The 57,671-nt window shown below is 49.4% G+C and carries 52 protein-coding genes and 1 pseudogene (2 of these 53 cut by a window edge); 41 read left to right on the top strand and 12 right to left on the bottom strand.

Annotated elements, in window-relative coordinates:
* The 12 genes from CF651_RS08090 to CF651_RS08035 all read left to right on the top strand — a co-directional run.
* A protein-coding gene (locus CF651_RS08090; protein ID WP_094014347.1) for an ArsB/NhaD family transporter crosses the window boundary here: on the top strand, window positions 1-272 show its 3' end. Its footprint begins 1,009 nt before the window's first position; 272 of the gene's 1,281 nt are visible here — the last part of the coding sequence; its start codon lies off the left edge, out of view; it ends in the stop codon at window positions 270-272.
* Window positions 273-321: 49 nt separating this feature from the next.
* Window positions 322-603, top strand: coding sequence for a hypothetical protein (locus CF651_RS08085; RefSeq protein WP_094014346.1), 282 nt, complete (start codon window positions 322-324; stop codon window positions 601-603).
* A 376-nt stretch (window positions 604-979) separates the two neighbouring features.
* Window positions 980-3,610, top strand: a complete 2,631-nt coding sequence (alaS, locus tag CF651_RS08080) for an alanine--tRNA ligase (protein WP_094014345.1) — start codon at window positions 980-982, stop codon at window positions 3,608-3,610.
* 106 nt (window positions 3,611-3,716) lie between these two features.
* A complete protein-coding gene (locus tag CF651_RS08075; protein ID WP_094014344.1) occupies window positions 3,717-3,980 on the top strand; it encodes an IreB family regulatory phosphoprotein in 264 nt (87 codons plus the stop codon).
* 23 nt (window positions 3,981-4,003) lie between these two features.
* Entirely contained in the window at window positions 4,004-4,477 is a 474-nt protein-coding gene (gene ruvX, locus CF651_RS08070; protein WP_245855775.1) for a Holliday junction resolvase RuvX, read from the top strand.
* Window positions 4,478-4,482: 5 nt separating this feature from the next.
* The gene (locus CF651_RS08065) at window positions 4,483-4,788 is read left to right on the top strand and encodes a DUF1292 domain-containing protein (RefSeq protein WP_094014343.1); all 306 of its coding nucleotides are present in this window, start codon (window positions 4,483-4,485) and stop codon (window positions 4,786-4,788) included.
* A 22-nt stretch (window positions 4,789-4,810) separates the two neighbouring features.
* Entirely contained in the window at window positions 4,811-5,119 is a 309-nt protein-coding gene (locus tag CF651_RS08060; protein WP_245855774.1) for a DUF1292 domain-containing protein, read from the top strand.
* Window positions 5,120-5,218: 99 nt separating this feature from the next.
* A complete protein-coding gene (gene mltG / locus CF651_RS08055) occupies window positions 5,219-6,286 on the top strand; it encodes an endolytic transglycosylase MltG (RefSeq protein ID WP_094014341.1) in 1,068 nt (355 codons plus the stop codon).
* 31 nt (window positions 6,287-6,317) lie between these two features.
* Complete coding sequence (locus CF651_RS08050; RefSeq protein WP_094014340.1) at window positions 6,318-7,247, top strand: peptidase U32 family protein; 930 nt, start codon at window positions 6,318-6,320, stop codon at window positions 7,245-7,247.
* A 39-nt stretch (window positions 7,248-7,286) separates the two neighbouring features.
* Window positions 7,287-8,570, top strand: a complete 1,284-nt coding sequence (locus tag CF651_RS08045) for a peptidase U32 family protein (RefSeq protein ID WP_094014339.1) — start codon at window positions 7,287-7,289, stop codon at window positions 8,568-8,570.
* 506 nt (window positions 8,571-9,076) lie between these two features.
* Entirely contained in the window at window positions 9,077-11,143 is a 2,067-nt protein-coding gene (locus CF651_RS08040) for a methyl-accepting chemotaxis protein (RefSeq protein ID WP_094014338.1), read from the top strand.
* Window positions 11,144-11,291: 148 nt separating this feature from the next.
* Entirely contained in the window at window positions 11,292-13,094 is a 1,803-nt protein-coding gene (locus CF651_RS08035) for a peptidoglycan D,D-transpeptidase FtsI family protein (RefSeq protein ID WP_245855771.1), read from the top strand.
* On the opposite strand, the gene CF651_RS08030 is transcribed toward CF651_RS08035, so the two are convergent.
* Together CF651_RS08030 and CF651_RS08025 are read right to left on the bottom strand one after the other, a co-directional pair.
* Window positions 13,085-14,374: an ATP-binding protein gene (locus CF651_RS08030; protein ID WP_094014336.1), complete on the bottom strand. Its 1,290-nt coding sequence runs from the start codon at window positions 14,372-14,374 to the stop codon at window positions 13,085-13,087. The genes CF651_RS08035 and CF651_RS08030 overlap by 10 nt on opposite strands.
* A gap of 114 nt (window positions 14,375-14,488) precedes the next feature.
* Window positions 14,489-15,544, bottom strand: a complete 1,056-nt coding sequence (locus tag CF651_RS08025) for a metallophosphoesterase family protein (protein WP_094014335.1) — start codon at window positions 15,542-15,544, stop codon at window positions 14,489-14,491.
* 205 nt (window positions 15,545-15,749) lie between these two features.
* On the opposite strand from CF651_RS08025, the gene CF651_RS08020 reads away from it, so the two are divergent.
* The 3 genes from CF651_RS08020 (at window position 15,750) to CF651_RS08010 (ending at window position 18,080) form a co-directional block, all read left to right on the top strand.
* On the top strand, window positions 15,750-16,133 hold the full coding sequence (locus CF651_RS08020) for a DoxX family protein (protein WP_094014334.1): 384 nt from the start codon (window positions 15,750-15,752) through the stop codon (window positions 16,131-16,133).
* 190 nt (window positions 16,134-16,323) lie between these two features.
* Complete coding sequence (locus tag CF651_RS08015) at window positions 16,324-17,541, top strand: DUF2157 domain-containing protein (RefSeq protein WP_094014333.1); 1,218 nt, start codon at window positions 16,324-16,326, stop codon at window positions 17,539-17,541.
* Window positions 17,541-18,080, top strand: coding sequence for a GDYXXLXY domain-containing protein (locus CF651_RS08010; protein ID WP_094014332.1), 540 nt, complete (start codon window positions 17,541-17,543; stop codon window positions 18,078-18,080). The genes CF651_RS08015 and CF651_RS08010 overlap by 1 nt, the downstream gene beginning before the upstream one ends.
* 130 nt (window positions 18,081-18,210) lie before the next feature.
* On the opposite strand, the gene CF651_RS08005 is transcribed toward CF651_RS08010, so the two are convergent.
* Genes CF651_RS08005 through CF651_RS07985 form a run of 5 tightly spaced genes read right to left on the bottom strand, consistent with a single transcriptional unit; the run spans window position 18,211 to window position 24,015 of the window.
* Window positions 18,211-19,965 carry a hypothetical protein gene (locus tag CF651_RS08005; RefSeq protein ID WP_094014331.1) on the bottom strand — a complete coding sequence of 585 codons (1,755 nt, stop codon included), beginning with the start codon at window positions 19,963-19,965 and terminating at the stop codon, window positions 18,211-18,213.
* 27 nt (window positions 19,966-19,992) lie between these two features.
* Entirely contained in the window at window positions 19,993-21,231 is a 1,239-nt protein-coding gene (locus CF651_RS08000; protein WP_094014330.1) for an efflux RND transporter periplasmic adaptor subunit, read from the bottom strand.
* A 51-nt stretch (window positions 21,232-21,282) separates the two neighbouring features.
* Window positions 21,283-22,863, bottom strand: coding sequence for a DHA2 family efflux MFS transporter permease subunit (locus CF651_RS07995; RefSeq protein ID WP_094014329.1), 1,581 nt, complete (start codon window positions 22,861-22,863; stop codon window positions 21,283-21,285).
* 29 nt (window positions 22,864-22,892) lie between these two features.
* The gene (locus CF651_RS07990; protein ID WP_094014328.1) at window positions 22,893-23,546 is read right to left on the bottom strand and encodes an efflux RND transporter periplasmic adaptor subunit; all 654 of its coding nucleotides are present in this window, start codon (window positions 23,544-23,546) and stop codon (window positions 22,893-22,895) included.
* A 37-nt stretch (window positions 23,547-23,583) separates the two neighbouring features.
* Window positions 23,584-24,015 (bottom strand): MarR family transcriptional regulator, encoded by a 432-nt coding sequence (locus tag CF651_RS07985; RefSeq protein ID WP_179232731.1) that lies wholly within the window; start codon window positions 24,013-24,015, stop codon window positions 23,584-23,586.
* A 234-nt stretch (window positions 24,016-24,249) separates the two neighbouring features.
* On the opposite strand from CF651_RS07985, the gene CF651_RS07980 reads away from it, so the two are divergent.
* Entirely contained in the window at window positions 24,250-24,684 is a 435-nt protein-coding gene (locus CF651_RS07980) for a MarR family winged helix-turn-helix transcriptional regulator (protein ID WP_245855769.1), read from the top strand.
* Window positions 24,685-24,705: 21 nt separating this feature from the next.
* On the top strand, window positions 24,706-25,536 hold the full coding sequence (locus CF651_RS07975) for a lipoate--protein ligase family protein (protein WP_094014326.1): 831 nt from the start codon (window positions 24,706-24,708) through the stop codon (window positions 25,534-25,536).
* A gap of 203 nt (window positions 25,537-25,739) precedes the next feature.
* Here CF651_RS07975 and CF651_RS07970 read toward each other — a convergent pair whose 3' ends face one another.
* Entirely contained in the window at window positions 25,740-26,465 is a 726-nt protein-coding gene (locus tag CF651_RS07970; protein WP_094014325.1) for an alpha/beta hydrolase, read from the bottom strand.
* A gap of 210 nt (window positions 26,466-26,675) precedes the next feature.
* Here CF651_RS07970 and pdhA point away from each other — a divergent pair, with 210 nt between their 5' ends.
* From pdhA to CF651_RS07930, 8 genes are all read left to right on the top strand, one after another.
* Window positions 26,676-27,749 (top strand): pyruvate dehydrogenase (acetyl-transferring) E1 component subunit alpha, encoded by a 1,074-nt coding sequence (pdhA, locus tag CF651_RS07965; RefSeq protein WP_094014324.1) that lies wholly within the window; start codon window positions 26,676-26,678, stop codon window positions 27,747-27,749.
* An 18-nt stretch (window positions 27,750-27,767) separates the two neighbouring features.
* Window positions 27,768-28,748, top strand: coding sequence for an alpha-ketoacid dehydrogenase subunit beta (locus CF651_RS07960; protein ID WP_094014323.1), 981 nt, complete (start codon window positions 27,768-27,770; stop codon window positions 28,746-28,748).
* Window positions 28,749-29,334: 586 nt separating this feature from the next.
* Complete coding sequence (locus CF651_RS07955) at window positions 29,335-30,654, top strand: dihydrolipoamide acetyltransferase family protein (protein WP_094014322.1); 1,320 nt, start codon at window positions 29,335-29,337, stop codon at window positions 30,652-30,654.
* 3 nt (window positions 30,655-30,657) lie between these two features.
* Window positions 30,658-32,073 (top strand): dihydrolipoyl dehydrogenase, encoded by a 1,416-nt coding sequence (lpdA, locus tag CF651_RS07950; RefSeq protein ID WP_094014321.1) that lies wholly within the window; start codon window positions 30,658-30,660, stop codon window positions 32,071-32,073.
* Between the two features lie 300 nt (window positions 32,074-32,373).
* Window positions 32,374-32,976: a TetR/AcrR family transcriptional regulator gene (locus tag CF651_RS07945; RefSeq protein WP_245855768.1), complete on the top strand. Its 603-nt coding sequence runs from the start codon at window positions 32,374-32,376 to the stop codon at window positions 32,974-32,976.
* Between the two features lie 70 nt (window positions 32,977-33,046).
* Window positions 33,047-34,252: an HlyD family secretion protein gene (locus CF651_RS07940; RefSeq protein ID WP_094014320.1), complete on the top strand. Its 1,206-nt coding sequence runs from the start codon at window positions 33,047-33,049 to the stop codon at window positions 34,250-34,252.
* On the top strand, window positions 34,233-35,393 hold the full coding sequence (locus tag CF651_RS07935) for an ABC transporter permease (RefSeq protein WP_094014319.1): 1,161 nt from the start codon (window positions 34,233-34,235) through the stop codon (window positions 35,391-35,393). Before CF651_RS07940 ends, CF651_RS07935 begins: the two co-directional genes overlap by 20 nt.
* Before the next feature lie 185 nt (window positions 35,394-35,578).
* On the top strand, window positions 35,579-36,217 hold the full coding sequence (locus CF651_RS07930) for a DUF2238 domain-containing protein (RefSeq protein WP_094014318.1): 639 nt from the start codon (window positions 35,579-35,581) through the stop codon (window positions 36,215-36,217).
* Between the two features lie 175 nt (window positions 36,218-36,392).
* Here CF651_RS07930 and CF651_RS07925 read toward each other — a convergent pair whose 3' ends face one another.
* Entirely contained in the window at window positions 36,393-37,049 is a 657-nt protein-coding gene (locus CF651_RS07925) for a hypothetical protein (RefSeq protein ID WP_094014317.1), read from the bottom strand.
* Between the two features lie 232 nt (window positions 37,050-37,281).
* Here CF651_RS07925 and CF651_RS07920 point away from each other — a divergent pair, with 232 nt between their 5' ends.
* The 16 genes and pseudogenes from CF651_RS07920 to CF651_RS07845 form a co-directional block, all read left to right on the top strand.
* Window positions 37,282-37,980, top strand: coding sequence for an HD domain-containing protein (locus CF651_RS07920; protein WP_094014316.1), 699 nt, complete (start codon window positions 37,282-37,284; stop codon window positions 37,978-37,980).
* A gap of 190 nt (window positions 37,981-38,170) precedes the next feature.
* Entirely contained in the window at window positions 38,171-39,451 is a 1,281-nt protein-coding gene (locus tag CF651_RS07915) for an MFS transporter (protein ID WP_179232730.1), read from the top strand.
* 249 nt (window positions 39,452-39,700) lie between these two features.
* Window positions 39,701-40,810 (top strand): iron-containing alcohol dehydrogenase family protein, encoded by a 1,110-nt coding sequence (locus CF651_RS07910; RefSeq protein ID WP_094014314.1) that lies wholly within the window; start codon window positions 39,701-39,703, stop codon window positions 40,808-40,810.
* Between the two features lie 33 nt (window positions 40,811-40,843).
* Window positions 40,844-41,911 (top strand): ABC transporter substrate-binding protein, encoded by a 1,068-nt coding sequence (locus tag CF651_RS07905; protein WP_094014313.1) that lies wholly within the window; start codon window positions 40,844-40,846, stop codon window positions 41,909-41,911.
* Window positions 41,912-41,981: 70 nt separating this feature from the next.
* Window positions 41,982-42,764 carry an ABC transporter permease subunit gene (locus tag CF651_RS07900; protein ID WP_094014312.1) on the top strand — a complete coding sequence of 261 codons (783 nt, stop codon included), beginning with the start codon at window positions 41,982-41,984 and terminating at the stop codon, window positions 42,762-42,764.
* A 13-nt stretch (window positions 42,765-42,777) separates the two neighbouring features.
* A complete protein-coding gene (locus CF651_RS07895; RefSeq protein WP_094014311.1) occupies window positions 42,778-43,554 on the top strand; it encodes an ATP-binding cassette domain-containing protein in 777 nt (258 codons plus the stop codon).
* 24 nt (window positions 43,555-43,578) lie between these two features.
* Window positions 43,579-44,784, top strand: coding sequence for an aminotransferase-like domain-containing protein (locus CF651_RS07890; protein WP_094014310.1), 1,206 nt, complete (start codon window positions 43,579-43,581; stop codon window positions 44,782-44,784).
* Between the two features lie 247 nt (window positions 44,785-45,031).
* Window positions 45,032-45,733, top strand: coding sequence for an RNA polymerase sporulation sigma factor SigK (gene sigK / locus CF651_RS07885; RefSeq protein ID WP_094014309.1), 702 nt, complete (start codon window positions 45,032-45,034; stop codon window positions 45,731-45,733).
* 452 nt (window positions 45,734-46,185) lie between these two features.
* Window positions 46,186-47,496 carry an ABC transporter substrate-binding protein gene (locus tag CF651_RS07880; protein WP_094014308.1) on the top strand — a complete coding sequence of 437 codons (1,311 nt, stop codon included), beginning with the start codon at window positions 46,186-46,188 and terminating at the stop codon, window positions 47,494-47,496.
* A 102-nt stretch (window positions 47,497-47,598) separates the two neighbouring features.
* Window positions 47,599-48,480: a carbohydrate ABC transporter permease gene (locus CF651_RS07875; RefSeq protein WP_094014307.1), complete on the top strand. Its 882-nt coding sequence runs from the start codon at window positions 47,599-47,601 to the stop codon at window positions 48,478-48,480.
* Window positions 48,477-49,292: a carbohydrate ABC transporter permease gene (locus tag CF651_RS07870; protein WP_094014306.1), complete on the top strand. Its 816-nt coding sequence runs from the start codon at window positions 48,477-48,479 to the stop codon at window positions 49,290-49,292. The genes CF651_RS07875 and CF651_RS07870 overlap by 4 nt, the downstream gene beginning before the upstream one ends.
* 44 nt (window positions 49,293-49,336) lie before the next feature.
* Window positions 49,337-51,094 (top strand): sensor histidine kinase, encoded by a 1,758-nt coding sequence (locus CF651_RS07865; RefSeq protein ID WP_094014305.1) that lies wholly within the window; start codon window positions 49,337-49,339, stop codon window positions 51,092-51,094.
* Window positions 51,095-51,096: 2 nt separating this feature from the next.
* Window positions 51,097-52,731, top strand: a complete 1,635-nt coding sequence (locus CF651_RS07860) for a response regulator (RefSeq protein ID WP_094014304.1) — start codon at window positions 51,097-51,099, stop codon at window positions 52,729-52,731.
* Between the two features lie 13 nt (window positions 52,732-52,744).
* Window positions 52,745-54,244 (top strand): UxaA family hydrolase, encoded by a 1,500-nt coding sequence (locus tag CF651_RS07855; protein WP_094014303.1) that lies wholly within the window; start codon window positions 52,745-52,747, stop codon window positions 54,242-54,244.
* Between the two features lie 278 nt (window positions 54,245-54,522).
* Window positions 54,523-55,536: a zinc-binding alcohol dehydrogenase family protein gene (locus tag CF651_RS07850; RefSeq protein WP_094014302.1), complete on the top strand. Its 1,014-nt coding sequence runs from the start codon at window positions 54,523-54,525 to the stop codon at window positions 55,534-55,536.
* Window positions 55,537-55,619: 83 nt separating this feature from the next.
* Window positions 55,620-55,820 (top strand): annotated as a pseudogene (locus tag CF651_RS07845) (sigma factor-like helix-turn-helix DNA-binding protein); the annotation flags it as partial.
* 299 nt (window positions 55,821-56,119) lie between these two features.
* On the opposite strand, the gene CF651_RS07840 reads toward CF651_RS07845, so the two are convergent.
* The 3 genes in view from CF651_RS07840 to CF651_RS07830 are tightly spaced (at most 18 nt apart) and all read right to left on the bottom strand, a layout consistent with a single transcriptional unit that may run on beyond the window.
* Window positions 56,120-56,785, bottom strand: coding sequence for a methionine ABC transporter permease (locus tag CF651_RS07840; RefSeq protein ID WP_094014301.1), 666 nt, complete (start codon window positions 56,783-56,785; stop codon window positions 56,120-56,122).
* The gene (locus tag CF651_RS07835) at window positions 56,778-57,548 is read right to left on the bottom strand and encodes a methionine ABC transporter ATP-binding protein (RefSeq protein WP_094014300.1); all 771 of its coding nucleotides are present in this window, start codon (window positions 57,546-57,548) and stop codon (window positions 56,778-56,780) included. Before CF651_RS07835 ends, CF651_RS07840 begins: the two co-directional genes overlap by 8 nt.
* 18 nt (window positions 57,549-57,566) lie before the next feature.
* On the bottom strand, window positions 57,567-57,671 hold the end of the coding sequence (locus tag CF651_RS07830; protein WP_094014299.1) for an LLM class flavin-dependent oxidoreductase. It continues 1,239 nt past the right edge of the window; only the last 105 of its 1,344 coding nucleotides appear in the window; the start codon falls outside the window, past its right edge; its stop codon occupies window positions 57,567-57,569.

Here is a 57,671-nt window from a genome sequence, read left to right as displayed (position 1 = left end):
CGTTTGTGGCGACGATGATTCCAATGATTCAAGAGATGGGGACGATGGGGGTCACGAATCTGGAGCCGCTTTGGTGGAGCTTGGCGCTCGGTGCTTGTCTCGGCGGCAACGGCTCGTTGATCGGAGCAAGCGCTAATCTTATTGTTGCAGGCCTTTCGGGGAAAGAAGGACATCGGATTTCCTTTATGCAATATTTTAAAATCGGATTTCCCCTCATGCTGCTCTCGGTTCTCATAGCTAATGTGTATATTTACTTGCGATATTTAATGTGAGAAGATAATGATCTGATGGGTTTGGATAAGTAAGGAGGAAAGCAAGATCATGTTGACTTATGAATACGACCGTTCCCGCTTTACGATCACGGAATTGAAGCATGAGCATGACGTCGAAATCCGGGTTCACTGTCTTCAGCAGGAGGATTCGGTGCACCAAGCGTTCCATCGGATGAGGAAGCACTTTGACGGGAATGACGTCATAACCGATGTAATGCTCTATGTTCATCACAATGAAGAGTATCACTGGATCGTCCGTCATGATTTTTATACGGATTTTATTATAAATCTGTTTAAGCATCAGTTGGTCACCTCGGTGAGGTGGGACTAACCGTTGTTGACAGTGCATGTGTAAAACGTATATAATTTCCTATAACTAGCATCATACCTGTTAACACGTTGATGAAATCAAGTAAGCCATAGACCATGGATCCAGAGAAAAGATTCTAGTGCCGCACTTCAGGCGGCCCAGCTGAGAGAATCTTTGCATGAAGGATGGCTGAAGGCTCATTTCGGAGTGCGGAACAAATCCGCCGGATGGACTCGTTATAAGTCTGATAAGGAGATTGTGCAGCCTTTTGTTAGCTCTCAGGGCAGCGGCGGCACAGTAACCAGGGTGGTACCGCGATCCATTCGTCCCTGTTAGCAGGGGCGATTTTTTGCGTTTGACGAGCAAGTGTTGATTAATCGTAGGAGGAAGATAAACCATGAAAGCAAGTGAAATCCGTTCCAAATGGCTGGCTTTCTTCGCCAGCAAAGGACACAAAATCGAGCCAAGCGCGCCGCTCGTTCCCCACAACGATCCGTCGCTCTTATGGATTAATGCAGGGATGGCGCCGCTGAAGCCGTATTTCGACGGGCGCGTCGTTCCGGATAATCCGAGAATCGCGAATTCGCAGAAATGTATCCGCACCAACGATATCGAGAACGTAGGGAAGACGCGCCGTCACCATACCTTCTTCGAGATGCTGGGCAACTTCTCTATCGGTGATTACTTCAAAGAAGAAGTCATTACGTGGGCATGGGAATTTCTGACGAGCCCGGAATGGATCGGATTTGATCCGGAGAAATTGTCCGTTACCGTGTATCCTGAGGATACGGAAGCTTTTGAATACTGGAATAAAAAAATCGGCCTGCCTGAAGAGCGTATTTACAAGCTGCAGGACAACTTCTGGGATATCGGCGAAGGCCCTTGCGGACCATGTACTGAGATTTTCTACGATCGTGGCGAGGCCTACGGCGATCTGAATGATCCGGAATGCTGGCCAGGCGGAGAGAACGAACGCTTCCTGGAAGTATGGAACCTCGTGTTCTCGCAATTCAACCATAACAAGGATGGCAGCTACACGCCGCTTCCAAACAAAAATATTGATACAGGCGCCGGATTGGAGCGCTTTGCATCTATTTTGCAAAACGTAGATTCCAACTTCGATACCGACCTGTTCCAGCCTATTATCCAAAAAACATGCGAGCTTGCAGGTGTGAAGTATCACACCAACAACGAGCATGACGTTGCATTGAAGGTGATTGCGGACCATATTCGTACGGTAGCCTTCTCTGTCGGTGACGGTGTGCTTCCTTCAAATGAAGGACGCGGTTATGTTATCCGCCGTTTGCTGCGCCGTGCGGTGCGTTACGGTAAAGTGATCGGCATGGATAAGCCGTTCCTCTATTCCCTGACACCGATTGTCGGCGAGATTATGGGTGTGTACTATCCGGAAGTTGTAGAAAAACGCGAGTTTATCGAGAAAGTGATCCGTACGGAGGAGGAGCGCTTCCACGAAACGTTGTCTGACGGCTTGGCGATTTTGGCTGAGATGACCGAGCAAGCACGCAAGGCGGGACGCACGGAAATTAGCGGGCCTGACGCGTTCAAGCTTTACGATACGTATGGCTTCCCGTTTGACTTGACCGAGGACTTCGCAAGCGAGCAAGGCATGACAGTAGATCGGGAAGGGTTCGACCGCTCCATGCAGGAGCAGCGCGATCGTGCGAGGGCTGCGCGTCAAGACTCCGACAGTATGAAGGTGCAGGGCGGTCCGTTGGCGGATTTAACGGTTAAAAGCGAATTTGTTGGATATAATGATTTGGTAACAACTGCTAAAGTCGAGGCAATCGTTCACGAGAACCAGCTTGTGGATCTCGTAGGGGTTGGCGAAACGGTACAGGTTGTTCTCGATCGCACTCCTTTTTACGCGGAAAGCGGCGGTCAAGTGAGCGATCACGGCTATATTACGGCCGGAGACCTTCGTTTGAAGGTAGAGGATGTAAGCAAGGCTCCTCATGGTCAGCATGTGCATACCGCTGTTGTAGAATCGGGCGTCCTGCGGGTTGGCGAAACGGTTCAGGCTTCGGTTACCGAGGCGCTGCGTGAGGATACGATCAAGAACCACACCGCAACCCACCTGCTTCACAAAGCATTGAAAGAAGTGTTGGGTGAGCATGTTAACCAAGCAGGTTCGTTGGTTGCACCGGAGCGTCTTCGTTTCGACTTCTCCCACTTCGGAAGCATTAGCGCTGAGGAGCTTCAAGATATTGAGCAGCGTGTAAACCAGCAGATCTGGAAAAGCACGGAGCTGAACATTTCCCTGAAGCCGATTGCGGAAGCGAAGGCGATGGGTGCGATGGCGTTATTCGGCGAGAAATACGGCGATGTTGTCCGCGTCGTGCAGGTTGGCGGGTACAGCTTGGAGCTGTGCGGCGGCTGCCACGTACAAAATACGAGCCAAATCGGCCTGTTTAAAATCATCAGCGAATCGGGGATCGGCTCCGGTGTGCGCCGGATTGAGGCTGTGACCGGACGTAATGCTTATGAATACCTGGATCAACAGCTGCAGCTGCTCCGTGATGCTTCGGCTCTGCTGAAGGCGAACATTCAGGACGTGCCTAAGCGGATTGAGGGACTTTTCGGCCAATTGAAGGAGCTATCCCGAGAGAACGAATCGTTAAAAGCGAAGCTTGGCAAAATCGAAGCGGGTTCTTTGACGGATCAGCTGAAAGAGGTTGCCGGCGTGCCTGTATTGGCCGCACAGGTCAGCGCAGGCGATATGGAATCGCTCCGCGGCATCGTCGATCAAATGAAGGCAAAGCTCGGCTCTGCCGTGATCGTGCTGGGCGCTGTAACCGAGGACAAGGTGAATCTGGTCGCGGCGGTTACACCGGATCTTGTGGCTAAGGGCTATCATGCCGGCAAGCTGATCAAGGAAGCGGCAGCAGTTGTAGGCGGCAGCGGAGGCGGCCGTCCGGATATGGCTCAAGCAGGAGGCAAGGACGCTTCCAAATTGAAGGAAGCTTTGCAAACCGCAGAAAAATGGGTTACGGCACAAGTAACCGTTTAAAATATTTTAGTGTTGTCAACAGGAATTTTTAGACAGCTAGCGAATATAAGAAGGTATTGGTAATTGCTCCATGCTTTTCATTTATGTTTCTAAGGGGGTGCCCAAGATGAGTTCGATGGATAAAACGATGAAATTCAACGTAAAAGCGGAAGAAATCGAAACATCACCCAAGGAAGTCATGTTGGCGGTATACGACGCGCTTCAGGAGAAAGGGTACAATCCGATCAATCAGATCGTAGGCTACCTTTTATCAGGGGACCCGGCTTATATTCCCCGCCACAACAATGCAAGAAGTATGATCCGCAAAAGGGAACGCGATGAACTGATTGAAGAGCTTGTCCGTTCTTACTTGCAGCAGCATAAATCTTAGGTGAAGCAGGACAGGCGGGCGGAATGGCTGATTACAGACGGTTCAAGCCTGCCTGTACTTTAGAGGTTAAACGAACTATGGATCGTCTAATGGGTTTGGATTATGGGGATAAGACTATCGGCATCGCAGTGAGTGATGAATTGGGATGGACGGCTCAGAGTGTTGAGGTCATCCGTCGTTCAACACAGGAGCGTGACCTCAACAGGCTACGCGAGCTGATATCCCAGTACGATGTCAAAGAGCTGGTTGTCGGATTGCCCAAGAACATGAATAACACGATTGGGCCGCGTGGAGAAATTTGTATCGCATTTGCCCAATCCCTGCATGAAATACTACAAATGCCCGTACACTTATGGGATGAGCGGCTGACGACGGTTTCCGCCCAGCGGACTCTCATTGAGGCCGATGTAAGCCGCAAGAAACGCAAGCAGGTTATTGATAAAATGGCGGCTGCGCTTATTTTGCAAAATTATATGGATTCCAAAACGAAGAGGTGATTGTCATGTCCAAAGAGGAGCAGCTTCAAGAAGAACCGGAAATTATTTTTATCCCGGACGAGGAAGGCAACGAAGAAGAGTTTGAAGTCATCATGAAGTTTGAAGTGGATGGTTCCGACAAGAAATACATGATGGTTGTCCCTGTGGATGCCGAAGAGGAGTCCGATGAGGTATACGCTTTCCGTTATGAAGAAGACGGAGATGATCTTCAATTGTATACGATTGAAGACGAAGAAGAATGGAGCGTTGTGGAAGAAACCTTCAATACCTTGATGGATGAATTTACCGAGGATGAAGAAGAATCCCGATAATCCGGTTCAGGAGGCAGGTTCTTTGTACGAATTAAAAGACATGAAACCGACGAATCAGTTGCGCGAAGCATACGGAGATGATATTATTTTGTATGATGACCGTGAACAATCCGTTGTTTACAAGCTTCTCGCAGAGTTCCAGCTCGGTGACCAAGGCTATGCGGTACTGCAGCAGGAGCGGGCCAAGAAGGACGATGAGCCGGAGATTTATCGGGTCACGCCAGGCGAGGCTGGAGAGCTTGAACTGGAAACGATAGATGATGATGACGAATGGGAGAACGTTTCAGAGCTGTATGATGAAATGACTTTCCCGCAAGACGATGTGTTGTAGACTACAACTTGTTTTGTAACGGAAGCGAGCGGAGATCATCCGCTCTTTTTCGTTGTTTATAGAGCAATCTGGATTCAGCTGTAGTCGGAAGGAGAGCTTGTGGAGGGTAGGAAACGATTGACGGTAACCAAACGAATCGTGCTTGCGATTGTAATTCTTATCCTAATTTGCTTGGGCGGCGCCGGTTGGCTTATCGGCCGGGCTATGCAGCCCACGCCTTCTTCATCCGAGTCCGAACGGGTTACGATAGCCCCTGGTACCGGACCGGTGAAGATTGCAGGTGCGCTGGAGCAGTCGGGCATTATTCGTAATGCACAGGTGTTTACGTACTACCTGAAATACAAGGAGCAGGGAAGCAAGTTTCAAGCCGGGGAGTATGAAATGCATCCCGGTATGACATATGCTGAAATCATAGATATGCTTAATAAAGGACTGGTAGTCAAAGAACAAGGAACGAAGCTTACCGTGCCCGAAGGGTTTACCGTCCGGCAAACGGCTGACAAGATTCAGCAGCAGTTTGGCATTGATTCAGCATCGCTGCTTCAAGCAGCGCAGCAGTATACGGAGTTTACGGCCAAATCGTTTGCCCAAATTCCGAAGCAGCCTCAATTGAAAAACAGGCTCGAAGGCTATCTTTTTCCCGAGACTTATGAATGGGCCAAAGATACGAAGCCGGAGGAAATGCTGGACCGGATGATGCTGGAGTTGGACAAGAAGCTTGAATCGCTTCCTGAGCATTGGGAGCAGTCGCTGGCCTCCAAAGGTCTCACCTTCCATCAGATGATGACGGTGGCCTCCCTGATCGAGAGGGAAGTGGCTGTCGAGGAAGAACGTCCTCTGGTTGCGGGCGTCATTTATAACCGATTGAAAAAAGGGATGCCGCTGCAAATCGATGCAACCGTCCAATATTTGTTCGATAAACCGAAGGACAGGTTGTTCGAGAAGGATTTGCAGCTGGAAAGCCCATATAATACGTATTTACATTCCGGATTGCCTCCGGGTCCCATAGCCAGCCCGAGCTTGGCTTCGATTCAAGCGGCTATTTTTCCGGAAGAGACGAAGTATTTATTCTACGTCACCAAAAAGGACGGCAGCAAAGGACATTTGTTTGCCGAAACTTATGAACAGCATCAGCAAAATATAGCGGCTAGCAAAAAAAATCCATGATTGGGCTGCATGTAGAAGGGAAGAGCACAGGATGAACAAACCGGAGCTGTATATTACAGCAGGTTCAACGGAGGAAATCCGTAAATATATTGAGGCGGGTGCGGATGCCGTTGCAGTGGGGGAGCACCGTTTCGGGATGCGTCTGCCAGGTGAGGTCACACTAAAGGAGCTGGAGGAGTCGATACCTTGGGCTCATGAGCGCGGCGCCAAAGTGTATGTAGTCGTGAACAAAATTATGGACAATGAGCTGCTCCCTCAGCTTCCGGATTATTTACGGCGTGTACAGGAGCTGAAGGCGGATGCCGTCATTTTCGGTGATCCCGCAGTGCTTATTTCAATACGGCAAGCGGCTCCCGGGATGCAGCTGCACTGGAATGCGGAGATGACGTCCACGAACTATGAAACGGCTTCTTATTGGGGCTCCAAAGGGGCGACGCGCGTTATTTTGGCCCGTGAGCTGAACCTGGAAGAGACGCTCGAGATTAAGAGCAAGCTGACCTCGATGGAGGTTCAGGTACAGGTACATGGGATTACGAACATCTACCATTCCAAGCGCAGCCTGGTGACCAACTATCAGGCGCATCAAGGACGCGGAGAGCAGACGCTGAAGGGGATCGATGACGGTTTATTCCTGATCGAACAAGAACGTAAGGATGAACGCTATCCTCTGTATGAAGATGTGAATGGAACCCACATTATGAGCTCGGATGATATTTGTATGCTTGAAAATTTGCATGAGCTGATGGAGGGGCATATCGACAGCTTCCGGATCGAGAGCCTGCTGAAGCCGACAGATTATAACGAGACGGTCCTGAGAAGCTATCGTCAAGCTATCGATGCTTATTGTGCCGACCCGGAGCATTATGAGTTTCAAGAGGCTTGGCTCGATGCCATTCGTGAAAAACAAGATCCGCGGCGTGAGCTGACATTCGGATTTTTCTTTAAAGAGCAAGTGTATTAATGAAGAATAAAAAAAAGTAAGGGGTGGAAACTTGTGACTATGATGCAGCATGATTTACTGGGGAAACGCGTTCGGCTGGAAAAGCCGGAGCTGCTCGCTCCCGCGGGGAGTCTGGAGAAATTGAAATTTGCCGTCCACTACGGCGCCGATGCGGTATATATCGGGGGACAGCAATACGGACTTCGTTCGAATGCAGATAATTTCACATTCGAAGAAATGCGCGAAGGCGTCGAGTTCGCCGCACGCTATGGGGCGAAGGTGTTCGTTGCAACGAACATTTATGCGCATAATGAGGATATTGCCGGTCTGGAGGATTACTTGCGCGGCATTGAAGCCACGGGAGTCGCTGCGATTATCGTTGCGGATCCGGTAATTATCGAAACCTGTAAACGGGTGGCTCCGAAGCTTGAAATTCATTTGAGCACACAGCAATCCACTATGAACTGGCAGGCGGTCCAGTTTTGGAAGGAAGAGGGCGTAGACCGGGTCGTATTGGCTCGCGAAGCAAGCATGCAGGAAATCGTAGACATCAAGACGAATGTTGATATGGAAATTGAAGTATTCGTCCACGGAGCTATGTGCAGCTCATGGTCCGGACGCTGCGTGCTGTCGAACCATTTTACCGACCGCGATTCGAATCGTGGAGGCTGCTCACAGTCATGCCGCTGGAAATACGATTTGTTTACTACCGAGGAAGAGCATGCAGGCGGCCAAATCGGCATCAAGGAGCTTCCGTTATTCAGCGAAAATGACGATGCCTTCTCTATGAGCTCCAAGGATCTTTGTATGATCGAGCATCTTCCGGAATTGATCCGTTCGGGTGTGGACAGCTTTAAAATTGAAGGACGCATGAAAAGCGTTCACTATGTTGCGACAGTGGTTAACGCCTACCGCCAGGCCATTGATGCTTATTTTGCTGATCCTGTCAACTATGAGCTAAAGCCAGAGTGGCTGTATGAAGTGCAAAAAGCGGCCAACCGGCCTCTGAATACGGGCTTCTTCTATGAAGCGCCGGACCATGAGGATCATATTTTCGAGCCGGAGGATAAAGCGGCTCCTTATGATTTCGTTGGTGTCGTGCTGGAGTATGATGAGGCGACAGGCATCGCGACAATTCAGCAGCGGAATCATTTTAAACCGGGTCAGGAGATTGAATTTTTTGGTCCGCAGGGGACGTTCTTTAAGCAGAAGGTTTCGGAAATTCACGATGAAGCGGGAGTTCAGCTCGATGCTGCACGCCACCCTTTGCAACGCATCCGCATGAAGGTCGAACAGCCTGTGAAGCCGTACGACATGATGCGCAAAAAGATGGGCAAAGTTTAATAAATTCGCAATAGCCTCCTCCGGGAGGCTTTTTTTTATCACCAGAATGAGGTCATCGGATGTGTGAAAATTGTATTGATGACAAAACCAAACGCTGAATGCGGTCGCTCATCTTCGAGGCTTCGGTAGAGGCATTCTCATTGGACAAAAGGGGGAGGTGCCGGGGCAAAGCGGCTGCCTGGGACATTTGGCCCATGGACAAAATTGGAAAAAAAGTCTAATATCCTACGTGTCGAAAAAGAAAATGTTGCCTGTTTTTTTGTGGGAGAAACATAAGGCGATGGCACTATATTTTCACAATGAAAGCGATTTATCAAAAGGAATTGGGAGAATCGTGTCGAATAGTACTAGAGCTAGAAGAATCATCTTTGATGCAAAGATACTAATATCAGATTAGGGTGGTGATTCCTTTGAAAGGAATACTGTCTATACTTCAAGAATGGACAGCAAAAGCAGGTCAATGGTTTTCTAGCAAGAAACAAGCATCTGGCAAAGGGGCGGGACTCATGGGCGCATTGGGCAGTCCTGGAGAAGGTTTCAAGCTGGAAAATCCGATCAAGTCCGTAGGGATGAAGTTATTCCTTATTTTCCTTGTCAGTATTTTGTTCTTCGTCCTGACGGTTGGTTTCACATCTTATGGCATTTCCAAAGGTGTCATTCAGAAAAAAGTAGGCGACGCCTCCGAGCAAACGATTACTCAGGCAGGTCAGAAGCTGGATTTGCTGTATGCGGTGTATGAGGATTTGTCCATGCAGATTTTGCTGGATGAAGATATGAAGCGAATGCTGGCGGATATTGAGACGATGAACAAAGGAAGCTATGATTATCTGCAGCTTCGTCAAAAAATCGGGGATAAGCTGAATGTTTACTCTTATTCGAATAAAACGATCAAAGCCCTACATATGATTAATGCAAAAGGCGAACCGATCAGTTCGTCAGGCAATGCACTTGGCAAGGAAAGTGTAACGCAAGAAGACTGGTACAAGTCGATTGTAGAGAACAACGGCCGTGCCACATGGCTCGAGACCAGAGCTAAAGGATTCTCGGATGGACAAGGCAGCGGTGTTGCTACCTTTGGCTTGGGGCGGCTGCTGAAGAATACATCCACGAACACGCAGCAAGCAATATTATTAGTCGAGATCAGTGTGGATGCGGTTTCCAAGGAATTGTCCGATATTAATATGGGTGAAGGCGGACAAACCATGATTCTTTCTCAGGACTTGAAGGTGGTTTATGCCAAGGATGCCCAAACTATCGGACAGAAAACGGCAGTTCCTATTACAAAGGACGGCCTTGTCGAGGATAGCAAAAGTACGTTGAGTTCAGATAATGCATTACAGCTGGTTTATTTCAAATCAGCCAAAACAGGCTGGTTCTTATTGGGCGCGATGCCGATAGCCGAACTTGTAAAAGACGCTAAAATTATTTCTAACATCACTTGGGTTATGGCAGGGATTGCCGCTTTAATCGCGGTTGTCATCGGGATTATTGTAGCTCGCATGATCGGCACACCGGTTATTAAGCTCCGCAACCTGATGAAAGAAGGCGAGCAAGGTAACCTGACTGTACGGATGAACGTGACGTCTCAGGACGAAATTGGACAGCTGGGTCAAAGCTTTAACCAAATGATGGAGAAAATAACGGCACTTGTTCAGCAAACGAATCGGTCCGCCCAAGAAGTACTTGAGACGGCCGGAGAGTTGACGGATGCATCGAAGAAAACTGCGATCTCGGCTAAAGAAATTGCAGTGGCAACCGAGGAAATTGCCGGTGGCGCATCGAGTCTGGCAGTTGAATCGGAACGCGGGAATGAATTGACACATAACATCGGCATGCAGATGAAATCGGTTATTGACTCCAATGTCGTCATGGGGACCGCTGCTTCGGACGTACAAAAGTCCAGTGAGCAAGGGATCGAGTACATGGCGGAATTGATAGATAAGACGAATGCCACCGAAGCGATGACTCGCGATATGGTGGAGAAGGTCGATAAGCTGAAAGAAAGCACGCGATCCATTCGTAAAATTTTGGATGTTCTCAACAACATTTCGAAGCAAACGAACATCCTGTCGTTGAATGCGACGATTGAAGCCGCTCGTGCTGGAGCAGCCGGTAAAGGCTTTATGGTTGTGGCCGATGAAATCCGCAAGCTGGCAGATCAATCCCGTCAATCGATTGAAATTGTAGCCAAATTTACAGAAACAATTCAAAAGGAAATTGATGAGACGGTGTCCGTTCTGTCCAACGCCTATCCGATTTTCCAGGAACAAATCGTATCGGTAAAAGAAGCGGATATGATCTTTAAGGAAGTTCAGTCCCACATGGGCGGCTTTATCGGCAGATTGTCGGAAGTGACTGAATCGATCAGCAATCTGAATGAATCGCAAATGGTGCTTTCAGATGCGATGTCTAATGTGAGTGCAGTAGCCGAGGAATCGTCTGCTACCTCACAGGAAGTAGCTTCCTTAAGTGCAGAGCAATTGAACATCAGCTCGGGGCTGGTTCGATTGTCCGATAAGCTGGAACAGTTGTCCAACTCACTGCAAGAGTCTCTTTCCAAGTTCGAAGTGTAATCACAAAGCTTATTATATGTTTCGAAGCGAAGAATCTATTTCGTGGTGTAGATACACTATGAAATGGATTCTTTTTTGTTGTTTGAGGAATAGGACGGACGAGCATAATGGTACTAATCGGCAGCTTGGCAAAAGGAGAGACTCTGATTTGAGAAAGCATCGTCTTTTTTACATATTGCTTGCTATGATTGCTTGTCTAGTCGTTCTGAACGGAAGGCTGTTCTGGATTCAAGTGGCAGCGAGCCGCAATTGGTCCGAGCACGGCGTGGATCTTGTCGAAAACTCCGTCATTCAGCGGGAGAAGGGAATTGTTCTGGACAGCGGCAGAGGGGATTTCTATGATAGCCATGGAGTGGCACTTACCGGAAAGGAGCTTCAGGTATTGACCGTATTTCCTTTTCCGAACAGTGAAAATTCAAAAAATCATTTCCCGGAAAATAATGCACACGCTTCGGAACGAATTGCGGCAATCTTACATCGTTCGGAGCAGGAGTGGGTTCGATTCGCAGCTTCGCTGAAATCGCCAGAAGTATGGAAAGAGTCGGGAAAGCCGGTAGAGCTCAATGAGCAGCAAATTGCTCAAATCCGTGAGCTGAACCTGCCGCAGCTTGCCGTAACGAAGCTGAAGCAGCGCTATGGAGAGAGTCAGCTTGCAAGTCACGTAATCGGCTACATCGGACAAAATCCGGAGAGAATAACTCGGCAATTCACGGATCAATTTCATCGAGGGGAGCTGCAGCTGACTAGTAAAATCGGCGGAGCCGGATTGGAAAAGGCATTTGAGCCTTGGCTTCAAGGGATTGGTGCTACTACGCTTTCGTTGTTTACCGATGCAGCCAAGAAACCGTTATCCGGCTTAGATGCCAGAACGGTTGCGCCTAACAATGCCTACTATCCGTTAAAGTTCATCACGACCCTTGATGCTTCAATTCAAAAGCGTGTGGAGCAGGCTATGCGGAAGCTGCAAATCGAGGAAGGGGCAGCCGTTGTATTGGATGCAACCAATGCAGATGTGCTTGCAATGGCAAGCCAGCCGGGCTTTAATCCCGAGCATATTGATCTGGCGAACGGGACATGGACCAATAAAGCGTTAAAGGCAATGGCTCCGGGCTCCATTTTCAAAACGGTAACCGCGGCAGCAGCGCTGGATGAACATGCAGCTCGCGCTGGGGAGAAATTTCATTGTGACGGCGAGTATGGAAAATATGGTTTAACATGCTGGAACAAAGAAGGGCATGGCACCCTCACCCTTGAAGAAGGCTATGCCCAATCGTGCAATATCGTATTTGCTACGATTGCTGAAAGGCTCGGCGGGGTACAGCTGGAGGACTATGCCGCCCGTCTTGGTCTGGGAGTAAATGTCGGTTGGACGGGAGATTTCATGCAGCTTCGTGATTTTCAGGAGTGGGACAGTGAGGAGAAAGGACAAGTGTTTGCAGCAGGCACTCGCAAAGAGGATGGCGGCGTGAAGGCTCAATCCTCCATCGGCCAGAGGGATGTGCAGGTGACTCCGCTGCAGGCTGCTAATCTGGTGGTTACACTATTGAATCAGGGAGATGTTAAAGCACCGCGTATTGTGAAAGAAGTGAGGTATCAGAACGGGAGGCTTCTCGAGGCATTGAAACCAAAGGAAGTGGGCGGATTACCCGGTCGCATCTCAGCGGGAACCGCTAAGCGGCTGCTATCCTGGATGGAGGACGTTGTCGATCACGGTACAGGCAAAGCTCTCCAGCAAACGAAGTGGGCGGTTGCCGGTAAGTCAGGGACTGCCCAAGTCACTGACGCACACGGCAATAAGTTGGTTAACCAGTGGTTTATCGGCTATGGCCCGGTACCGAAACCGCGTTACGCTGTTGCGGTTCTGGTGCAGAATGTCCCGGAATCGGACAAAAATAAATCCATCCCTCTTTTCCGCGAGGTGATGGATAGTATTGCCGCTCATCAATGGTAAGATTTTATATGGAGAGAAGGGATCAACAAGGAGAAGCAGGTCCCTTTGCCGACTTCACTGGTGACGTCGATCTTCCCCTGTATCATCTGGATGACCCGATAGGTAACCATCATACCCAAGCCTGTCCCTTTGTCCCGCGTGGAGTAAAAAGGTGTTCCCAGCCTGCGGATCTCTTCCGGTGTCATACCGACGCCATGATCGATGATATCGATGCAGACGCTGTGGTTTTGGACCGTGCCGATCACTTGGAGCTTCCCTCCGTTGGGCATGGCCTCAATGCCATTTTTACAAAGATGCATCATGCATTGGGCAAATTTGTCGCGGTTTGCACTAATATACAGCTTATCGTCGAGCTTGGCTTCCACGTCCACATGACAAAGCTTGGCATAGGGCTCAATGGAGTGCAAGGCTTCCAGTATTAAAGGTTTGGCATCGAGGAGTTCAATGGCTTCCAGTTGGGGCTTCGCAAAGGTCAAATAATCATTAACAATGGTTTGAGCTTTATCGATTTCCTCTACGACCATACTCGTATAAATTTGGCGCTTTTCCTCCGAAATTCCCGGCTGCTTAAGTATTTGCATAAATCCTCTGGCTACCGTCATCGGATTTCGGATCTCGTGCGCGAATGAGGCGGCTAATCCGCTCAGCACATTGATTTTCTCTGTATCTTGCGATTGCTGGCGGAGCAGCATGTTTTCTTTGATTTGCTCAATAATGCGGATGATAATGCCAAGGGTGACTCCTTGAAGCAAGCTGAAGACAGTATAATATACGAGATAAAGCGGCAGCAGAGTGGCATTAACCCACACTTGTAAGCAGTAAGTCAGGATCGAAGTCACGATACCCAGTAGAAAGCCTAATAAAGCGGCGTTCATGACATTTTTTCTGCGGTTGTCCAGCATAACCAATAGTCTACAGCACAGGACCAGGACGACAGAGAGAAGGCATGACAGCAGGTTGCCGTAGAGGACGACATCGTTACTGCCGTAATAAATCAGGTAGGCAATAATCGAGCCGACAACGATGAGTGATGGCCTCCAGCTTATGTTCAGTAAACATATCGCCAATGGAATCATGCGAAAATCAAACTGCAGCCCTTCCGTTAATCTCATGGGATGGGACATGCAAAACAATGCTGACAGCGCACAGATCGAGGCGAAAATAGTTTGTGTCAGCAATGATTCAATCTTTTGCTGCCGGTCCATCCAAAAAATTTGGAAAAGGGTAATGGCGGAAATAATAATAAGCATGTTGAGCAGCAGTTGATTAATAAAATTCATGGAATCACCTTAGAGACAAATTTAAGTTTGTTATGGGATCATGTTTATACATTCGACAAATTCTTCTATTTTCCTCTACTTCACTTCCTCTAAGGTGAAGTCTTTTTTTACAGTCTAGGTTACAGGAATAGCCCACTGAGCGGAATCAATCCATGTCCGGTTGCTGAATTCTCGGCCGCGGAGCACGACTTCATGCGGAAACACCTGAATAAACAGCCCTTGTGCCGCACTGTTCGTTTGGCCGGGTAAGATGCTGCGTGTTCTGCCGACAGAGGCGTTGTTGAACCAATGAAATGTATTTTGCTGATTATAATGATTTTCGCCTACAAAGTTCCGGTGCGTGTGGCCTGACAGGACGAACACGTTCCGGTATGGAGCCAATATCTCTCGAAATGCATTCGCACGAATCAATTGATGTGTACGCCCATCACTACCCGGCTCAGGCAGCGGCTGGTGGATAAAAACAAACGCAGGCTTGCCGTCCTCATGAGCCTTCATCGTCTCCCGCAGCCACGCAAGCTGCTCATCCGAATACCAGGCGCCTTCGCCAACCTCTGGTTTTTCCTCCGCATAAGATTCCTGAGACACCATAATCAGATGAACTCCGTTCAGCCACACATCTGTATAGGGCTGGTCCGAATAGCCAATAAACTTCATGAACCGTTCACGGGACATGGCGTCGGTCTTCCCATTGGGCATTGTTTCTGTGGAAAAGGCGCCTTTGCCGTTTAACCAAATATCGTAATAGTCATGATTTCCCATATTGGCATAAAGAGGCGGAAGCTGATATTGGTCTAATATGCTTTGCAGCAGCTTGTAGTCGCTCTCCCTGCCGAAATCGGTTAAATCGCCCCCAAGAATGATCGTATCGAGCTGGGTTTCCCATTCGCTTAGGTCCTTCAGCGCCAAATGAAGCTTATCCGTCATGGAGGACTCACCCACAGAAATGTGCAGATCACTTAATAAGAATAGGGTTAACAAAGGCGGTTTGGGCAAGGAAGCTTCGTCTTGAATTCCCGGTTCGGCAATTTCGACATTATTCGATTCGGGCTTTTCGGGCTCGGCTTCCACATTCCAGCGGCGCACCAGGGGGATCGAAGCAGCGGTGCCTAGGGTTAGCAATCCAAGGGAATAAAGCATTTTTTTAATAAAATGTCTGCGTGACATCATGGTCAAATCACCTAATTTCAGGAATACTTTCTTACGTCTAAGTATACCTAGGAACAGGCGCGGCATAAAGAGAGATGTTAGAGGGACAAGAGCTATTTTCGTTTTGTGAACATTTTGCGAAATAAGTATTGACACAGAGCATGTACTACATGTAATATACTTATATAAAGTAAGTAAATAAATAATATCAAGGGAGTTGTTTGGGATGAGTTTAGGACTACTTATCATTCGATTGATTGTGGGGCTGTTATTTGTAGGACATGGGGCGCAGAAGCTGTTCGGTTGGTTCGGGGGCCACGGTCTGAAAGGAACCGGTGGCTGGTTTGATTCGATCGGGTTGAAGCCTGGTGTATTTGTGGCCTTATTGGCAGGTTTGGCGGAGCTGGTCGGGGGCTTGCTGTTTGCCGCTGGCGTCTGGACACCGGTCGGAGGCATCCTTATTGCCCTTACAATGCTCGGAGCGATTGTGACCGTACATGGGAAGAATGGACTTTGGGTAACCTCGAACGGGATTGAATATAATCTGGTCCTGATTGCTGTTGCGGTGGGGGTAGCTTTAATCGGTCCTGGTGCCTATGTTCTGTTCTAATAAATAACTGAATCAAGAGCTTTCAGCGAACAGGCTGGAAGCTTTTTTGTTTCCTATACAATGTCGGTGAGCCGACTATTGTGGATAGACAAAGGCTTACTTACAGGTACTAGAGAAAGATAGTACTTCTTTTTCTATGCAGGAAGGATATACTGGAGACAAAGGCAGTGCAAGAAAAGGGGGCATCCGCATGAGTCGGAAATGGGTCGAAAAAGAAGGGCCTCGTTGGGTGGAAAAAGAGATTATTACCCGTGAACAATATGAACAAATTGTTGGATTGTATGATGACGGAAAACATGCGATCGGCATCCTTCCGCTGTTGGGCAGTGTGCTGCTGGGCCTTGGTATTCTCAGCTTTGTTGCAGCTAACTGGCAGGATATCCCACAGCTGCTGCGGTTGTCGATGATTATTGTGATAATGACAGCCTTTTACACCGGGGGAGAGTGGTTTCTCCGTAAAGGCCAAGACAAGCTGGGTATCGCTCTTACCGCACTAGGACTGGTCTCCTTCGGCGGCGGGATTGTGCTGGTAGGCCAAATGTTTCATTTGGTTGCCTATGATATTACCTCATTTACGGTATGGGGGTTGGCAGGGACCTTACTGACCTATATGTACCGAAGCCGTTTTCTATACCTCATCAGCCTGCTCATTTTTACTGTTGCCCAATGGTATAGTACAGAGCAATTTCATCAGTATAGCTATGCAGCTTTGGCCATTATGGCCATAGGGCTTGGATACTTCACCTGGCAGCGTCAAAATACGTTGTTGACCTGGTGCTTCAGTCTAAGCTTCGTGCTGCAGTGTATGATGCTGATCGTGGACAAAGATTGGGCCTTCCTTTGGTTCTTCATTCCGGTTATGGCTCTGTATACAGCCGGAGATTGGATAAAGGACCGCAGTACCGGTTATGCTTTGCAGACGGTTCCGTTAATAGCCGCATATATATTCGCTATCGTGATGGTGTTGATGTGGGACGAAAGAACCTCTTCCCTTGACAAGCTGCTGGCCATGCCTGCCGCCTATATTGGAGGTCTCGTGCTTTTATTGGCTGTATCGGTTGCAGGAAAGCTGAAGCAGCAGCGCGGCTCTAGTGCATTTGAGTGGATTTTACTCGCGCCGTTCGTTTATTTGTCAGCCGGAATTGAAGTGCTGTACCTGTTGGCCTTGTTTTTCTTTTCCTTCTATGTGCTGTGGAGAGGATATATCGAGCAATGGCGCTTTAAGATCAACTTCGGCACGCTGCTCTTCATATGCAGTACGATGGTTGCGTATGGGAAGCTGACGTGGGATTTCATGGATAAATCATTATTTTTCATTCTGGGCGGTCTGCTCTTGCTGACGCTTAGCTGGTTCCTGAATCGACGTAAGAAACAGATTCTTGCTGATGCAAAGGGAGGAGAACATTGATGAGCGGAAAAGACAATAGCAGTCCTCGTCGTAAAGCTCGGCTCGTCTTTCTTGTCCTGCTGCAAGTATTATTTCTGTGCGGTGTCGCGGGTTCCTATTATGCAGTAGGATGGTTCGGTCAAGAGATCAGAATCAAGACGGCCCCTGTCGATCCGAGAGATTTGCTATATGGCGATTATGTGACGCTGAGCTATGAGATCAGCCAGCTGAGACCGGAGCTGTGGAAAGAAGCTGGGCCTGTTCCGGACCGGGGCCGTCAAGTGTTTGTGCTTTTGAAACCGGACAGCGGCAGCAAGCCGGTATATGAAGCGGTCGGAGTATTTGCCTCCAAGCCTTCCGTACAGCAGGGTGAGGTTGTTCTTAAAGGACAGGTGGTCAGCAGCTGGAAGCAAGAAATCCGGGTCAAATATGGCCTTGAAAAATATTACGTTCCGGAAGGAACAGGGAAAGAACTGGAAAAGGAGGCCGGCCATATGGTGGTCCGGGCCAAAGTGGCTTCGTGGGGACAAACAAAAATCGAAGCGCTGGAACCATTTTAAACCCAGATAGGAGATAGTGAAAAAGACGGGCTGTGCCCCCTGAAGCAGGTTCTGTTCGACTTAAGGAACGTGTCGTACTTCTGCTGGCCAAGGGACGCTGCCAGTCTTTTTCTTTTATTGAAATAATAGATTACTTACCCTGCTGAAGCGTGCTGACCAGTCTTCTTGCCGGTCCGTTTGGCGTGTCGATCACTTCGTACAAATTCAAAGTTAACGGATATTCCAGCTGGTCGGACTGCGTGTCTTTGAAATATATCAGCTGTTGTCCTGTCGTTAATCGGTTATCCCCGTTCAAATCCAATGTAGTCGTAGCGATGGTTCTGCCGTTTGCATTGTTCAGCTCCATCAAGAGCTTGTTGAATTTGGAATCCACCATCACCGGGATATTGCTAACCAAATCCATATTAATGCTTAGCTTGTAGCTGTACGCATACGATTGTGTCGCTTGGCTTAATCCCGCAAGGGTGCTCAGAGCCCAGTCATGAATGCTCAGCTCGTACGGGTACAATGCAGCTTTCAGAGGATCCTGAGCGGGATGGCTCACATTTACAATCGCCTGCGAAAAGGTGACCTTATAAGGGGCAGCCGTTTTTTGATCGATCAGCCTTAATACATACTGTTCCTTGGCATCCTTCAAGGGGAGCACAAAGGAGTAGGTAACAACGTAGTCCGTACCGGGTACGATAAGGGTGGAAGTGGCGTTATTCCGAGTTCCGGCATAAGAGAAGCCACTCCCGACCAGCTCTGCCGCGAATTGAGGAACCGGGAGCGGCTTGTCGCTCTGATTTGAAAATTTCAGCTTGGCTATACCGGTTTGATAGCCCATACCTTTGTTCTCATACAGCTGCAGATCGACGACAGAGACCGAAATATTCGGATTGACCACATTGTTAATCGGATCGATAGGAAGCGTTGTGTTCATCGTATAGGCAATCGGCTTCGTGCTGTCGTTGGACGCTTGCTCGGCTGTAGGAAGTCCGATGCTTAGCCGGCCTATCGCATAGCTGACAGCAGCCGATACGTCCGCCCGATTCGGGGTGACGTACGTTTCTACCGTCGACAAGGTAAAGCTGCTGAGCTGTGTGTCCAGATCGGTAGGGATCGAATAGTAAATATATTTCTTCTCACCGGGATCAAGATTGGTGACGCTTTGATCGGAGCGGCTGCCTTTATAAATTTGCGAAGCCGATTTTCCATTCAGCACGATGGGGGGAATGGGTTCGGATTTCGCACCTGGATTTTGCACAAGCAATTTGATAAGCTGCACCGGCGTCTGATCTTTGAAGTCGGTCGTCAGGCTCACAGGGGTATACGTTAAAGCCGAGTCCACCGATGGAATCGTGAAGGTTTCTCCCCATGCTTTTACCGCAGAGGCATCGGTAATGGCCGAGTTATCGCCGTACCATACAAGATTGGATACAGGCAAATCCAGCAGGGTCGTTTCTTGTTTCGGATATACATCCTTGTTAACGTCAATCCATACGAGGTCCGTAGGCTTCAAATTGACCGGCAGATCGATCTGTGCCAGGTAACTAAGATTAATGTTAGACAGGGGAGGGACGGAAACAGCGTTGTCGGCGCTGCCTTTTAACACGTACTTGGCTCCATTCTCCGTCAGGATCCGTACCTCGTAATCGGGTACCCTTACGGTATCGTTCGAAATGTTATACATTTTGACCTGGATGCCGATACGCGTTCCGCTCAACGTGTGCTCGCTTAAGAATCCGTTCACTTTGACCTGAAGCGGACCGTTTAATGTAGCAGGGTACCGGTTATCGATTGTAACTTCTTGCATATCATCCGCAAGTACAGCGCTGCAATTGAAGCTCATGAGCATGGATGTGATAAGGGCAGCCGCAGCGGCTTTTTTCAGCTTGGTTCTCATGGTTATCCTCCACTTTTACATATGATATTAATTTCGTACTTCGACCTTATCTTTATCTTTAAGCTCCTGAGTCCCTGTAACGACGATCTGCTCGCCTTCCTTAATCCCGCTCTGCACTTCACGGTTCGATTCAAGCGTCCGGCCCAGCGTTACTTTTCTCTTCTCCACAACCTCGCCGGTAAGTACATAAATGTAGCTGTCGTTCCCTTCCTTCACGATGCTGGCTGAGGGGACGGTGACCACTTCTTGACTTGCATCGCTTCCAAGCAGCACCTTCACCCTCATGCCGCTTTTGAGCAGCAGATTCGGATTCGCAGCACTAAGCTCCAATACGAACGATTTGCTCTGGGGGCTCATCACATCGGCGAGGTAGGAAACCGTACCTGTCCAGGTATCGCTGTTACCCTGCAAGGTGAACGGAAGCTCTTTTTTGCCGCGGACCAGCTTTACTGCGCTTTCGGTCAAATCGGCATGAATTTTGATCGGATTTTGCTGCTGGATCACACCAACGACGGAATTGGCTTGCAGGGTAACGCCCTGCTCCGGGCTCAGATCCGTTAAGATGCCGCTGATCGGTGCCTTGACCTCGAAATCGGAAATTGTTTTGTTAATATCCTGCAGCGAGACGTCGGCCGCTTCAAGCTGAATCCGCAAGGACGCCAAAGGATCGGTAGCATCGAGATTGGCAAGCTGCTTTTGCGCGGTGTCGAGATCGAGCCGCGAGGTTTTGAGCTGAGTCTCGATTTTGTCCAGCTGGTTTTTGGTTGCAAGACCGGCATCGTAATCATTGCGCGTATTATTGTAGGTTTTCTCCAGATCGGCGATATTCAGCTGCAGCTTCTCTACGGTATTCTTAAGAACGCCGCGGTTGGTTGCAAGGTCCTCTCGCGTTTTATCGATTTGCGCTTGCAGGTTTTGCTTGGAGAGCTCGGTTTTCGTCTTGGCTCTTTCGGTATCGGAGGTGTCCAGGGTAAAAATAACTTCCCCTTGCTGGACCGCATCGCCGCGTTTTTTCAGCATCGTTTTGACGTCTCCGCCGACCTTGCTTATGACGTTAACCTGAGAGGAGGATACGACATCCGCGTCGACCTCCTGCTTGCCGTCTATTTTCTGTTTACCGGCGGCTGCCACTTTTACCGGTTTGGCGCCGTTGCTGCTGGCACTCGTCATGGAACATCCGGCCGCGGCTGCGCCGCTCAGCGCGATCACCAGTCCGGTGAGAAGCATGCGGTTCCATCTATTGCGCTTACTGATCATTCTGGTCATTTGGATTTGTACCCCTTTGCGATAAAATCATTTCAAAAATACAAATAGTCATTATTCACCCATCACATGGGCTTTGGGGCCGGCTGCGGACTTCGTATTTTTTAAAAATAACGAGAGAATGGCAGCAAGGAACGACAGCCCTGCGGTAATGATAAATACGTCCTGAAGCCCGAGAATGGTCGATTGCAGCTGTACCTGCCCGCCCAAATAGCTAAGCGCGCTCATTTTGGCCTGAACGGCGGATTGCCCCATCCCCATATACTGATTTTGCAGCTGGGCAAAATGGGTAGACACATTCGTTGAAAACATGTTGAGCTGACTGGCCAGATCCGCGCTGTGAAACGTCGTTCGCTGAGAGAACATGAGCCCCAGCCAGGCGATCCCGAAGGAGGCGCTGATCTGCCGGATCGTATTGGACAACGCCGTCCCCTGACCCATCTTGTGCATAGGCACCTGATTCATCCCTGCCGTTTGAATAGGCATCATCATCAGACCCATGCCTACGGCACGCAGAACCAGCCAAAAGATCAGCGTAGAAAAGGCCGTTGTAATATCGAGAGCGGAGGAAAGATATAAGGAAATCCCCGTTATCGTTAACCCGACTACGGCAATGAGCCGTGCGCCGATTTTATCAAATAAAGCACCGGCAATCGGCATCATAATGCCTGACATCAAAGCCTGTGGCAGCAGGATGAGGCCGGTCTGGATCGCCGAAAGTCCCGATAAATTTTGCAAAAAAACCGGAAGCAGGAACAAGACGCCCATCATAATTAAAGTAGCGATACTGGAAATAATAAGAGACAACGTATAAGTCATATTTTTAAGCAGGGATAAATCCAGCAGCGGATGATCGATCATGAGTTCAATCACCACGAAGATGAGCAGACTGACGAGACCGATGGTGATATAAGTAACGACCTCAGAGTCAGACCAGCCTTTCTCCGTGACTTTGCCGACACCGTACAGCAGGGACGCAAGCCCGCCGCTCGAAGTGATAAACCCCCACAGGTCAAACTTCTGTGTGACCGGTGCTTTAAATTCCTTAAGCACAGCCATCGCCAGGAAAAAATCGATAATTCCGATAGGGACATTAATCGTATAAATGAGCCGCCAGTCCAAATATTCGACGATGTAGCCGCTCAGAGTCGGTCCCGTTGCGGGAGCGAACATGATCGCAATCCCGAAAAGACCCATCGCCATCCCGCGTTTCTCGGGTGGAAACATACGGAAAATCATCGCCATGCTGATGGGCATGAGAGCGCCCCCGCCCAGTGCCTGAACAATACGGAATACAATCATGCTGTTATTGCTCCAAGCAATGCCGCAAAGCCCGGAGCCGATGGTAAAGATGACCATGGATATTAAAAACATGCGCTTATAGCCGAACCGGTCACCCATATATCCCGTTGCGGGAACCAAAGCGCCGCTGACCAAAGCATAGGCCGTGACAACCCATTCGATCTGGGATTGATTGACGCCGAAGACCGACATCATCTTGGGAATGGCTACATTGACAATACTTGTATCGAGTATCGCCATGAATACCGCAAGAATGACGGCAAGCATAGGCAGTGCGACTCGGGGTTTCTCCGTCACGGCGACTTGTTCCCGGGGTGCTGTTGAAGAGTCCAAACCGGGTACCTCCTTTTTAGTTGCATTGCTTATTTCTCGATCTTGACGGTTACGTTCAAGCCTGGGACAAGACGCTGTCCTTGAAGGCTGTCTAATGCGATACGGACGGGAATACGCTGTATAACCTTGGTGAAGTTGCCGCTGGAGTTAGAGGAAGGAAGCAGAGAGAAGGAAGCGTTCGTGCCAAGACCGAGCCTTTCGACATGTCCAGTGATGACTGCAGTGGGGTAAGCATCGACTTTAATCGTAACCGGGCTTCCGACCTTAGCATCGGCGATTTCGGTTTCCTGTAAATTGGCTGTTACATAAAGCTGATCCAGATTCGCGCTCATTGCAATTGCGCTGCTGGGAGACACCATTTGATCCTTAATGCCGCTAAATTGGAGAATCGTTCCGTCTTCGGGGGCAATGATGTCCTGGGTCTGTGCGGGGCTGCTTCCCTTCGCTGACGCCGTTTCAACGATGCCTAGCACGTCGCCTTTTTTGAAGGAGTCGCCTTCCTTGAAGTTCCATTCGATTAATTTACCGGCTCCAGGAGGATAGATGGCCCGCAGATCGCCTTGAATTTTGGCATCCTCCGTGCTGATGTACTTACTGGCAAGAGCGTAGTAATAGGTTCCGCCTGCTCCGCCTCCGAGTAAAATCAATGCAAGTACGGTGAATACGATCATTTTTTTCTTCATTGCCTGACTTGCTCCTTTCCGGTTTGGAAAAATAGAATTAGTCTGGATCCTTGAGATGGCTCAACATTTTACTTGTGATGACAAGGAATTGATCGATCTCTTCATCGGACAAATTGCTGAACATGCCCAGCAAGATGGAACGGCGGCGGGCTCTCAACTGGTTTACCAGCTCTTCCGCCTTCTCCGTCAATTGTACCCAGACAACCCGGCGGTCCGCTTCATCCCGTGTGCGCTGGATATGGCCGTCACGAACCAAGCGGTTAACGGCAATCGTGGTTGCGCTAGGGGATAAATACAATTCCTCGGCAAGCTCGCTGAGCGTCATACGCCGGTTATTGCGCAAAATAAGCATCAGCAAAAATTGCTGTTTGGAAATCGTCTGTGCCGGTGCTGTCCATTTGTTCGTTTGGCACATTGCCGTTTGTACAAGCTGCTCAAATTCATTCAGTTTGTCCTCCAAGTGCCCCACAGGCTTCCTCCTTCTGATGTGTCCCCTGGTTTTGTTTGCCGCCAAAAAAATAAACCATAAAAACATTCATCGATATAAATTTTTATGATAAAACTATTTATGGAAAAAATATCATGTAGACGAGCGGGGCGTCAATACTTTTTTTTGTGAAAAAATTATTGAAACATAATCGGAACAATTTCGTATTACGTGGTAAAATAGTTCTAGAATGTTTGAGGGGAAGGAGGAAGCTTTTTGGCAGATAACCATAAGCTTTTTGAATTTGAAGAAGTATTTCGACAATTTTTTAGGACGATGACCAGCAATTTCAACAAATTCAATGACCATGGAATGACAGCCGCCCAAGGTTTTTTTCTGGAAAAGCTGGAGCTGGAAGGACCGCAAAAGGTATCGCAAATTGCTGAAGCGTTGTGCTATACTTCAGGAGCTATAACGGCTTTAACCGATAAGCTGCTCGCTTCCGGTTATGTGGAGAGGGAAAGAACGGAAGAAGACCGCAGGGTCGTTTATTTGACGATTACGGAGGAAGGCCGCAAAATGCTCGGGGATATCCGGGCCAAACGCAAGGCTAACATCGAAAAATATTTCGGCGCTTTGCCCGATGAAGATATGGAACACTTGATTCGAATTTTTAAACAGGTGCTGCTTACAACCGAGAATAAAGAGTAGCATGCATGAGGAGCAGGGGATATGAAGGAAGAAGCATGGTCGATGCCGGAAGGAACTTTAATTTGGGATCGCACGCAGCAGCTGGACCAGGAGGATGTTTTGTATCCGTTTGCACTGGAGGAGCTTTTATGCAGGCAGGTAGGTGAAGGTACGGCACCGTTCATCCATCTGTGGCGGCATCCCCGCGCATTGGTTATGGGACTTCGGGACAGCCGGCTACCCCGCGCTGCGGAGGCTAAGCAATGGCTGGAGAGTGATGGCTATTCGGTAGCCGTGCGCAATTCGGGCGGGGCCGCGGTACCGCTCGATCTTGGCGTCGTCAATGTGTCGCTGATTTTACCGAAAAAACAGGGACAGATTGATTTCCGCCAAGATTTTGAGACCATGTATCGATTGATCAAAGAGTCGTTGGAAGCCGCGAGTCAAGACGTAAATAAGGGAGAAATTGTAGGCTCCTATTGTCCAGGGGATTACGATTTAAGCATTCAGGGGAAAAAGTTTTGCGGCATCGCCCAGCGGAGGCAGGCGAAGGCGTTCGTCGTGCAGGCCTTTATCGTCGTGACAGGACAAGGAAGCGTGAAGGCCGAACTGGCGCAGCAATTTTACCGGCTTGCAGGCGAAGGGGCGGAGAACGGCAGCTTTCCCCAGGTGGCGCATGACAGCATGGCTAGTCTGGAGGAGCTTGCCGGTATGACCGGAGTCGATTCCTTCATCGATTCCATTAAGCAAACCGTCCGTTTGCGGAAGCAGCAGACCATGGCAGGGCGGGAAACCGGCAGCGCGCCCGAGCTGCCGACGCATGAGCATATTATGGATATGGTTCACTCCATGAAACAAAGATACGGAATTTGACCTTGTAAAAAGAAACGCTCCTTTGCGGCTTGAAGCCGCAGGGAGCGTTTTTTGTTGAGCAGAAAGGATAAGCGTCTCAGACCTCATCTCCCTTGACAAACGCATGTCATCTTGAAGGAATAGCGAAGCAGTCTATCCTTATCGGGCAGAACAGTTGATGTTTTGAACGCTCAAGCGAGGTGAAGCCAGGCTGGTATCACAGCTTACAGAAACAGCTTCATTGCAGCTGGAAGCTCGTTTTGCCAGAAGCCCCACAAATGCTTGCCTGGCTTTTCCTCATAGGTGAGACGGCAATTTCTTGCCGCGAGAAGCTCCTTTGTTCGCCGGTTCGCCTCGACAAAATCGAACGTTCCCCGTTCGGTTCGGACCTCCTGCTCGTCCAAGCCAATCAACATATACAGGTGAAGCCAGGACAAATCCTCTTCACGCGCCAACCGGTCCCGAGTGGACTGCAAAAATGCACCGGACAAGGATAGGACGTTCGAAAATAGGCTACGATAATCTAAGGCGAGATGCAGCGAAACGGTTCCGCCCAAGGAATCGCCCGCCAAGATTCGCTCTGTGGGCTCCGTTCTTACCGAATATTTGCTCTCAATGTAAGGGAGCAGCTCTTCCGCAAAAAAACGGCAGTAGGCATCAAAGCGGGAGCCTTCCGGTGCATATTCGGAAGTTCTTGTTGCTGTATCGACATCGACGCCGACAATAATGGCAGGGTGGACGTCTTCGTCGAAAATGAGACGATTCATATGGGTAACGATACGGCCGAAATTAAAAAATTGTTCTCCATCCTGACAATAGATAACAGGATATGACATGAGTTCCTGGTAGCCGGGCGGCAAAAACACCCGAACAGGTCTTTCCGTTCCTAGAGCTTGAGAGGGGACAAGCTCCTTTACTACGGTTCTTTTATAATAAATGCTGTCGTCCATAAGGGATGGCCTCCAAGTGTATTATAATAGTTTGGTCGTTTTTTATTATCTGTACCATATGTTTTTTTAAACTGTTATATACGTAATGAGTGAGAAAAATCATATTTTTCAAGTAAGTAGTTGTGTTATTAGAGAAAACAGGTTTATAATACTACTATAACAGAAACAATGCTTTCAAGGCATCAAAATCTATCGTTGAGGTGAATGTACATGAGTAAGCCATATGAAGTGGCAGTGTCCAAGGTGCAGCCTTTGTCCGTTTTAGCACCGGACGGTACCGTGGTAAACGAGCAAGAAATGCCGAATTTGTCGGATGATCAGTTAAAAGAACTTATGAGACGCATGGTGTTCACACGTACATGGGACCAACGCGCAGTAAACTTGACACGTCAAGGACGTCTTGGTTTCTACGCTCCGGTATCCGGACAAGAAGCATCCATGGTCGGCAGTGAGTTCGCTCTTAATAAAGATGATTTCATTTGCCCGGGGTACCGCGACATGCCGCAAATCGTATGGCACGGTCTTCCTATGTACCAAGCTTTCTTATATTCCCGCGGTCATCAGCACGGCGGTCAAATTCCTGAGGATGTGCACGTGTTGATGCCTCAAATCATCATCGGTGCGCAAATTTTGCACGCTATGGGCGTAGCTATGGCATTCAAAAAACGCGGTCAAAAACGCGTTGCTATCACATATACAGGTGACGGCGGCTCCTCCGAGGGCGATTTCTACGAAGGCTTGAACTTCGCAGGCGCATTCAAGCTGCCAGCTATTTTCGTCGTACAAAACAACGGTTATGCTATCACAACTCCATTCGCGAAGCAGACGGCTGCTGAATCCGTAGCACACAAAGCGGTTGCTGCAGGGATCAAAGGCGTTCAAGTCGACGGGATGGACGTGCTTGCCGTAGTTAAAGCAGTTCAAGACGCAGCGGAGCGCGGCCGTAACGGCGAAGGCGCAACACTGATCGAAGCTATTACTTATCGTTTCCTGCCTCACTCGATGTCCGGTGACGATCCTTCCAAATACCGTACGAAAGAAGAAACAGCAGAGTGGGAAGCGACAAGAGATCCTTTGAACCGTTTCCGCACGTTCTTGACGGCAAAAGGACTTTGGTCCGAGGAAGAAGAGAACAAAGTGGTTGAGGAAGCTAAAGCCACGGTAGCGGAGCAAATTAAAAAAGCGGAAGAAACCGAGAAAATGACGGTTCCAGGCTTGATCGATAGCATGTTCGAAACGACACCGGCGCATTTGGAAGAGCAGAAAGCCGATTATATCGGGTAAAGGAGAGGAACGATACCAATGGCTCAAATGACAATGATTCAAGCGATTAAGGATGCAATGCGCGTAGAGCTGGAGCGCGATCCTAACGTTGTTGTATTCGGGGAAGATGTAGGTAAGGTAGGCGGTGTGTTCCGTGCAACGGAAGGCCTGCAAGCAGAATTCGGTGAAGAGCGCGTATTTGATACGCCTTTGGCAGAGTCCGCTATCGGCGGTATGGCTGTAGGGATGGGGATTCAAGGCTTCCGTCCGGTGGCCGAGATTCAATTCGTCGGTTTTATTTATGAAGCTTTGGACCAAATCTGTGTTCAAGCAGCTCGTATGCGTTACCGTTCCGGCGGACGCTACAATGCTCCGATTACTTTCCGTACGCCTTTTGGCGGCGGCGTTAAAGCGGCTGAGCTTCACACAGACCCACTGGAAGGCTTGCTGGTGCAAACGCCTGGTATTAAAGTGGTTGTTCCTTCGAACCCTTACGATGCCAAAGGCCTGCTGATCTCCGCAATCCGCGACAACGATCCCGTGTTCTTCATGGAGCATTTGAACTTATACCGTTCCTTCCGTGCAGAAGTGCCAGAAGGCGAGTACACCGTGCCTATCGGTAAAGCAAACGTCGTGCGTGAAGGCTCCGATGTAACCATCATTACTTACGGTGCGATGGTTCACACTTCCCTGAAAGCTGCAGAGGAGATTGAAAAAGCCCGCGGCGTCAAAGTAGAAGTGATCGACCTGCGTACATTGATTCCTTTGGATATCGAGACGATCGTGGAATCCGTTAAGAAAACAAACCGCGTCATTATCGTACAAGAAGCGCAAAAAACATCCGGCGTTGCCGCTGAAGTTATCGCACAAATTAACGAAAAAGCGATCCTGCACCTGGAAGCTCCTGTGCTGCGTGTAACACCTCCGGATACAGTATATCCATTCGCACAAGTGGAAGATCAATGGCTGCCTAACCCGGCGCGTATCGTAGCCGGTTTAAATAAAGTACTGGATTTCTAGGAAGGCGCTCCTGAGAGGGAGCGGCCGATTGACAAAGGCTTGAGGTCGCGAGTGGGCTGCGGGATTGGAAAATATTTGCCTCCGGCCGCTGTTGAAACGATAGATCTTTCATTGGATTTAGTATAGGTGGATCCATCGTTTCAAAGGCGGGCGCTACGCTCCTACAGCAAATACTTTCCAACCCTCCGAGCTTCGCGGCCGGCTTTGTCAAAAAACACTCCCCTGCCAGGGAGCGTTGGATTATAAGGATACGTTTGCCGGTACGAGCAAACGGGTATTTTAAAATAAAAGCGTAGCGGGAGCTGACGCGTGGCTTTGGAAGTGCACTTGCTTTGCTTGGATTAAAACCTAGCGATGAGCGAAGGTGAAGGCATGTGTAACCGCCGGTGAGTTTACGCGCCGCCTTTGAAAGCGGGTTTCATTCGATAAGGATGTACATATTCAGGAAACCTGTTTTCAATAGCGGCCGAAGGCGGTTGGCACATGCTGGAGCCGAAGCTTTCATCGTCACAAAAGTTTTCACTTGGCAAAGCGTTACTTCCAACCCACTACACTCCCGGTACGCCATCCCTTAGGAGGTTGTATCGTGGCGATATTTGAATATAAATTCCCTGAGCTGGGCGAAGGGATTCACGAGGGCGAAATCGTCAAATGGCTTGTCAAGCCAGGCGATGTTGTAGATGATGAAACCATCATCATGGAAGTTCAAAACGATAAATCCACTGTAGAAGTACCTGCTCCGGTTGCAGGGAAAATCGTAGAAATCAAAGTGCCGGAAGGCACGATGTGCACCATCGGCGATCTGATCGCTACGATGGAAGTGGAAGGCGCCGTGCCGCAGCAAGCGCATGGCCATGGCGAGAGCGCAGCTCCGGCAGCGCCAGCAGCGGCTGCTCCAGCGGCACCGGCCGCTCCTGCAGCGGCACCTGCGGCTCCCGCAGCCGCAGCGCCGGCACCGACCGCGGCGAGCGGCGCGGTCCTGGCAACCCCTAGCGTGCGCAAGCTGGCACGCGAGAAGGGCTTGAACATCGCCCAAGTCACGCCGACCGGCCGTAACGGCCGCGTGACGAAGGAAGATGTTCTCGCCTTTGCCGCAGGCGGCGCGCCTGCGGCAGCAGCACCGGCAGCAGCTGGCGAAGCTCCAGCAGCGGCGGCTACTGCAGCAGCAGCGCCATCGACGGCTGCAGCTGCAGTAAGCGGCGAACGCGTCGAGGAGCGCGTTCCGCTCAAAGGCATTCGCAAAGCGATTGCGAATGCCATGGTGAAATCAGCTTACACGGCTCCGCATGTGACGCTGATGGACGAAGTCGACGTGACGCAGCTCGTGGCCCTGCGCGGCAGAGCGAAAGCGGCGGCAGAGAAGAAAGGCGTCAAGCTGACGTACTTGCCTTTCATCGTGAAAGCATTGGTAGCGGCAGCACGTCAATTCCCGGCGATGAACGCGATGATCGACGAAGAAAAGAACGAGATCGTCTACAAAAAGTATTACAACATCGGTATCGCAACGGATACAGACAACGGCTTGATCGTTCCTGTTATCCAGGATGCGGATCGTAAAAATATTTGGACAATCGCTGAAGCTATTAAAGACTTGGCAGCTCGCGGCCGCGAAGGCAAGCTGAGCGGCAACGAAATGAAAGGCAGCACGATTTCCATCACGAACATCGGTTCCGCAGGCGGCATGTTCTTTACTCCGATCATCAACTTCCCTGAAGTGGCGATCCTGGGTACCGGACGTATTGCAGAGAAACCGGTTGTGAAAAATGGCGAGATCGTCGTCGCTCCGGTTATGGCATTGTCCTTGAGCTTCGATCACCGGATTATCGACGGCGCGACAGCTCAAAACTTCTTAAACTACATTAAACAGCTACTGGCCGATCCAGAGCTGCTCATTTTGGAGGTGTAAGCAATGGTAGTAGGAGACGCTTCCGTTGAGATAGACGTTCTAGTCATTGGTGCAGGTCCTGGCGGATATGTGGCGGCCATTCGTGCCGCTCAGCTGGGCAAAAGCGTGCTGATTGTCGATAAATCCGAGTTGGGCGGCGTATGCTTGAACCGCGGATGTATCCCGTCCAAAACGTTGATTACCGCAGCGCACCATTTCGAGCAGGCGAAGCACGGGGAATCCATCGGGATTTCAGCAGAAAATGTGAAAGTGGATTTCACCAAGGTTCAAGAATGGAAAAGCAGCATTATCAAGAAACAAACCGGCGGTGTGTCCGGTCTGTTGAAAGGCAACAAAGTGCAAGTATTCAACGGTGAGGCTCTGTTCATCAATGAACAGGAAGCGCGTCTGTTCAACGATAACGAAACGGCACGTTACCGTTTCAACAACTGCATCATTGCAACAGGCTCCCGTCCGATTGAGCTGAAAGCATTCCCGTTCGGCGGACGTATTCTGTCCTCCACGGAAGCGTTGGATCTGCCTGAAATTCCGGAAAGCCTGATCGTTATCGGCGGCGGCTATATCGGTATCGAGCTGGGTCAAACGTATGCGAAGTTCGGTACGAAGGTGACTGTGCTCGAAGGCTCAGACACGGTACTTCCTGGCTTCGAGAAGGAAATGTCGCAGCTGGTAGCGCGTAACCTCAAAAAAATCGAGGTGGATGTGCATACCGAAGCTTTGGCACAAGGCTGCGAGCAAACGGACAAAGACGTGACGGTAACCTTCACGGTAAAAGGCGAAGAGAAGAAAGTAACGGCACAATATGTGCTTGTTACGGTTGGACGTCGTCCCAATACCGATGGCGACTTGTCGCTTGAATTGGCAGGGATCCAGGTCGGCGAGCGCGGCATGATCCAGGTCAATGAGCAAGGTCAAACGAACGTTCCGCATATTTATGCGATCGGCGATATTGTTCCGGGCCTGGCACTGGCGCACAAGGCTTCTTACGAGGGTAAAGTCGCTGCTGAAGCGATTGCCGGACTGCCTAGCGTGGTGGACTACAAATGTATTCCTGCGGTCGTGTTCTCCGATCCGGAAATCGCAAGCGTAGGCTTGAACGAAACCGAAGCCAAAGCGAAAGGCATCAACGTCGTAACCGGTAAGTTCTCTTACGGTGCGAACGGACGTGCGCAATCGATGAACCTGAAGGAAGGCTTCGTGAAGCTGGTTGGCGATAAAGATTCCGGCCTGCTGCTGGGCGCACAGATCGTAGGGGCGGAGGCTTCCAACCTGATCGCCGAGATGGCTCTAGGTATCGAAATGGGCGCTACCCTGGAGGATATCGCATTGACAATCCATGCGCATCCGACATTGGGTGAAATTACGATGGAAGCGGCCGAAGTGGCTTTGGGCCACCCGATTCATATCCTTGGTAAATAATTTAACTGTACTCTAAAAGACAAAAACCTGAAGTTGCAGATTGCTGCGGCTTCAGGTTTTTTTTATTGTTCATACGTTATAAGCCTCCAAGACATCGGATGAGAAAAATGAATTTGGCAAGGATACCTCTTGACAAGTAATTTTAATCAGGTGTATCATCCATATAGTAGTAATTTGAACATATGTTCAAAACAAATGTTCAAAACGATCGTTCAATTTATTGACGCGGTTGGAGCAGGTTGAAATTCACACAGAATGAAATCAGAAATGATATGTATATTGAACCGTAAACGGGAGGGCATGATGAAGCAGGAAGCCAAGGAAGACGTGAAGCAGAAGATTTTGGATGGAGCGAAGCATTTGTTTGCGCGCAAAGGGTTTGAGGGGACGACCGTTCGGCAAATTTGCGATGAAGCGGGAGTTGCTCTGGCGCTTGTCTCGTATCACTTTGGAGGGAAGGAAAATGTATTTTATGCGTTGTTCGATTCTTTGGAGCCGGGGCTGTTGAAGGAAACGTATGATTTGACCGATCCAGAGTCGGACTTTCGTAAATTTATTCTGGAATTCGTGCGCTTCCGCATGTCGGAGCCGGAGCTGATCAATATTTTGCAGCAGGAGGTTATGATGCAAAGTCCCAGACTGGAAAAGCTTCAGGAGGTTATGTTTCCTGTGTGGTTGCTGCTGCGAAACATTTTGCAGGCGGGGAAGGAGCAGGGACAGTTTCAATTTGAATCGCTGAAGCACACGATGTACGTCGTCGTCGGGACATTGGTTTATTCCCGCACATCCTCTTTCCTGGAGCCGCTGCTGGAATCGATCCCGGGAGCATCAACCAAGGAGAGCTTCGAGGAAGTGGTGGCGTATACCACGCAGTATATTTTGAACGGGCTGCAGCGAAAGTAGATTCCCCGGCTTGTGTCCGGGATGCAATAAACAGAGAGATCCCCATGGGATGGGAAAAGGAGAATGGAGTATGAAGAAGAACGTGATTCTACTGTTGGTATTGGCCGTGGCGCTCGGAGGCGGCGGGTTGATGCTGGCCGCGGAAGGCAGGGATGCCGTAACCCTTGCAGCCAGCCAAAAGGCAAGTATCGTCACAGCGGAGCAGGTGAACGTATCGTTCCAGGGCGTCGGCGGCAAAATCATCGACCTGCCGGTCAAGGAGGAGCAGCAGGTGAAGAAAGGGGACGTGCTGATGACTCTCGATCCCACGGACGTTAATCTGCAGCTGCAAAAGGCACAGGCCGATGTCGAGGTAACGACACTCAAAATCAAGCAGACTCAGGAAGCGCTGCAGGTATCGCAGGAGAAGCTGAACAATGCGCTGAAGCAGGCGCAGATTGCCGTAGCCCAAGCGAGGACGTCGCAGGAGCAAGTGCAGGTAGGCGCCCGGACGGAGGATATCGAACGGCAAAAGCTTGCGGTAGCCGCTGCTAACGAATCGTATGAGCATGGGCTCAAAATGTATAACCAGCTGCGGAACATTCAGGACACAGCCGACACCAACCCTTACGCGACCAAGGATCGCCGCGATGCGGTCGAGAATGCGCGAAGCCAGCTGGCTACGCTGGAGAATGCCCGTAATCAGCAGCAGGCGGCGCTGGATAAGCTGATGAACGGCGCGACGAAGGAAGAGAAGGAGCAGGCGGCTCTAACCGCAGAGAAGGCACAGGCGATTCTGGAGCAAAACCAGCTCGGTCAAGGCGATATTGACAACCAGAAGCTTGGTCTGGACGCGCTGTCCAAGCAGCTGGAGCAGCAAAATATCGCACTCCAATCGCTGCAGGTCCAAAAGGAACGGATGTCCTTGAAGGCGCCTGCGGATGGGAAGGTAGCCAAAATCGTACCTAAAGCAGGCGAGAATGTCGGGTCGGGAACGCCGGTCATTGTGCTGGAGACGGGCAAGCTGTATTTTGATCTGTACGTGGATGAGCAGCAGGTGAAAAAGCTGAAGCCGGATATGACAGTGCCTGTTCATTTCGCAGCCTTGAAGGATCAGGTAGAGGGCAGGGTGCAGTTCGTCACCGCCGCACCGCAATTTGCCAGCTTAAGAATGAGCCGGGAGAAAGGAACCGCTGACCTGAATACGTTCCAGGTGCGCGTCTATGTGGATCGGACGGATACGCTGCTGCCGGGAATGACTGCGGAGGTGCATGTCGATGAGATCCCAGCTCGATGAATGGCGTTATGCGCTGACAAGCAAATTTATTCCGGCGATTCTCATCGCACCGCTGCTGGTCGCTGCTTTATTCGGCTATATGTTTCAGAACAGCCAGATCAATGAAGCGCCCATTGCCGTTGTCGATGAGGACAACAGCCTGTACAGCCGGCAGTTTACGGACAAGATGAATGCTTCCCAATATATGCATGTAACGGATGTATTCTATCAGGCCGTTCAGCCGGACACCCTGCTGGCGAATGAAAAATATATGGCGGTTATTTACCTGCCTCGGGGGATGGAGCAGCTGCGCTTTCAGGGGAAGCAGGTCAATATCGGTGTCCTCATTGATAATTCGATGCCATCAGCTGTCGGGAATTTGCGCAATGGCATCCAGGAGCTGATCACAATCGAAAACACGACGTTGTCCGTCGGAAAGCTGAAGGCGCTCGGCATGAGTGATGAAGCGGCGGCAGGCACTGCTTCTCCGCTGTCGATGCAGCAGCGGCTGCTGTACAATCCGACGTCGGACTTTATTGCATTTATGGTCATTGGCTTCGTCAATGTCGTTGCTCTGGGCATTACCGCGATCGGGGCGGCCTCTATTGTTCCACGGCTGCGGGTGGAGGGCAGGCTCTCTGAGGAGCTGAAGCATCCGCTCGGATTATGGCTGCGCGTTGTACCTTATGCGGTCATATCGGCCATCAGCCTGATGCTGGCCTTTGGCTTGCTGAAGCAGCTGGGCGGCCTTCGGTTTGCCGGGAGCCCTGCGGCATTTATGGTTCCCCTGCTGTTGTACACAATTACCGTGTGCTTGATGGGCATGCTGGTCGGTTGGACGGCCGCAGAGCCTTCCAAGGTGACGCTGCGGACCTACGCCATCGTATATCCTTCCTTTATGCTCTCCGGCGTTCAGGTGGCAACGGTTATTTTTCCGGCTCCGATTCAGGCGGTCAGCAACTTGCTTCCTTTAACGTGGCTGTTCAAGTTTATCCGGGGTATTGGGTACCGCGGCGGCAGCCTCCGGTATTTTACCGGTGAATTGGGCGTGTTCGTCGGGATGATCGGCGTGCTTTCCGTAGGGATCGGCCTGATGATGCTGCGGGAGTACCGCAAGCTGAACGAGAAAAGCGAAATGAAGGAACTCGTCGCAGGGGCTTGATGGTGTTATACTTTGGATTCAAAAAAAGGTCTGCCATGGGAGAGGATGGCAGGCTATTTTTTTTGTTCTCAAGAGATCTCTGAAGGCTAGAAAAATATGGTATTATATTCCCGAAGGAGCCCTGCTGCGAGGAACGCAGCTTCATTTGGATTGCATGCTTGTTAAGGAGCAAGGGGGATACAGAGATGAGATGGGGTTTATTCCTAAAGGAAATCCCGCTGCGTCAAAATGGAGTATTACTGACATCACTAGGCTTGTATATCTTGATATGGGGTGCTTTAGCATGGGAGCCATATAACCGATTTGATTGGTTATTGGAAAATTTATTAATCTTTGCTGCGGCCATTGTGCTGGGCTTCAGCTACAAAAAATTTGCATTCAGCAATTTATCTTACCTCCTGCTTTTTTTATTTCTGATTTTACACACGATAGGAGCTCACTATTCTTACAATACGAATCCGTTGGATGCCTGGCTGAAGGCCACCTTCCACTTTCCCCGGGATGAATTCGACCGGATCGTTCATTTCTGCTTCGGCTTGCTGCTCGCTTACCCGATGAGAGAATGGGCAATGAGGGTTCTCCATTGGTCCCGGAGAGCCTCCAGCTTCCTGATTCCGCTGTTCATTCTGGGTTGTGGCGCGTTCTACGAGCTTATCGAAATGTGGGTGGCCTCCCTCGTGGCACCGGAAATCGGCGTGATGTTCCTCGGGACGCAAGGCGATCCGTGGGATACGCAGCATGATATGGCTGTCGCTTTGTATGGGGCCATTGTGGCGATGGGAATGACCGCACTGATCGCAGCGTTAGCGAGGGCAAGAAAGTGATATGCAGGTGCGGAGGAAGTCATCCGGCTCCTGATGTGATAGAGAGCTGCTGATAAATAAAAGAGTTGACCTGCTGTTTGACAGAGGCCAACTCTTTTATTTTGTCCTATCATCCAGTTCAGGATGGTTTCAATAGAACGCTTCCGTCCACTCCGCTAGTTTTTTAGCGACCTCTCTATTTCCGGCGGGTTTGTGAGCCGGTTTTCACCTTCTTGGCCGAGGCAACGGCAGCATGACCGACAATCCGTAAGGTTTTGGTCGTTTGCGAATACTCCAGCTTATGTTTTTTGCGGGGAAGGAGACCGAACGCGCGTAAATTGGAAGGGGACAGCCGAAAGTACTCTTCCAGTTCATTTTCAGGAATAGACAGCTTCAGCTTTTTTGTAAGGGATCCTTTGGTTAAGCTAATATACGTCTCAGTAGCGTTGATCCCGAGCCAGCTTAGCAGCGCGTAGCCGATCGAGATGACACCGTCATAATTTTTTCTGGGATCGGAATAAAGCATGCCGATGGCTCGGCAGGAAGCCAAATGACGCATCTGGATCGTTTTGTCATTAGCATCATAGGTTAAAATAAAACGCATGCCATCCCGGATACCCAGCTTTCTTGCGTTGTCGGGACTGATCTCCATATAGTTGTAAGAGCTTTCTTTGTCGCTATCCTGTATCAAGCGGACATCTCTCTTCACCTCGTCCCGCTGAAGAACCACCACGGTTCCACTGCGGATCGTATTCAAATTATGCGGAATCCCCATGGCACAATCCACATACAGAATTGCCGTATTATCATCCAGCTCTTTCGAGATATAAACGTCCACGACGCCTTTTGCCACGACGTTCACTCCTTACCCATTATTTTATGTTTATAATGCTATCGAGACGAGCGTCTCGAAGTTGGATTCGCCCAAGCAGCGGGCTTATATTTACCGGACTACTATATCTACCGGATACAAACCATGTATATGAAAATATCACGAGTCTTGCTTGTATGGTTGTACCGAAATTAGAGAAAGAGGTATACTCAGGGAGAAAAATGGATGCAATAGACCGGAAAGGTGGGCACGTATGGAGCCAAACGATAAACAACCACTGCAGCAGTTGGAGCAGCTGGAGCAGGCCAAAAGCTTTGTGCAGGAACAACTGGGAAAGGACGCAAGCGGCCATGATTGGTGGCATATTGCACGCGTCACCAGGCTGGCCAAGCAGTTGGCGAAGGAGGAGCAGGCCAATGAATTTGTATGCGAGCTTGCCGCACTGCTTCATGACGTTGCCGATGAGAAGCTGAATCCTAGCGCCGAGGCGGGATTAAGCAAGGTCAGAGCTTGGTTGATGGCTCATCATGTAGAGAACGATGCGGCAAATCAGGTTATGGAGATCATTGCCACGATTTCGTTCAAAGGAGGGAACCAGCCGCCGGTGACGACCAAGGAAGCTCAGGTTGTGCAGGATGCCGACCGGTTGGATGCCTTGGGGGCGATCGGAATTGCGCGAACATTTGCCTATGCGGGCTGGAAGGGTCATGCCATGTATGATCCTGAGCTGCCTTACCGGGAGCAGCTGACGCAGGAAGCGTACCGGAACGGAGCAACATCAGCGGTCAATCATTTCTATGAAAAGCTGCTTCTTTTAAAAGATCGAATGAACACCGCTAGCGGGAGACAGCTGGCCGAGCGTCGTCATCAAGTCATGGAACAGTTTCTTCGGCAGTTTTATGCCGAGTGGGATGGAACCGATGCGGACGCAGGGGAAGCAAGAGATCAATAGCCTGGCAGCTGCATGACTGAGCTTTATAGCACGATCCGTACGGAGACTAAAAAGTAAGATAGTACATGTTTATGAGTAGGTAAATCCATGGTTTCTTGAATCCATTCCGGGTATTCTAACAATAGTTGTTGAGAAGATAGTGCATTCTATGCATTCATCGTACAGATTACTAGTAAAGAAGGTCACTCGGATGGAAGCATGGAAACGGAATTTGTTTATTTTATGGTTCGGCACTTTTTTCAGCTCGGTGGGCATCGGGATGATCATTCCTTTTTTGCCGCTGTATGTCCAGGAGCTGGGAATTCATGATGTGCAGCAGGCGGCGCTGTGGGCCGCGATGATTTTTGGCATCAACCATTTGATGATCGCGCTGATCTCTCCGTTCTGGGGAAGATTCTCGGACAAATACGGGCAAAAGGTGACGATGGTGCGTGCTGGGCTCGGTTCGGCCGTCATTATCGCAGCGATGGGGCTCGTTCATACGCCGCTGCAGCTGCTGCTGCTTCGGGCACTGTTCGGCACGATGGGCGGGTTCTCGGTCAGCGCGGTTGCGTTGATGGCGATCGAAGCGCCGAAGGAGCAAGTCGGCCGGGTGCTGGGCATACTGCAAACCGGGCAGGTGACCGGACAATTGCTGGGGCCTTTGCTTGGCGGGGTTATGGCCGAGTGGCTGGGGATGCGGAACTCGTTTTTCTTCACAGGCCTTTTCATCTTCACAGCCGGTTTGCTGGTGCTGTTCGGGGTTCATGAAACGAGGAAGTACCCCAAATTCCGTTTTCAATGGGGAAGCAGAAAGGCAGCCGTCGCGGCCGCTGCAAGCACGACAGCATCGACGGTACCGAAGCCCGAGAAATTGCAGCTTAACGCTGTCATCAAGCGGTCGCCTGTTATTTTGACGCTTTTCGTCTCGACGTTCCTGATTTCCGTCAGCTTTCAAAGCATTAGCCCTATCATTACGCTTTATGTCAAAAGCATGAATATTCAAAATCACGTAGAGATTATGGCCGGTCTTATTTTTGCCTCAAGCGCCCTCGGCACCATGATTTCCGCTCCAATCCTTGGCAGGCTCGGCGACCGGTACGGGTACTTGAGCATTCTGTTGTGCTGCTTGCTGCTTATCTCGGTCTTGTATATTCCCCAAGCACGGATCTCGGATCCATGGGTGCTGATGGGGGCGCGCTTTTTATCCGGCTTATGTGTCGGGGGACTCATTCCATCGATCAGCTCACTGCTGCGCAGTTTGACGCCAACTGCCATTCAAGGCAGCGTCTTCTCTTATAATGCAAGTGCCAGCTCACTCGGAAACGTCTCTGGCTCGTTGTTCGGCGGCGTTGTGGCTAGTCATATGGGGATTCCGGTTGTGTTTTACATTATTTCGGGTGTATTCCTGCTTCATTTCCTCATGCTTGCGTTCCAGGCGAAAAAGATGAACCGGACCCGAAAGCATATGGAATCTGCAGTGGAAGTATGAAGTGAGAGCAGGATGCTCTTACAGCAGGGGGCTCAGCCCTGCGCGTTAACGGCGGTTCGTATTCAGTCGGACACGGAGATGATGGCTCCGTGTCTTTTTTGCGCGGACTCTTCTAAATAGAACTTTTCTATCCAAAATAGAAAACATCAATTAGACGCCTCGGCGAACTCAGTGATATATTGCTTGTATAAATCCAATAAAACATGTAGGAATTATTTGATTTTGAAAAGAAAGGTGGATGCACAACAGATGATAACCATCAAATCGCCGAAAAAATATTGGAACGAGCCCGGCGTCCTGTCCAAAAGCGGCCCCCTCATTGCAGAGATTGGCCGACGGGCGCTAATTATTGCGGGCAATAAGGCGTTGGAAGCGGTGAAGCCTTCATTCCTTATCAGCTTGGAGGAAGCGGGACTGAGCTATTCCATCGCCCCGTATGGAGGAAAGGTGACCACAGAAGACATTGAACAATTCGCGGAAACCGCAACGGAATACCAAGCGGATGTCATTATTGGCGTTGGCGGAGGGAAGGTGCTGGATCTATCCAAAGCCGTTGGCGGAAGACGGAGCCTTCCCGTGGTCGCGGTTCCAACCATTGCTGCCACCTGCGCTTCCTGGGCGGCTGTTACGGTTGTGTACGATCAGCAGGGGCGCTCCTCCCGCTATTTATTAAATGATCGTTCGCCTGAGCTTCTGTTCGCGGATACGGGCGTGCTGGCCTCAGCTCCCAAGCGTTTCTTGGCCTCCGGGATAGGGGATACCATCGTGAAGTGGTATGAAATCGGCGTGAATAACAACGACGCGCCAGACGGGTTGGATGTCCGTCTTGGGACGCAGATAGGCAAGCTCGCTTTGGATCGGCTGCGCGTTCATGCCTTGGACGCTTATCAAGCAGCAGGTACCGGTGAAGTGACCCCCGCTTTGCAGGAAACGGTGGATGCCATCATTGTATTAGCCGGATTAGCAGGGACGGTTCAAGGCACCACGGCACGCGCAGGGATCGCCCATTCGATTCATAACAGCCTGACGCACATTCCGGAAACCGGAACTACATTGCACGGAGAAAAGGTGGCTTACGGGCTTCTGACGCAAGTTATTCTTGAGGGAAGGCCTGTGGAGGAAATAGACGAACTGGCCCTCTGGCTCCACAAGCTTGGCCTCCCGATCACGCTGAAGGAGCTGGGGATTGAGCAGGACCCGGCAGCCGTAGCAGCGGACATTGCCCGAAGAGTAAAGCTGCCGGAAGGCTCGTCCCAAGGACTTTCCTTCGAGGTGCACGAGGGCGCAATTGCCCTGGCGATTCAGAAAGCGGATGAATGGGGAACCCGGATCATCCATGAAGCATATTCCAAATCTTAGTGAAGCTCCATTCGGAAAGGTGGTCATCGGTTCATGTTGCGAATCGGCAAGTATGCAAGCAAAGTTATAATATCTTTATTCATCGTGGGTCTGGCCGCAGGCTGCGGCACCAGCACGAAGCCCGCGGATCAAGCCCAATCGGGCGCCTCTCAACCGGTTGCGGCTGCAAACGGCGGTACCCAGGTCGATCTTAGCAAAGTAACGCTTCGAGTCGGGCAGACCGGCTGGAGCAATCTCGAGCTGGGCTTTAAAGAGGCGGGTTTGGATAAAACGCCTTACAAGGTGCAGTACAGTGTATTCCAGGGGGGCAATCTGCAGCTGGAAGCGATGGCAGCCGGTAATCTGGATTTGGCCTCGACGAGTGAAATTCCGCCTCTCTTTGCTTCGCAGGCTGCCAACGGCGGCAATTTCAAGGTGATTGCTTCCTTTGAATCGACGACGTTAAACCAAGAAATCGTTATTCCCAAAGGCTCGCCTATCAAAAGCGTCGCGGAGCTGAAGGGGAAAAAGGTGGCTTATGTCAGCAGCACGACCGCCCATTATTTCTTGATCAAAATATTGCAGCAGGCGGGACTCAGCTGGTCCGATATCGACGCTGTGCAGCTATCCACCTCGGACGGATTAAGTGCATTAATCAGCGGCAAGGTCGATGCGCTGGCCAGCTACGGCAATGCGATTATTTCGGCTCATCAGAACGGAGCGACTGTGCTTGCGAGCGCAGCGGATATTTTGTCCGGCAATTTCTTGTATGAATCCACGCCGGATGCGATCAATGACCCTGCCAAGCATGCGGCAATCGTCGATTATTTGACCCGGTTGAACAAGTTTTATGCGTGGAGCAGAAGCAATCAGCAGAAATGGGCGGAGATAACCGCCACCAATACCAAGCAGCCTGTGGAGCAAGCGCTGGATACGTTGAAGAAGGGGGAGGCACAGCGGCCCTCCAAGCTTTCGTCCGACTTCCCAAAGGCTATTGCCTCTCAGCAGGATGTGGCTGACGCATTAAGCAGTGTGGGTGCGCTTAAGGGCAAGATTGAAATCAATTCCATCTGGAGCCGGGCGTTTGAGGAGGAGTTAAAGAAAATAACCTCGACTCCCTAATCGCAAGGACGCGAGGACGCATGGACGTTGACGCAATTATTTTGTACGAAAGGAAAGGAGGGAAGGTGTGATGAAGACGGCCACTAGCCTGCAGCGCTTCTACCAGTTCGCACCCTGGATTATTCCCGTTACGCTTATTTTGATATGGCACGGCTTAACCTCAACGGGGGTGATCCCCTCGAGTGTTTTACCGGAGCCCCTTAAGGTGCTGAGCACTTTTATCGTATTGCTGAAAAACGGCGAATTGCTTACCAATATCGGCGTTAGCGCCAAAAGGGCGCTGAGCGGCTTTGCCCTCGGCGGAGGGGTCGGTTTTTTACTCGGACTCATGAACGGCTTCTCCCGTACGGCGGAAAAGCTGGTGGATTCCTCGATCCAGATGATCCGGAATATTCCTCTGTTTGCTCTTATTCCGCTCGTTATCATTTGGTTCGGCATTGAGGAGCCGGCCAAGCTGCTGCTCGTTGCACTCGGCGTGTTTTTTCCGGTGTATCTGAATACGTTTCACGGCATTCGATCCATCGATCCGGGATTGATTGAGATGGGCAAGGTGTACGGGCTGAAACGGTTCTCCTTATACCGTCATATTATTTTGCCAGGCGCGCTGCCCTCGGTACTGGTTGGCGTTCGTTATGCGCTCGGCGTCATGTGGCTGACCTTGATCGTTGCCGAGACGGTGGCCGCCAAATCCGGTATCGGCTATATGGCGAACAGCGCGAGGGAATTTTTCCAGCTGGATGTTATTGTGCTAAGTATTATTATTTATGCTTTGCTTGGGAAGCTCTCGGACAGCATTGCCAAATGGCTGGAGAAATGGTGGCTGCAGTGGAATCCTAACTTCGCCAAGCGGTGAAAGGGTGTTGCTTATGACGAACGGCAAGCGGGGGACACGGATTCAAATTCAGCGGCTGTCCAAGCGGTTCGATCAGACCCAGGTGTTGTCGGATGTCAATCTGACCCTGGAACGGGGAGAATTTATTGCGATCGTAGGCAAAAGCGGCTGCGGCAAAAGCACGCTGCTTCGGTTGATTGCCGGTCTTGATCAGCCATCGGAGGGGGGCATTGATCTGGATGACCCAAGCGGTGGAGGCCAGGCGGCCGGAACGCGGGTATTGTTTCAGGAAGCCCGGCTGCTGCCGTGGAAAACCGTACTGGACAATGTGCGAATCGCCACACATAGCAAGGATAAAGCCGGTGCGGCTGAGGCCTTAAGGCAGGTCGGCCTGGAGGAGCGGGGAGGCCAGTGGCCGAGTGTATTATCCGGAGGGCAGAAGCAGCGGGTAGCTCTGGCGCGTGCGTTGGCGAGCAATCCGAGGCTGCTGCTGCTTGACGAGCCGTTGGGTGCCTTGGATGCATTAACCCGCATCGAGATGCAGCAGCTGATCGAGAGGCTGTGGCTGGAGCAAGGCTTTACCGTGATTTTGGTCACCCATGATGTCAGCGAAGCGGTTGCACTGGCCGACCGGGTGCTATTGATCGAGCAGGGAAGCATTGCTATGGACACGCGAATTACGCTGGCGCGCCCCAGAGAACGGGATAGCGGATTTATTTACTTCGAGAATTTGATTTTGAACCGGGTTTTGAATAAACCAACGGAAGAAGCGGCTCCAGCAATCGAAAGGAAGCTGTCGTATTCCATATAACGTTATAGAACAGGTGGGATGTCCATGTCTTCGATTTTAGATACGTTTGCGTTTGCCAAACGGATTCCTGCAACGCCATCCATCGGCAGTACGACGGTTACGAAACCGGATCACATCCACTTGTCCTTCGGCTTCGCTGCTCCCGATTTGTTCCCGATCGAACTGCTCTCCCAATCGGCTGCCGATGCCGTCACGCTGTACGGGAGAAAGGCGCTGCAATATTCGGGCTCCGGCGGCCCCGGGAAGGTACTCCATTGGATTCAACAGCGTTCTCTGGTGCATGGCATTCAGGCGGACTCGAATCAAATTTTGGTGACCTACGGCTCCACACAGGGGATTGATTTGGCAACGCGAATTCTCGTTGATCCGGGCGATCATGTATGGGTGGAATCCCCCTCCTTCTTCAGTGCGCTTCAAGCGTTTCGGACGGCGGAAGCCCATATTACATCCTTCCCTATCGATGGGGACGGGGTTCGTGTAGACCTCATCGAGGAGGCTCTGCTGGAGGCGAAACGGAATAACAGGCCGATTCCCAAATTGTTCTATACGATGCCGACATACCATAATCCCGGAGGCGTAACGTTATCCCTTGAGAGAAGAAAACGGCTGGCCCATTTGGCGGAAACGTACAACTTCTTCATCCTGGAGGATGATGCCTATTCTGAGCTGAATTTTACAGGTGATCGCTATCCGGCTCTGTATACTCTGATTCCGCAAAGGGTTATCTACTTGAATACTTTTTCCAAAATTATCGGGCCGGGCCTGCGCTTAGGCTGGGTCATTGCCGATTCGCGGGTGATCGAGAAGATGAGATTGTTGAATCTTGGCGGCAGTATCGGCGTATTCACCCAGGAAATTTTAGCGGAGCTGCTGCAGCGGCTGCCTTTTCAAGAGCACATCGACCGTTTAATTGCCCATTACCGGAGGCAAAGGGATGTATTGGCGGCTGCGCTCCGGGCGAGCTTCGGGGATCACGTCACCTTCCATCTGCCTGAAGGGGGCTTCTACATCTGGCTTACGTTCCGTAAGGATGTCAACACGAGCGCATTCGTACAGGCGGCCGCTGATTTGGGGGTTAGCTTCGTAGACGGCAAAAGCTTCTTCGTGAACCCGGAGGGCTACCATCATGCAAGGCTTTGCTTCAGCTATGTAAATGAAGAGCAGCTTGTTCGAGGTGTTCAGCATATGGCGGATGCATATTTCGATTATATCGGCAGGACAGTTTCCTGAAATAACCAACCTTTACCCTATGACGGGCAGATGCTTCTGAACGTTGTGAGGTAAAGGTTTTATTTTTGTGCGAATGACCGGCGGCTGATTTCCATGGGCCTGCTTTTTTTCAATTGAGTTAAAAGTCGTGAAGCTGTTTTATTTGAAACGTACAGGCACTTCTAGGCTGCTGCCCACATAAAATGATACTACTCTAAGCGGAGGCATCCGAAGTTTTGCTCCGCAAAACTTGTAGGGGGTGGCAGCTTTGCCTGGATTCTTTTCAGCAATCGCCTTGTTCATTAAAGAGTTAATGTTACTCGTCTCGTACGTCAAAAATAATGCTTTTCCCCAACCGCTTTCAGAAGCGGAGGAAGATAAACACCTTCGCTTAATGGCCGAAGGCAACCAGCATTCGAGAAATTTGCTCATCGAGCATAACTTGAGACTGGTGGCTCATATCGTCAAAAAATTCGACAACACCGGCGAAGATCTGGAGGATCTGATCTCTATCGGAACGATCGGCTTGATCAAAGCGATCGAATCCTTTTCTCCCGACAAAGGCACGAAGCTGGCAACCTTTGCTGCACGATGCATTGAGAATGAGATCCTGATGCACCTGCGGTCGCTGAAAAAAACGCGCAAAGACGTTTCACTGCACGACCCCATCGGAACGGACAAGGAGGGAAATGAGATTACATTGATCGATATACTCGGCACGGAGGCCGATGATGTCGTGGATAAAGTTCAGCTGAAAATCGAGAAATCGAAAATTTATAAGAATCTGGACATATTGGATGATCGGGAGAAGGAAGTTGTTGTTGGCCGCTTTGGGCTCGAGCACGGTGGAGAAGAACGGACGCAGCGGGAGATTGCGAAGGAGCTGGGGATATCGCGCTCGTATGTATCCCGGATTGAGAAGAGGGCGCTGATGAAGCTTTATCATGAGTTTTATAAGGCGAAGCGGTGATAAGTTGGTGAAGGGCCTGCCGGTTGGCAGGTCCTTTTAAACCTATTAAACAAATTGGGTATTATAATCGAGCTTATTCGACAAGTGGAAAAAATATAGATTCGCTAAAAAGGAAATTTATTACGACTAATATTACATAGCAGAGGCTATATTAAGGGAAAAAGAGCAAAGGAGTTAAGTGCAGACAAACGCTTAACTCTTGTGCTCTTTGTGTCTATTGCTGCTCTCTTAAGCAAGTAATCCATTTGTTTTGCAAATGGAAGGGACTTTTGTTCAGCTTTACGCCCTGACCCATGTTCTCTGATACTGACACACGAACAGAATGCAGCTGGAGAATTGATAAAATTTTGATATATAATGCTTTAATTTGTGCTATAGATACGGATATGACAGCATTATAAAATAATAAATGAAAGCGAAACCAATCATAGCAGCAGGAAGGGGTCTCAACAATGAAGCTAAATAAAAGGGGAATCGTTGGGTTGACGCTTGCCTTGTCAATCGGTTTGACGGCATGCGGACAAAGCACGAAGGAGGCAACGGAGGCGCCAGCGGCGGACAAGCCATTTGCGGGAAAAAAAATAACCGTTTTTGCCTTAAGCCATCCTTGGACAGACGCATTGAAATCGTCCCTCGGAGAATTCAAGCAAGCGACGGGTATCGATGTTGATCTGCAGGTATTTCCGGAGGAACAGATACAGCAGAAGCTTGCCGTTCAATTCACAACGCAATCCGAAACGCCGGATGTATTCACCTACCGTCCATACATGGAAAAACTTTTATATGATAAAAACGGCTGGACAGAACCGCTGGACAGCTATGTAAAAAAGAATGCTGCTTACCAATTTGACGATTTCTCTAAAGCCTCCGTTGACGGAAGCATGGTGAACGGCAAGTTGATGTCGATCCCGCTTTGGACGGATCAATTCGTTATGTACTACCGTAAAGACATTCTGGAGAAAAACAATATCCAGGTGCCAAAAACATTGACAGAGCTGGAAGCAGCCGCCAAAAAGTTAAATGACCCTGACCATGATTTCTACGGCTTCGTAGCTCGCGGACAGCGCAACGCGCTTGTTTCTGCTGCGGCTTCCTTCATCTACTCCGAAGGCGGGGATTTTATTTCCGGCGGCAAGGCGGCAATTAATACACCAGAAGCGATAAGCGGTTTGGGCATATATGCGAATCTGCTTAAGAATTACGGACCAAAAGGCGCGCTGAACATGGGATGGCCGCAAGCTGCCGCATTGTTCGCCCAAGGAAAAGCGGCGTTCTACGTCGATTCTGCCGCTCTTTTCAAAAATACGACCGATCCTGCGCAATCGCAAGTGGCCAAACAAGTCGGATTCGCTCCGTTTCCGGCAGGGACAGCAGGCCAGAAGCCATATGCCATCGCCGCTTGGGCACTTGCCATGAACCCGAAATCGGTGAAAAAAGATGCTGCTTGGGCATTCATGGAATGGTCAACGAACAAGGAAAACGTTCTTCGCATTCAACAAAGCGGCGTACCTGGTGGACGAGACTCTGTCTGGGCTTCTCCGAAAGGCACCGACCAATTCCCTGCGGATCTCGCTGATGCGATCAAAACTACGATGCGCATTGGCGTTGACCACAGCGTTCCTCAAGTGATGAGCGTAACGGAAGCTCGTGACGTGGTAGGTAGTATCGTCGTGAAAACCATGCTTGGGGAAGACATTAAAACAGTTGCGGAGACGGCAAACAAGGAACTCCAAGCCATTATTGACAAAGACAACAAAAAGTAAAAAAAGTTAAAATACCATGCAATATGGGCAAACCGTTATGCATAGGTTTGCCCCATTCACTGATAAATAAGTGTGCATGTTGATTACAAAGGAGCCAGACATATGATCATCCGTTGGATTGACCGTCATCTCAAGTGGGTATTTACTTTGCCAGCCGTGCTTTTCATCGTCCTGATGGTCGCTTATCCGCTTGCTTATACAGGAAGACTCAGCTTCTACGAATGGAGCATGTCCGCTGTCACTCCACCCGCGTGGGTAGGATTTGACAATTATGTCATGCTGCTTAAAGATCCTCAGTTTTGGGGCGCTCTGAAAGTGACTATCTACCATACTTCCGTCAGCATCGTGCTCGAAACCGTACTCGGCATTGCGATCGCCCTGTTGTTCTCTCGTCAGTTCAAAGGAGGCCGCTTCGCCAAAACGGTTATGATGCTGCCCATGGTTACAACTCCGGTAGCCATTGCTCTAGTATGGCTGCTGATCTACGAGCCTTCCATCGGTATCGCTAATCAGGCGTTGAAAGGGCTCGGCTTCATGAAGCAGGAATGGCTCGGATCGGTTACACAGGTCGTTCCCTCTTTGATCCTCATTGATGTGTGGGAATGGACCCCATTCATTGCTCTTATCGTTATTGCAGGCTTGGCTTCTCTGCCGAGTGATCCTTACGAATCGGCTGACATTGATGGCGCAAGTTCCCGGCAGAAGCTCTTTTATATTACACTGCCGCTGCTGATGCCAACGATTATTACCGCCGTTACACTGCGCATTATCGATTTGCTGAAGACGTTCGACACCATTTACGCAACAACGCAAGGCGGACCCAACTTTGCCTCCCAGACGCTTAATATTATGATATACGATAAGGCGTTCCAGAACTTCAAGCTTGGCCAAGCATCCGCATTGCTTGTTATCTTTTTCCTACTCATATTGTCCGTTATCATCTTATTGACGTCTATTCGCAAAAGGCAGGAGAGCCATACATGAAAACGACAAAACTTGCCAAAATAAACTATACGATCTTAAATATCATCATTTTATTGCTGTTTCTCTTCCCTTTCCTGTGGATGCTGACCGCTTCCATCAAAACGCAGGCGCAGGTGCTGTCACCGGAGCATATGTTTATGTTCAAGCCGACCTTTAAAAACTATATGACCGTATTCACGGAATACAATTATTTGAAATTCATCTGGAATACGTTCGTAATTGCCATCGCATCCACATTGGGCGCTCTCCTGCTTGGACTGCCCGCCGCATATGGAATTGCGAAATACAAAATGCCTTATTTTGCACTAACTATTCTCGTTGCCAAAATCATACCCGGCATCACCTATTTGGTGCCTTGGTATATCCTGTTCAATAAAGCGAAGCTGATCGACTCTTTCATTGGTATGACGCTGGCCCATATGGTTATCGGGCTACCGTTTATCATGTGGATTATGATTCCTTTCTTCGAGCAATTTCCGAAGGAAGTCGAAGAATCCGCATGGATTGACGGTTGCTCGAAGGTGCAAACCTTTATCCGGATGGTGCTCCCGGTCTCTTTACCCGGTATGGCAACCTCCTCGCTGCTTGCTTTCATTTTTTCCTGGAACAACTTCATGTTCTCTCTCGTACTGTCAGGCGAAAAGACGAAGACTCTTCCGCTGGCCATCTACAATTTCATCGCGAATACTTCTATTAACTGGGGAGCGCTTATGGCAGCTGCCTGCATTATCACTTTACCCGTTATTGTTATAGCGCTGTTTACACAGAAATATGTCGTGAGCGGACTATCTGCGGGAGCCGTAAAAGGATAAAATAGATACAGGCATCGTTGAATAGGCAAAAGGAGAAATGAGCCATGTTTCGTGGTTGGAACACATTCAACAAAACTGTTTTATTGATTCTTATCGTGCTTCTGCCAATTGCTTTCATTTTCAGCTACACCAATCAAATATCGGTTCAAGTCATTGAGAAGGAGCTTCAAGAGAAGGCGTTGAAGCATCTTTCCTTTTTTGGGTCGCAAATCGACAATACCGTCAATCAATTATCCGTTAATGCCATCGTTCTAAGCAGGGACCCTGGCATTAAAAGAGTGGGAAATATCGGTACCGGACCCGGCTCATATGAACGGCTTCAGGAGCAGGAGGATTTTATTCAGAAAATAAGCCTTCTTAGCGCAGCGAGCAATTGGACGAATCGACTGACTATCTACTATCCTCAAATTCAGCAAGCGGTATCCAGCGATTACTACAGCGTCTACAATGAATCTTATCTGGATGAAATGAGCAATCAGCCCGTCGGTTCCTGGATTTACCATGCAGGCCGGAAGGGCGATTCGTATTTTGCCAAATTCCTATGGAGCCCCTTTCTTATCAACCAGAAGCCCAAAGATGCGGAAACGGTTGTAGAGGCGCGATTTCCAGAGAGCAATCTGATTACAATGCTTCGCGATTATTCGAGTGCTGAGAACGGTAATTCCATCTTTTATAAGCAAGGCAATGCGCCTATATACGATCCTGAGACCAACTCGGAGCTGACGAACAAGATTAATGCCGCTTTGGACAAGGAGCCTCCTGATCAGAACGGATACCGTATTATCAACATCGATGATGAATCGTACACGGTTGATTATGTCCGATTAGAAAGTCTCGGTTGGTACGCGGTGAGCTATTTTCCGTTAGAGCAGGTGCTGCTCCCCATTAAGAAGAGCCGCGATTTGTTCTACACTTCTATTTCGCTCATGCTCTTGATTGGATTGCTGGCTGCGGTATTCCTGTACAGGCAGGTTCAATTACCGATAAGAAAACTGCTTCGCGGCATCGAAAAAATTCAAACCGGTACGTATTCCTATCGAATCCGCCATATGCCAAAGAACGAGTTTGATTACTTATTTATAAAATTCAACCAGATGTCCAGTGAGATTCAGCGGCTTGTGAAAAAGGTGTATGAAGAGAATATTCGTTATCGGGATGCACAGCTGAAACATCTGCAAGCGCAAATTAATCCTCACTTCTTATCTAACAGCCTGTTTTTCGTTAAAAACATGATTGCCGTTGACGATAAGGATGCTGCCACGCGGATGATTCTTAATCTCGCTTCCTACTATCGCTACGTCACCAAACTCGAGCATACGATGACCTCTTTACAAGAGGAACTTGAACTGATCGACAATTATTTAGTCATTCAAAATTTGCGGCTGAAACGGTTTCATTACGAAATTCATATTCCTGAGAGCATGAGAGGGCTGCAAATTCCACGCCTGCTGATCCAACCAATTGTCGAGAATACGGTGATCCACAGCATCGAGAAATCCGGACGCTACGGCATTATTGATATTACTGGTGAGCTGATTGGCGAAGAATACGTAATAACCATAGACGACAACGGCAAGGAAATATCAGAGGAAACGATCCGCAAGCTCCAGCTCAAGGTGGAACGAGATGTCAAGGACGGGGAAGGCTTCGGACTTTGGAACGTTCACCAGAGGCTGCGCTATCATTTCGGACAAGAAGCCGGCTTGCAATTTACCCATTCCCAGTTGGGAGGACTTAGAGTCGCCATCCGCTGGACAGTATCAGGTTCGAGGAAAATGGAAGGTTCGGAAGGAGATCAGTAATTATGCAACTACTGCTTGTTGACGATGAAATGAGTGTCGTGGATACGCTCGCCGAAACCATTCCTTGGAATTCGATTGGCATCGAGACCGTTCACAAAGCTTATTCCGCATTTGAAGCGCTTAATCTTCTGAACATGCACGAGATCGACATCGTCATCACGGACGTGCTCATGCCTGAAATGGATGGTCTTGAGCTTACACGCAGCATTTATATGCATTGGAAGCATATCAAATGCCTGCTCTTAACCGCGCATGCCGATTTCGAATACGCCCATGCCGCAATCAAACACAATATTCAAGGCTATTTGCTGAAGCCAATTGACGATCATGAGCTCATTCTTCAAATCAGCGCCGTCGTCCAAACCATTGAAACCGAGAGAGAAAATAAATATAACTACAACAGAGCGATGGCTACCATGCGCCATCACCTGCCGAAAATACAGGCAGAGCTGCTGCAAAGCTTGCTCCAAGGCAAGCGGATGCCGGCAGATAAGCTGGAAGAGCAGCTCAAGCTGCTGAAGATTCCCGTGGTGCAGAACCAACATGTATTCATAATGCTTGTTCGCTTTAAAGACCATTTGATTGATTACAATGCTTTCGAGGTTTCATTAATGGAATTCGCAATCGGCAATTTAGCTAAAGAGACGTTTCAAGAATACTTCGAGACGTGGTATTGTCGGGATGCTCACGAATATCTGGCTTTCGTTTTGATTCCAAAGCCTGAGCAGGATTATGATGAGGAACAAGTTACCGCAGAGAGGGCTCAATACCATCTGAATCGGCTGGTGAATCAGTTTCAAATCAATGTACAGCGCTATTTGAACAAACCGATCTCGGTGCTGTCCGGTCATTCGGGACTTTTTCCTAACGATATGATGAAAATATACAATAACCTGCTGCTTCTGCTCAGCAAACGGTTCGGGGATGATAAAGAACTGCCCGTCTACATTGCAGGACATGGGGAAATGGCAACTATCACCACCTTAGTATCGCTGTATGAGCCTCCACTGCTCGTCCATCTCATGGAAGCGGGCCAGTGGGAGACCTCGTCGTCCAAGCTGGATGCCATATTGCATGAGCTTGAAACAGATTGGTGCGAATCGTCGGAGCAGTTGACGGAAGCTTTCTTCTCCATCTTCTCCTCATTTTCTTATATTGCCCATAAGCAAGGCCGAAGCCTTGCCGATCTCATCGGAGCAGAGTTCGTACTGGGAAAAGAACTGCAGCCAGCTAGAACAGTCAAGCACTTGAGGGAATGGACAACAAACGTGCTGGATACCTTCCAGAGAAGTGCGCAGAACGAGACGAGGACAGCCCGAGCAGCAGCCGTAAAGGAAGCCCAGAAATTTATCATTTCCCATCTGTCTGCCGACCTTTCCGTCCAGCTGATATCCGATGTGCTTAACATGCATCCCACCTACTTGTCCCGTCTGTACAAACTGGAAACAGGCGAGAATATTAGCGAATACATTACTCGTCTAAAGATGGAAAAGGCCATCCTGCTGCTGAAAACGAGCACGAAGAAAATTTATGAAATCTCGATTGAAATCGGCTATCAAAACCCGCATTACTTCATAAAGCTGTTTAAAAAGCATTTCGGCTCCACGCCACAGGAATACCGCAATATGAAACTGTAAGGAGAGACCTCATATGAAAAAAAGCGATTCAGCTATAGTCATACACCCGGAAGACTCTGTTTGTATAACCACCCGCTCCTTTACCAAGGGAGAGACAGTTGCTTTTGAAGATAAGATTATGACTTTGCAAGAAGATATTCCATCTGGGCATAAAGTTGCTAGAAGACATCTATCAGCCGGAGAACATGTGTTGAAGTTCGGTTATTCCATTGGACGTGCAAGCTCAGACATTCAAGAAGGACAATGGGTGCATACCCACAACCTCCGGACGAATCTGGAGGGGAAGCTGAACTACAGCTATAAGCCGGCCAAAGAGGAGATTAAGCGGCAGCCTTCGGACCTGACATTCCAGGGATATATCAGGAGCAACGGGGAAGCTGGCATCCGTAATGAAATCTGGATCATTAATACGGTAGGGTGTATCAATAAAACAGCGGAAATACTAGCCAGAATGGGCAATGAACGCTTTAAGGATAGCGCTATCGACGGGATATTCCATTTCGCCCACCCCTTTGGATGTTCGCAGTTGGGTGATGACCTTAGCAACACGCAAAAAATATTAAGCAATCTGGTTCATCATCCCAATGCCGCTGGCGTTCTGGTTCTGGGGCTCGGTTGTGAAAACAATTCCGTCAATCAATTTATGAAGGTGATTGATGAATTCGATCAAGATCGAGTAAAGTTTCTAATCAGTCAGGAAGTCGAAGATGAATTGGAAACCGGTATGGACTTGATTAAGGCGTTAGTCGAGTATGCAGAATCGTTTAAACGCCAACCCGTTCCCATCTCCGCTTTGAAAATTGGTATGAAATGCGGAGGCTCTGACGGATTTTCAGGCATTACGGCTAATCCTCTGGTCGGCAGCTTCTCGGATTTACTGGTTTCCTACGGTGGAACAACCATTATGACCGAAGTGCCGGAAATGTTCGGGGCGGAAACGATTCTCATGAATCGGGCGCAGGATGAAGCGGTATTTAACAAAACAGTGGCTTTAATTAATGATTTCAAAAATTATTATATCAGTCATAACCAGGTCGTCTACGAGAATCCGTCTCCGGGAAATAAACAGGGAGGGATTACGACACTGGAAGAAAAATCTTTAGGTTGTGTACAAAAAGGCGGACATGCCTATGTTGCGGATGTGCTTCCCTATGGCTCCAGAGTCGTGAAAAACGGTCTGAATCTTGTTCAGGGTCCGGGAAACGATCTGGTTTCTGTAACAGCTTTAGCTGCATCTGGCGCTCACATCGTCCTGTTTACGACAGGCCGCGGCACCCCGTTTGGAGGACCGGTTCCTACCGTGAAAATTTCGACAAACAGCTTGTTGTGCCAAAAGAAATCGAACTGGATTGATTTTAACGCTGGGCAGCTGTTGGAAGATGTTGGATTTCGCGAGTTGACTGATGATCTATTTCACTACGTATTGCAAGTCGCTTCGGGGGAGATTGCGACTCGCAATGAACAAAACGGCTTTAAAGAAATCGCCATTTTCAAAGATGGGGTAACTCTTTAAAAATTGGAGAGAAACCATATATTTTAAAATGGTACACACATGGCTGCTAGTTCTAAATTCTGACTAGATGGTTGGGCAAATTGGCATCCGGTCTCATCTGAGATTCAGCAGCGATGCAAGCAGGCGGCAGAGCATTGGGAACGGATGAGCCGATAGATACTGAACTACTACAAGAGGTGCTCGAGATCCTGGAGCTTGTTCACAATAAATCATGGGTAAGCGGAAGAACTGAATATAATGAGAACGTATATGTATAAAATAGATAGGAGGCGTGTTGCTTGAGACAGATAGTCTGTGAACAGATTGAGCAGTTTAAGCTTGTTGAGACGCAGGAGCCGACATTAACCGCTGGAGAAGCCATTGTGCGTATCAAAAGAATTGGCATCTGCGGAACCGATTTGCATGCTTACAAAGGAAATCAGCCATTCTTCAGTTACCCGCGCGTTCTGGGGCATGAACTGGCTGGTTATGTGGAACAGGTTGGCGAAGGGGTAAATGATCTGCAAGTTGGCAATCAGGTGAGTGTTATTCCTTATCTACACTGCGGTACCTGCATAGCTTGTCGCAACGGAAAGACGAACTGCTGCACAGCAATGAGAGTGCTTGGCGTCCATGAGGACGGGGGGATGCGAGAGCTTGTTTCTTTACCTGCCGATTATTTAATCAAAACGGATGGACTAACGCTGGATCAATCGGCTATGTTAGAGCCACTTAGCATCGGAGCTCACGCGGTACGGAGATCGGAGCTGCGCGCGGGCGAAATCGTGCTAGTCATCGGAGCGGGTCCTATTGGTTTGGGTGTTATGATTTTGGCGAAGCAGCGGGGGGCCACTGTAATTGCGATGGACATCAATGACGAGCGTTTGGCTTTTTGCCTGGAATGGGCAGGCGCAGATCACGCCATTCATGCGCTGCAGCAGCCGCAGGAGCAGCTAGCGGCTCTTACGAATGGTGAAATGCCGACCGTTGTGTTCGACGCCACGGGCAATGGGAGATCGATGACGGATTCATTCGGTCTAGTCGCGCATGGCGGCAAATTGATTTATGTCGGATTGGTCAAGGCAGACATCACTTTCCATGACCCTGAGTTCCACAAACGGGAGCTTACACTTATGGGCAGCCGTAACGCGACAACAGAGGATTTTAATACGGTGCGCGCCGCTTTGGAAAGCGGAAGCATCGATATCGAACGCTTTATTACCCATCGTGCTTCATTCGAAGGGATGATTGAACAATTTGAGACTTGGCTGAAGCCGGAGTCCAAGGTGATCAAAGCAATCGTCAGCTTGTAAGTCTAGTGAATGGCTATATATTATTGATAGTATGCTAACGTCTGTTCCCCATCATTTACCAGGAAACAGTTTTCATGAATGTGAAGATATACCGCAATTTGGATCTATTGGATGAACGGAAAAAAGAGGTTGTTGTAGGCCTGTTTGGGATAGAGCTTGGCGATGAGGAACGGACGCAGCGGGAGATTGCGAAGGAGCTGGGGATATCGCGCTCGTATGTATCCCGGATTGAGAAGCGGGCATTTAAAATGGACGAGCTTATTCAGCAAGTGGAAAAAATATAGTCACTTTAATACAGCCGCTAACAGCACGCTGATCGAACAAGCAAGCTTACACGTATAACGTCATAAAGTAAAGGAAGCCAGGGACCGTCATGATCCAGTCCAAGGCTTCCTTTGTTTGTATGCTCTTGTATACGAACCTTGTTTCATATCTCTTTTTTGTCGTGTACGTCTCAATTTCGCGTTGCCGGCATGATTCGTATCTCGCGTACGGATCCATTGAAGAATGTCCGTACCGGGCTGTAACAGGGCTCGTTTTAGATAAGTCTCAGCCGGGATCTATCCATTGCTGTGACTATTTCCTAGAGTCTTTTGTCCAATTTGCGAACCAAATAGTTACCTGTGAACTGAAAAACCTGGACGCAAATGATAATTACAATGATCGTAAATCCCATAACATAAGGTTGGTATCTTTGATAACCATAGAGTAAAGCAAAGTCTCCCAGGCCGCCGCCTCCGACAAGCCCCGCTACCGATGAATAATTCAAGAAACTGACCAATATAATCGTCACGGAGTTAACAATGCCAGAGCGAGCCTCTACGTACAACACTTTCCAAACGATCTGTAACCGGCTCGCACCCATGGACTCGGCAGCTTCAAGCAGTCCTCTGTTTACCTCAAGCAAGGTTTGCTCGACAAAACGAGAAAAGTAGGGGGTTGCCGCAATCACTAAAGGTACAATGACAGCTGTAGTCCCTAGAGCGGTGCCTACAATAAACCGAGTGATCGGAATGACCGCAATGAGCAGAACGATAAAGGGAAAGGAGCGAATGATGTTGACAATGGCGTTCAAAAGGATGTAAGTTTTGGGAGCCTTAATGAGGGATCCCGGCCGGATGAAATACAATATAGTGCCAAGGGGAATGGCAAAAACGATTGTAATTGGAATAGCAACGAGAAGCATGTACCACGATTCTCCGAGAGCTATCCAAAAGTCCGGCATCGCTTTCGTTATTTCCTCAAGCATACTTCTCCTCCTCCACAGAGAAATAAAAATTTTCCCGTTTCAAAAGGAATTTTGCGATTCTTGACGTCGGCACGAATGCCGGATCCTTAAGTATAAAATTTTCAACGATAATACCGTTCTCCATCACAGCGACTTTATTGCAAATCGAATTAATAACATCCATCTCATGCGTAACGATGACAATGGTAATGCCCAATTGCCGGTTAATCTGCTTCAAATAACGAAGGATGCTCTCAGTCATTTGCGGATCGATGGAAGAGGTCGGCTCGTCGCACAATAATACTTTGGGCCGATTGGCAATAGCTCTGGCGATCGCAACTCGCTGCTTCTGACCCCCGCTTAACTTCACGGGATAGACATTCGATTTTTCCGAAATCTCTAGTATATCCAGGCATTCTTCGATTCTTTGCCTATGTTGCGATTTCGGAACGCCCGCCAGCTCAAGCGCTAAAGCTACATTGCCATAAACGGTCCGGTTATTGAGCAGATTAAAATGTTGAAACACCATCCCGATCGAATGCCTTTCCCGCCGAAGCTCTTTTTTCGATAAGCGGCTTAGTTCCTTGCCATCAACAAACACATGCCCGCTGTCAGGCCTTTCCAGCAAATTGATCGTACGCATCAATGAGGATTTTCCTGCTCCGCTAAACCCGATAATGCCATAAATATCGCCTTTCTCTATCTCCAATGATACATCCCGAACCGCGTGGACCACACCTTCATCGGTCGTGTATGTTTTATGTATGTGCTTCAAGGTAATCATGAGCTAGAATGTCCTCCTTCATGCCCTTTGTTTCCGATACCGATTAGGTGGAATAGGCACGCCGATGTTTTCGCGGAACGTATCCGCCTCATATTCCGTTCGATACAGTCCTCTGCTTTGAAG

Origin of the sequence: Paenibacillus rigui, from assembly GCF_002234615.1 — a bacterium.
Classification (GTDB): domain Bacteria; phylum Bacillota; class Bacilli; order Paenibacillales; family NBRC-103111; genus Paenibacillus_S; species Paenibacillus_S rigui.
This window is presented reverse-complemented; position numbering and strand designations above follow the sequence as displayed.

What these genes read in the sequence shown, in the direction of transcription:
- CF651_RS08025 (WP_094014335.1), bottom strand. Translation starts at nt 15,544, where the DNA reads ATGATGTCACGCAGACATTTTATTAAAAAAATGCTTTATTCCCTTGGA.
- CF651_RS08045 (WP_094014339.1), top strand. Translation starts at nt 7,287, where the DNA reads ATGATGCAGCATGATTTACTGGGGAAACGCGTTCGGCTGGAAAAGCCG.
- CF651_RS07865 (WP_094014305.1), top strand. Translation starts at nt 49,337, where the DNA reads ATGTTTCGTGGTTGGAACACATTCAACAAAACTGTTTTATTGATTCTT.
- CF651_RS07895 (WP_094014311.1), top strand. Translation starts at nt 42,778, where the DNA reads ATGACGAACGGCAAGCGGGGGACACGGATTCAAATTCAGCGGCTGTCC.
- CF651_RS08005 (WP_094014331.1), bottom strand. Translation starts at nt 19,965, where the DNA reads ATGAGAACCAAGCTGAAAAAAGCCGCTGCGGCTGCCCTTATCACATCC.
- CF651_RS07940 (WP_094014320.1), top strand. Translation starts at nt 33,047, where the DNA reads ATGAAGAAGAACGTGATTCTACTGTTGGTATTGGCCGTGGCGCTCGGA.
- alaS (WP_094014345.1), top strand. Translation starts at nt 980, where the DNA reads ATGAAAGCAAGTGAAATCCGTTCCAAATGGCTGGCTTTCTTCGCCAGC.
- CF651_RS08010 (WP_094014332.1), top strand. Translation starts at nt 17,541, where the DNA reads ATGAGCGGAAAAGACAATAGCAGTCCTCGTCGTAAAGCTCGGCTCGTC.
- CF651_RS07880 (WP_094014308.1), top strand. Translation starts at nt 46,186, where the DNA reads ATGAAGCTAAATAAAAGGGGAATCGTTGGGTTGACGCTTGCCTTGTCA.
- CF651_RS07960 (WP_094014323.1), top strand. Translation starts at nt 27,768, where the DNA reads ATGGCTCAAATGACAATGATTCAAGCGATTAAGGATGCAATGCGCGTA.
- CF651_RS08040 (WP_094014338.1), top strand. Translation starts at nt 9,077, where the DNA reads ATGGGCGCATTGGGCAGTCCTGGAGAAGGTTTCAAGCTGGAAAATCCG.
- CF651_RS08075 (WP_094014344.1), top strand. Translation starts at nt 3,717, where the DNA reads ATGAGTTCGATGGATAAAACGATGAAATTCAACGTAAAAGCGGAAGAA.
- CF651_RS07935 (WP_094014319.1), top strand. Translation starts at nt 34,233, where the DNA reads ATGAGATCCCAGCTCGATGAATGGCGTTATGCGCTGACAAGCAAATTT.
- CF651_RS07840 (WP_094014301.1), bottom strand. Translation starts at nt 56,785, where the DNA reads ATGCTTGAGGAAATAACGAAAGCGATGCCGGACTTTTGGATAGCTCTC.
- CF651_RS07970 (WP_094014325.1), bottom strand. Translation starts at nt 26,465, where the DNA reads ATGGACGACAGCATTTATTATAAAAGAACCGTAGTAAAGGAGCTTGTC.
- CF651_RS08050 (WP_094014340.1), top strand. Translation starts at nt 6,318, where the DNA reads ATGAACAAACCGGAGCTGTATATTACAGCAGGTTCAACGGAGGAAATC.
- CF651_RS07990 (WP_094014328.1), bottom strand. Translation starts at nt 23,546, where the DNA reads ATGAAGAAAAAAATGATCGTATTCACCGTACTTGCATTGATTTTACTC.
- CF651_RS08030 (WP_094014336.1), bottom strand. Translation starts at nt 14,374, where the DNA reads ATGAATTTTATTAATCAACTGCTGCTCAACATGCTTATTATTATTTCC.
- CF651_RS07975 (WP_094014326.1), top strand. Translation starts at nt 24,706, where the DNA reads ATGAAGGAAGAAGCATGGTCGATGCCGGAAGGAACTTTAATTTGGGAT.
- pdhA (WP_094014324.1), top strand. Translation starts at nt 26,676, where the DNA reads ATGAGTAAGCCATATGAAGTGGCAGTGTCCAAGGTGCAGCCTTTGTCC.
- CF651_RS07870 (WP_094014306.1), top strand. Translation starts at nt 48,477, where the DNA reads ATGAAAACGACAAAACTTGCCAAAATAAACTATACGATCTTAAATATC.
- ruvX (WP_245855775.1), top strand. Translation starts at nt 4,004, where the DNA reads ATGGCTGATTACAGACGGTTCAAGCCTGCCTGTACTTTAGAGGTTAAA.
- CF651_RS07860 (WP_094014304.1), top strand. Translation starts at nt 51,097, where the DNA reads ATGCAACTACTGCTTGTTGACGATGAAATGAGTGTCGTGGATACGCTC.
- CF651_RS07915 (WP_179232730.1), top strand. Translation starts at nt 38,171, where the DNA reads ATGGAAGCATGGAAACGGAATTTGTTTATTTTATGGTTCGGCACTTTT.
- lpdA (WP_094014321.1), top strand. Translation starts at nt 30,658, where the DNA reads ATGGTAGTAGGAGACGCTTCCGTTGAGATAGACGTTCTAGTCATTGGT.
- CF651_RS07900 (WP_094014312.1), top strand. Translation starts at nt 41,982, where the DNA reads ATGAAGACGGCCACTAGCCTGCAGCGCTTCTACCAGTTCGCACCCTGG.
- CF651_RS08020 (WP_094014334.1), top strand. Translation starts at nt 15,750, where the DNA reads ATGAGTTTAGGACTACTTATCATTCGATTGATTGTGGGGCTGTTATTT.
- CF651_RS07920 (WP_094014316.1), top strand. Translation starts at nt 37,282, where the DNA reads ATGGAGCCAAACGATAAACAACCACTGCAGCAGTTGGAGCAGCTGGAG.
- CF651_RS07890 (WP_094014310.1), top strand. Translation starts at nt 43,579, where the DNA reads ATGTCTTCGATTTTAGATACGTTTGCGTTTGCCAAACGGATTCCTGCA.
- CF651_RS08085 (WP_094014346.1), top strand. Translation starts at nt 322, where the DNA reads ATGTTGACTTATGAATACGACCGTTCCCGCTTTACGATCACGGAATTG.
- CF651_RS07930 (WP_094014318.1), top strand. Translation starts at nt 35,579, where the DNA reads ATGAGATGGGGTTTATTCCTAAAGGAAATCCCGCTGCGTCAAAATGGA.
- CF651_RS07855 (WP_094014303.1), top strand. Translation starts at nt 52,745, where the DNA reads ATGAAAAAAAGCGATTCAGCTATAGTCATACACCCGGAAGACTCTGTT.
- CF651_RS08015 (WP_094014333.1), top strand. Translation starts at nt 16,324, where the DNA reads ATGAGTCGGAAATGGGTCGAAAAAGAAGGGCCTCGTTGGGTGGAAAAA.
- CF651_RS07910 (WP_094014314.1), top strand. Translation starts at nt 39,701, where the DNA reads ATGATAACCATCAAATCGCCGAAAAAATATTGGAACGAGCCCGGCGTC.
- CF651_RS07945 (WP_245855768.1), top strand. Translation starts at nt 32,374, where the DNA reads ATGATGAAGCAGGAAGCCAAGGAAGACGTGAAGCAGAAGATTTTGGAT.
- CF651_RS07835 (WP_094014300.1), bottom strand. Translation starts at nt 57,548, where the DNA reads ATGATTACCTTGAAGCACATACATAAAACATACACGACCGATGAAGGT.
- CF651_RS08065 (WP_094014343.1), top strand. Translation starts at nt 4,483, where the DNA reads ATGTCCAAAGAGGAGCAGCTTCAAGAAGAACCGGAAATTATTTTTATC.
- CF651_RS08000 (WP_094014330.1), bottom strand. Translation starts at nt 21,231, where the DNA reads ATGACCAGAATGATCAGTAAGCGCAATAGATGGAACCGCATGCTTCTC.
- CF651_RS07905 (WP_094014313.1), top strand. Translation starts at nt 40,844, where the DNA reads ATGTTGCGAATCGGCAAGTATGCAAGCAAAGTTATAATATCTTTATTC.
- CF651_RS07875 (WP_094014307.1), top strand. Translation starts at nt 47,599, where the DNA reads ATGATCATCCGTTGGATTGACCGTCATCTCAAGTGGGTATTTACTTTG.